Source organism: Methylobacterium gnaphalii (assembly GCF_007992215.1).
GTDB lineage: Bacteria > Pseudomonadota > Alphaproteobacteria > Rhizobiales > Beijerinckiaceae > Methylobacterium > Methylobacterium gnaphalii.
Genome location: NZ_BJZV01000001.1, coordinates 225,505 through 280,679, shown reverse-complemented (window position 1 = coordinate 280,679; position 55,175 = coordinate 225,505). Strand labels below are relative to the sequence as shown.

Annotated in this window: 56 protein-coding genes and 1 other RNA gene (2 of these 57 only partly in view); 28 read left to right on the top strand and 29 right to left on the bottom strand. The window is 67.3% G+C overall.

The window, feature by feature from the left end; genetic code table 11:
• From MGN01_RS01290 to MGN01_RS01260, 7 genes are all read left to right on the top strand, one after another.
• Nucleotides 1-966 carry the 3' portion of an FAD binding domain-containing protein gene (locus MGN01_RS01290; RefSeq protein WP_147044758.1) on the top strand. It extends 48 nt beyond the left edge of the window, so only the last 966 of its 1,014 coding nucleotides appear in the window; the start codon falls outside the window, past its left edge; the stop codon is at nt 964-966.
• 11 nt (nt 967-977) lie between these two features.
• Nucleotides 978-3,233, top strand: a complete 2,256-nt coding sequence (locus MGN01_RS01285) for a xanthine dehydrogenase family protein molybdopterin-binding subunit (RefSeq protein WP_147044757.1) — start codon at nt 978-980, stop codon at nt 3,231-3,233.
• A gap of 128 nt (nt 3,234-3,361) precedes the next feature.
• Nucleotides 3,362-3,733, top strand: coding sequence for a fluoride efflux transporter CrcB (gene crcB, locus MGN01_RS01280; protein ID WP_174804540.1), 372 nt, complete (start codon nt 3,362-3,364; stop codon nt 3,731-3,733).
• 9 nt (nt 3,734-3,742) lie between these two features.
• Nucleotides 3,743-4,177 (top strand): EamA family transporter, encoded by a 435-nt coding sequence (locus tag MGN01_RS01275; RefSeq protein ID WP_147044755.1) that lies wholly within the window; start codon nt 3,743-3,745, stop codon nt 4,175-4,177.
• Nucleotides 4,174-4,839, top strand: coding sequence for a M15 family metallopeptidase (locus MGN01_RS01270; protein ID WP_307725948.1), 666 nt, complete (start codon nt 4,174-4,176; stop codon nt 4,837-4,839). The genes MGN01_RS01275 and MGN01_RS01270 overlap by 4 nt, the downstream gene beginning before the upstream one ends.
• Nucleotides 4,840-5,008: 169 nt before the next feature.
• Nucleotides 5,009-5,260 carry a hypothetical protein gene (locus MGN01_RS01265; RefSeq protein ID WP_147044754.1) on the top strand — a complete coding sequence of 84 codons (252 nt, stop codon included), beginning with the start codon at nt 5,009-5,011 and terminating at the stop codon, nt 5,258-5,260.
• Nucleotides 5,257-5,583 carry a hypothetical protein gene (locus tag MGN01_RS01260; RefSeq protein ID WP_147044753.1) on the top strand — a complete coding sequence of 109 codons (327 nt, stop codon included), beginning with the start codon at nt 5,257-5,259 and terminating at the stop codon, nt 5,581-5,583. Before MGN01_RS01265 ends, MGN01_RS01260 begins: the two co-directional genes overlap by 4 nt.
• 7 nt (nt 5,584-5,590) lie before the next feature.
• Here the strand turns inward: MGN01_RS01260 and MGN01_RS01255 are convergent, their stop codons facing one another.
• Entirely contained in the window at nt 5,591-6,829 is a 1,239-nt protein-coding gene (locus tag MGN01_RS01255) for an amidase (RefSeq protein WP_147044752.1), read from the bottom strand.
• Between the two features lie 113 nt (nt 6,830-6,942).
• On the opposite strand from MGN01_RS01255, the gene MGN01_RS01250 reads away from it, so the two are divergent.
• From MGN01_RS01250 to MGN01_RS01230, 5 genes are all read left to right on the top strand, one after another.
• The gene (locus MGN01_RS01250; RefSeq protein ID WP_147044751.1) at nt 6,943-7,890 is read left to right on the top strand and encodes an extensin-like domain-containing protein; all 948 of its coding nucleotides are present in this window, start codon (nt 6,943-6,945) and stop codon (nt 7,888-7,890) included.
• A 201-nt stretch (nt 7,891-8,091) separates the two neighbouring features.
• Nucleotides 8,092-8,502, top strand: coding sequence for a hypothetical protein (locus MGN01_RS01245; protein ID WP_373319175.1), 411 nt, complete (start codon nt 8,092-8,094; stop codon nt 8,500-8,502).
• Entirely contained in the window at nt 8,502-9,176 is a 675-nt protein-coding gene (locus MGN01_RS01240; RefSeq protein ID WP_147044749.1) for a ribonuclease T2 family protein, read from the top strand. Before MGN01_RS01245 ends, MGN01_RS01240 begins: the two co-directional genes overlap by 1 nt.
• 82 nt (nt 9,177-9,258) lie before the next feature.
• The gene (locus MGN01_RS01235) at nt 9,259-9,702 is read left to right on the top strand and encodes a cupin domain-containing protein (RefSeq protein WP_147044748.1); all 444 of its coding nucleotides are present in this window, start codon (nt 9,259-9,261) and stop codon (nt 9,700-9,702) included.
• 65 nt (nt 9,703-9,767) lie between these two features.
• Nucleotides 9,768-10,574 (top strand): 23S rRNA (adenine(2030)-N(6))-methyltransferase RlmJ, encoded by an 807-nt coding sequence (locus MGN01_RS01230; protein WP_238257902.1) that lies wholly within the window; start codon nt 9,768-9,770, stop codon nt 10,572-10,574.
• A 3-nt stretch (nt 10,575-10,577) separates the two neighbouring features.
• On the opposite strand, the gene MGN01_RS01225 is transcribed toward MGN01_RS01230, so the two are convergent.
• A complete protein-coding gene (locus MGN01_RS01225) occupies nt 10,578-12,011 on the bottom strand; it encodes an FAD-linked oxidase C-terminal domain-containing protein (RefSeq protein WP_147044746.1) in 1,434 nt (477 codons plus the stop codon).
• Nucleotides 12,012-12,318: 307 nt separating this feature from the next.
• Here MGN01_RS01225 and MGN01_RS01220 point away from each other — a divergent pair, with 307 nt between their 5' ends.
• Entirely contained in the window at nt 12,319-12,678 is a 360-nt protein-coding gene (locus MGN01_RS01220) for a c-type cytochrome (RefSeq protein ID WP_147044745.1), read from the top strand.
• Nucleotides 12,679-12,772: 94 nt separating this feature from the next.
• Here the strand turns inward: MGN01_RS01220 and MGN01_RS01215 are convergent, their stop codons facing one another.
• From MGN01_RS01215 to MGN01_RS01200, 4 genes are all read right to left on the bottom strand, one after another.
• On the bottom strand, nt 12,773-13,255 hold the full coding sequence (locus MGN01_RS01215) for a MarR family winged helix-turn-helix transcriptional regulator (RefSeq protein ID WP_147044744.1): 483 nt from the start codon (nt 13,253-13,255) through the stop codon (nt 12,773-12,775).
• A gap of 507 nt (nt 13,256-13,762) precedes the next feature.
• Nucleotides 13,763-15,064, bottom strand: a complete 1,302-nt coding sequence (locus MGN01_RS01210; RefSeq protein ID WP_147044743.1) for an HlyC/CorC family transporter — start codon at nt 15,062-15,064, stop codon at nt 13,763-13,765.
• Between the two features lie 87 nt (nt 15,065-15,151).
• Nucleotides 15,152-16,603, bottom strand: a complete 1,452-nt coding sequence (locus tag MGN01_RS01205) for an ATP-binding protein (RefSeq protein WP_147044742.1) — start codon at nt 16,601-16,603, stop codon at nt 15,152-15,154.
• Nucleotides 16,600-17,331 (bottom strand): response regulator, encoded by a 732-nt coding sequence (locus MGN01_RS01200; protein WP_147044741.1) that lies wholly within the window; start codon nt 17,329-17,331, stop codon nt 16,600-16,602. Before MGN01_RS01200 ends, MGN01_RS01205 begins: the two co-directional genes overlap by 4 nt.
• A 234-nt stretch (nt 17,332-17,565) precedes the next feature.
• Here MGN01_RS01200 and MGN01_RS01195 point away from each other — a divergent pair, with 234 nt between their 5' ends.
• The 4 genes from MGN01_RS01195 to MGN01_RS01180 all read left to right on the top strand — a co-directional run bounded on the left by MGN01_RS01195 (nt 17,566) and on the right by MGN01_RS01180 (nt 20,270).
• Nucleotides 17,566-17,847: an accessory factor UbiK family protein gene (locus MGN01_RS01195; RefSeq protein ID WP_147044740.1), complete on the top strand. Its 282-nt coding sequence runs from the start codon at nt 17,566-17,568 to the stop codon at nt 17,845-17,847.
• 274 nt (nt 17,848-18,121) lie between these two features.
• Nucleotides 18,122-18,628: a type III secretion system chaperone family protein gene (locus MGN01_RS01190; RefSeq protein WP_147044739.1), complete on the top strand. Its 507-nt coding sequence runs from the start codon at nt 18,122-18,124 to the stop codon at nt 18,626-18,628.
• Nucleotides 18,625-19,464: a pyrroline-5-carboxylate reductase gene (proC, locus tag MGN01_RS01185; RefSeq protein ID WP_280178526.1), complete on the top strand. Its 840-nt coding sequence runs from the start codon at nt 18,625-18,627 to the stop codon at nt 19,462-19,464. The genes MGN01_RS01190 and proC overlap by 4 nt, the downstream gene beginning before the upstream one ends.
• A gap of 77 nt (nt 19,465-19,541) precedes the next feature.
• On the top strand, nt 19,542-20,270 hold the full coding sequence (locus MGN01_RS01180; RefSeq protein ID WP_147044738.1) for a TetR/AcrR family transcriptional regulator: 729 nt from the start codon (nt 19,542-19,544) through the stop codon (nt 20,268-20,270).
• Between the two features lie 409 nt (nt 20,271-20,679).
• Here the strand turns inward: MGN01_RS01180 and MGN01_RS01170 are convergent, their stop codons facing one another.
• Nucleotides 20,680-21,102 (bottom strand): gamma-butyrobetaine hydroxylase family protein, encoded by a 423-nt coding sequence (locus tag MGN01_RS01170; protein ID WP_147044736.1) that lies wholly within the window; start codon nt 21,100-21,102, stop codon nt 20,680-20,682.
• 134 nt (nt 21,103-21,236) lie between these two features.
• Between MGN01_RS01170 and moaA the strand changes: the two genes are divergently transcribed.
• Entirely contained in the window at nt 21,237-22,271 is a 1,035-nt protein-coding gene (gene moaA / locus MGN01_RS01165) for a GTP 3',8-cyclase MoaA (protein ID WP_147044735.1), read from the top strand.
• 10 nt (nt 22,272-22,281) lie between these two features.
• Here the strand turns inward: moaA and MGN01_RS01160 are convergent, their stop codons facing one another.
• The gene (locus MGN01_RS01160; protein WP_147044734.1) at nt 22,282-22,896 is read right to left on the bottom strand and encodes a DUF4126 domain-containing protein; all 615 of its coding nucleotides are present in this window, start codon (nt 22,894-22,896) and stop codon (nt 22,282-22,284) included.
• Between the two features lie 151 nt (nt 22,897-23,047).
• On the opposite strand from MGN01_RS01160, the gene MGN01_RS01155 reads away from it, so the two are divergent.
• A complete protein-coding gene (locus tag MGN01_RS01155) occupies nt 23,048-23,914 on the top strand; it encodes an NAD(P)-dependent oxidoreductase (RefSeq protein ID WP_147044733.1) in 867 nt (288 codons plus the stop codon).
• On the opposite strand, the gene miaA is transcribed toward MGN01_RS01155, so the two are convergent.
• On the bottom strand, nt 23,892-24,848 hold the full coding sequence (gene miaA / locus MGN01_RS01150; RefSeq protein WP_147044732.1) for a tRNA (adenosine(37)-N6)-dimethylallyltransferase MiaA: 957 nt from the start codon (nt 24,846-24,848) through the stop codon (nt 23,892-23,894). The two genes, MGN01_RS01155 and miaA, sit on opposite strands and share 23 nt — an antisense overlap.
• A gap of 24 nt (nt 24,849-24,872) precedes the next feature.
• On the opposite strand from miaA, the gene serB reads away from it, so the two are divergent.
• Complete coding sequence (gene serB, locus MGN01_RS01145) at nt 24,873-25,769, top strand: phosphoserine phosphatase SerB (protein ID WP_147044731.1); 897 nt, start codon at nt 24,873-24,875, stop codon at nt 25,767-25,769.
• Nucleotides 25,770-25,877: 108 nt separating this feature from the next.
• Here the strand turns inward: serB and MGN01_RS01140 are convergent, their stop codons facing one another.
• From MGN01_RS01140 to MGN01_RS01115, 6 genes are all read right to left on the bottom strand, one after another.
• Nucleotides 25,878-27,428, bottom strand: a complete 1,551-nt coding sequence (locus MGN01_RS01140; protein WP_147044730.1) for a DegQ family serine endoprotease — start codon at nt 27,426-27,428, stop codon at nt 25,878-25,880.
• A gap of 89 nt (nt 27,429-27,517) precedes the next feature.
• Complete coding sequence (gene hflC / locus MGN01_RS01135; protein ID WP_147044729.1) at nt 27,518-28,426, bottom strand: protease modulator HflC; 909 nt, start codon at nt 28,424-28,426, stop codon at nt 27,518-27,520.
• Nucleotides 28,423-29,586 carry an FtsH protease activity modulator HflK gene (hflK, locus tag MGN01_RS01130; RefSeq protein ID WP_147044728.1) on the bottom strand — a complete coding sequence of 388 codons (1,164 nt, stop codon included), beginning with the start codon at nt 29,584-29,586 and terminating at the stop codon, nt 28,423-28,425. The genes hflC and hflK overlap by 4 nt, the downstream gene beginning before the upstream one ends.
• Nucleotides 29,587-29,854: 268 nt before the next feature.
• Entirely contained in the window at nt 29,855-30,349 is a 495-nt protein-coding gene (locus MGN01_RS01125; RefSeq protein WP_147044727.1) for a dihydrofolate reductase, read from the bottom strand.
• Nucleotides 30,349-31,143, bottom strand: a complete 795-nt coding sequence (locus tag MGN01_RS01120) for a thymidylate synthase (RefSeq protein ID WP_147044726.1) — start codon at nt 31,141-31,143, stop codon at nt 30,349-30,351. Before MGN01_RS01120 ends, MGN01_RS01125 begins: the two co-directional genes overlap by 1 nt.
• Before the next feature lie 76 nt (nt 31,144-31,219).
• On the bottom strand, nt 31,220-32,089 hold the full coding sequence (locus MGN01_RS01115; protein WP_170245819.1) for a CPBP family intramembrane glutamic endopeptidase: 870 nt from the start codon (nt 32,087-32,089) through the stop codon (nt 31,220-31,222).
• Between MGN01_RS01115 and ssrA the strand changes: the two genes are divergently transcribed.
• Together ssrA and MGN01_RS01105 are read left to right on the top strand one after the other, a co-directional pair.
• Nucleotides 32,081-32,467: a transfer-messenger RNA gene (ssrA, locus tag MGN01_RS01110) on the top strand. The two genes, MGN01_RS01115 and ssrA, sit on opposite strands and share 9 nt — an antisense overlap.
• Nucleotides 32,468-32,528: 61 nt before the next feature.
• Nucleotides 32,529-33,167 (top strand): SspB family protein, encoded by a 639-nt coding sequence (locus MGN01_RS01105; RefSeq protein ID WP_147044725.1) that lies wholly within the window; start codon nt 32,529-32,531, stop codon nt 33,165-33,167.
• A 38-nt stretch (nt 33,168-33,205) separates the two neighbouring features.
• Here the strand turns inward: MGN01_RS01105 and MGN01_RS01100 are convergent, their stop codons facing one another.
• A complete protein-coding gene (locus tag MGN01_RS01100) occupies nt 33,206-33,466 on the bottom strand; it encodes a hypothetical protein (RefSeq protein WP_238257904.1) in 261 nt (86 codons plus the stop codon).
• A gap of 150 nt (nt 33,467-33,616) precedes the next feature.
• Nucleotides 33,617-35,059 carry a cytochrome P450 gene (locus MGN01_RS01095; RefSeq protein ID WP_147044724.1) on the bottom strand — a complete coding sequence of 481 codons (1,443 nt, stop codon included), beginning with the start codon at nt 35,057-35,059 and terminating at the stop codon, nt 33,617-33,619.
• Between the two features lie 92 nt (nt 35,060-35,151).
• Between MGN01_RS01095 and fumC the strand changes: the two genes are divergently transcribed.
• From fumC to MGN01_RS01075, 4 genes are all read left to right on the top strand, one after another.
• Nucleotides 35,152-36,576: a class II fumarate hydratase gene (gene fumC, locus MGN01_RS01090; RefSeq protein WP_147044723.1), complete on the top strand. Its 1,425-nt coding sequence runs from the start codon at nt 35,152-35,154 to the stop codon at nt 36,574-36,576.
• A 60-nt stretch (nt 36,577-36,636) separates the two neighbouring features.
• A complete protein-coding gene (locus MGN01_RS01085) occupies nt 36,637-36,825 on the top strand; it encodes a DUF4169 family protein (RefSeq protein ID WP_147044722.1) in 189 nt (62 codons plus the stop codon).
• On the top strand, nt 36,822-37,085 hold the full coding sequence (locus tag MGN01_RS01080) for a ribbon-helix-helix domain-containing protein (protein ID WP_147044721.1): 264 nt from the start codon (nt 36,822-36,824) through the stop codon (nt 37,083-37,085). Before MGN01_RS01085 ends, MGN01_RS01080 begins: the two co-directional genes overlap by 4 nt.
• Before the next feature lie 126 nt (nt 37,086-37,211).
• Nucleotides 37,212-38,909, top strand: a complete 1,698-nt coding sequence (locus MGN01_RS01075; RefSeq protein ID WP_147044720.1) for a methyl-accepting chemotaxis protein — start codon at nt 37,212-37,214, stop codon at nt 38,907-38,909.
• Between the two features lie 263 nt (nt 38,910-39,172).
• Here the strand turns inward: MGN01_RS01075 and MGN01_RS01070 are convergent, their stop codons facing one another.
• The 4 genes from MGN01_RS01070 to MGN01_RS01055 form a co-directional block, all read right to left on the bottom strand.
• Entirely contained in the window at nt 39,173-40,573 is a 1,401-nt protein-coding gene (locus MGN01_RS01070) for a heterodisulfide reductase-related iron-sulfur binding cluster (RefSeq protein ID WP_147044719.1), read from the bottom strand.
• An 18-nt stretch (nt 40,574-40,591) separates the two neighbouring features.
• Nucleotides 40,592-41,779, bottom strand: coding sequence for an FAD-binding protein (locus MGN01_RS01065; RefSeq protein ID WP_147044718.1), 1,188 nt, complete (start codon nt 41,777-41,779; stop codon nt 40,592-40,594).
• A 126-nt stretch (nt 41,780-41,905) separates the two neighbouring features.
• Nucleotides 41,906-43,354 carry a lipopolysaccharide biosynthesis protein gene (locus tag MGN01_RS01060; protein ID WP_147044717.1) on the bottom strand — a complete coding sequence of 483 codons (1,449 nt, stop codon included), beginning with the start codon at nt 43,352-43,354 and terminating at the stop codon, nt 41,906-41,908.
• Nucleotides 43,355-44,221: 867 nt separating this feature from the next.
• Nucleotides 44,222-45,229, bottom strand: coding sequence for a magnesium transporter CorA family protein (locus MGN01_RS01055; protein WP_147044716.1), 1,008 nt, complete (start codon nt 45,227-45,229; stop codon nt 44,222-44,224).
• 184 nt (nt 45,230-45,413) lie between these two features.
• Here MGN01_RS01055 and groES point away from each other — a divergent pair, with 184 nt between their 5' ends.
• Both groES and groL read left to right on the top strand, forming a co-directional pair.
• Nucleotides 45,414-45,701: a co-chaperone GroES gene (gene groES / locus MGN01_RS01050; protein WP_147044715.1), complete on the top strand. Its 288-nt coding sequence runs from the start codon at nt 45,414-45,416 to the stop codon at nt 45,699-45,701.
• Nucleotides 45,702-45,797: 96 nt separating this feature from the next.
• Entirely contained in the window at nt 45,798-47,441 is a 1,644-nt protein-coding gene (groL, locus tag MGN01_RS01045) for a chaperonin GroEL (protein ID WP_147044714.1), read from the top strand.
• Nucleotides 47,442-47,625: 184 nt separating this feature from the next.
• Here the strand turns inward: groL and MGN01_RS01040 are convergent, their stop codons facing one another.
• The 8 genes from MGN01_RS01040 to MGN01_RS01005 form a co-directional block, all read right to left on the bottom strand.
• Entirely contained in the window at nt 47,626-47,808 is a 183-nt protein-coding gene (locus tag MGN01_RS01040; protein WP_147044713.1) for a hypothetical protein, read from the bottom strand.
• 17 nt (nt 47,809-47,825) lie between these two features.
• Nucleotides 47,826-48,926 (bottom strand): adenylate/guanylate cyclase domain-containing protein, encoded by a 1,101-nt coding sequence (locus MGN01_RS01035; protein WP_147044712.1) that lies wholly within the window; start codon nt 48,924-48,926, stop codon nt 47,826-47,828.
• Nucleotides 48,927-49,229: 303 nt separating this feature from the next.
• Complete coding sequence (locus tag MGN01_RS01030) at nt 49,230-49,868, bottom strand: L,D-transpeptidase (protein WP_147044711.1); 639 nt, start codon at nt 49,866-49,868, stop codon at nt 49,230-49,232.
• 378 nt (nt 49,869-50,246) lie between these two features.
• Nucleotides 50,247-51,107: a carboxylating nicotinate-nucleotide diphosphorylase gene (gene nadC, locus MGN01_RS01025; protein ID WP_147044710.1), complete on the bottom strand. Its 861-nt coding sequence runs from the start codon at nt 51,105-51,107 to the stop codon at nt 50,247-50,249.
• Nucleotides 51,100-52,653, bottom strand: a complete 1,554-nt coding sequence (locus tag MGN01_RS01020) for an L-aspartate oxidase (protein ID WP_147044709.1) — start codon at nt 52,651-52,653, stop codon at nt 51,100-51,102. The genes nadC and MGN01_RS01020 overlap by 8 nt, the downstream gene beginning before the upstream one ends.
• 4 nt (nt 52,654-52,657) lie before the next feature.
• Nucleotides 52,658-53,701, bottom strand: coding sequence for a quinolinate synthase NadA (nadA, locus tag MGN01_RS01015; protein ID WP_238257670.1), 1,044 nt, complete (start codon nt 53,699-53,701; stop codon nt 52,658-52,660).
• Nucleotides 53,702-53,920: 219 nt separating this feature from the next.
• Nucleotides 53,921-54,772, bottom strand: a complete 852-nt coding sequence (locus MGN01_RS01010; protein WP_147044707.1) for a MotE family protein — start codon at nt 54,770-54,772, stop codon at nt 53,921-53,923.
• Nucleotides 54,769-55,175, bottom strand: partial view of a DUF6468 domain-containing protein gene (locus MGN01_RS01005; protein ID WP_147044706.1) — the 3' portion only. It continues 76 nt past the right edge of the window; 407 of the gene's 483 nt are visible here — the last part of the coding sequence; its start codon lies beyond the right edge, outside the window; the stop codon is at nt 54,769-54,771. Before MGN01_RS01005 ends, MGN01_RS01010 begins: the two co-directional genes overlap by 4 nt.

The following is a 55,175-nucleotide window of genomic DNA, read 5'->3' as shown; positions in this document are numbered from 1 at the left end:
AAGGCGCTGAGCACCGACCCGAGCGCCCGCTTCATCGCCGGCGGCACTAACCTCGTCGACCTCATGAAGTACAACGTCGAGAAGCCGGGCCGGCTCATCGACATCACCCGACTGCCGCTGAAGAGTATTGAGGAGCACGAGGGCGGCCTGCGCATCGGCGCCCTCGTGAGCAATGCCGATCTCGCCTACGACGCGCGGGTCCAGCGTCGCTATCCGCTCCTGGCGAGCGCGATCCTGGCCGGCGCCTCGGCCCAGTTGCGCAACGCCGCCTCCACGGGCGGCAACCTCAATCAGCGCACGCGCTGCTACTACTTCTACGATGAGGGTACGCCCTGCAATAAGCGTGAGCCGGGCTCGGGATGCCCAGCGATCGGCGGCGTGAACCGCATCCATGCTATCTTCGGGGCGAGCGAGGCCTGCATCGCCACCAACCCGTCCGACATGTGCGTTGCGCTCGCAGCCCTGGAAGCGACGGTTCGAGTGTCGGGCCCTGAAGGCGACCGCGCCATCGCCTTCGCCGATTATCATCGCCTGCCGGGTGATGACCCGTCGAAGGACAACACACTCAAGCCCGGCGAGATCGTCGTCTCCGTCGACCTTCCGGCAACGGATTACGGGGCTCACCACACCTATCTGAAGCTGCGGGACCGGCTCTCCTACGCCTTCGCCCTGGTCTCGGTGGCTGCCGCGCTCGAACTCGACGGGCAGATCATCCGGACGGCACGCGTGGCTCTCGGCGGCGTCGCGCATAAGCCCTGGCGCAACGTCGAGGCGGAGACCCTGCTCCAGGGCAAGCCGGCGACTCGCGAGAGCTTCCGGGCGGCCGCCGATCTAATCGTGGCGGAGGCCAAGCCTCAATCCGAGAACGGCTTCAAGATCGAGCTGGCCCGGCGCGCCATCGTGCGCAGCCTCGAACAGGCCGCTGCCGGCACGCCGCAATCCCAGTCCGACAAGCGCATCCAGTAAGGAGCCACGTCATGGCAACGCAGTTCAGCACCGGTGCCGGCGAAGACCGTTTCGTCGGTCGTGCGGTCAGCCGGGTCGATGGCCCCGCCAAAGTCACCGGGCTCGCCAAATATGCCGGTGAGTTCTCGGCTGAGAACCTCGCACACGGTTACGTGGTCTCGAGTTCGATCGCTCGGGGCCGGATCACGTCGATCGATACCGCCGCCGCAGAGGCGGTGCCTGGCGTACTCAAGGTGATCACGCACAAGAACCGGCCGAGCGTCGCGGGCCAGTCGAAGGCCTATCAGGACATGGTGGCGCCGCCGGGCTCTCCGTTCCGCGCCCTCTACGACGAGACCATCGTCTTCTCCGGCCAGCCGGTCGCGCTCGTCGTGGCCGAGGATTTCGATACGGCGCGCCATGCGGCCTCACTTGTGACGGTCGCGTACGAGGCCGAACCACCGCGAACCGATATCGATGCCCTGAGCGGCGACGCCTACAAGCCACCGATGGAACGCGAGGGCATCAAGCCGCCGCCGGAGCCGCGAGGCGATGCCGAGGCAGCCTTCGGCAAGGCGCCGATCCGGGTCGAGGGGCAGTACCGGCTTGCCGACGAGCATCACAACCCGATGGAGCCGCACGCCTCGACAGTGGTCGTCGAGGACGACGGCACTTACACCGTCTACGACAAGATCCAGGGCGTCGCGAATACGCAGCTCTACTTGACGAACGTCTTCGGCCTGAAGCCCGAGCAGGTTCGCTGCCTCAATCCCTATCTCGGCGGCGGTTTCGGTTCGGGCCTGCGCCCGCAATATCAGCTTTTCCTGGCGATGCTCGCTGCGCAGGATCTGAAGCGCTCGGTGCGGGTCACGCTCACCCGCGACCAGATGTGGAGCTTCACCTTCCGCTCGCAGGCGGTGCAGACCATCTCGCTCGGAGCCGATGAGAATGGCGGATTGCAGGCCATCCGGCACGACGCCGTGCAGGGCACCTCGACCTACGAGGATTACCAGGAGGTCGTCGTCAACTGGTCGGGCGTCCTCTACAAGTGCGACAACGTCAAGCTCAGCTACAAGCTGGTCAAGCTCGACACACCCACGCCCGGCGACATGCGCGCGCCCGGCGCTGTCTCCGGCGTCTTCGCCATCGAGACGGCGATGGACGAGATGGCCTGCGCGACGGGCCTCGACCCGATCGAACTGCGTCTCAAGAACTACACTGAGGCTGACCAGACTGAGGGCAAGCCCTTCGGGTCGAAGGCACTGAAATCCTGCTTCAGCGAGGGAGCAGAGCGCTTCGGGTGGTCGAAGCGGAGCCCCGAGCCGCGCTCGATGCGCGACGGCAAGGAGCTCGTCGGCTGGGGCATGGCGAGCGGCATCTGGGAATCGATGATGATGAAGTCGAGCGCCCAGGCGACACTCACGGCGGACGGCCGGCTAGAGATCGGCAACTCGACCGGCGACATCGGCACCGGTACCTACACGATCCTGACACAGATCGCCGCCGACACGCTCGGGCTGCCGATCGAGCACATCACGACCAAGCTCGGCGACACCGAACTGGCGCAGGCCCCGGTGGCTGGCGGATCCTGGACGGCGGCCTCATCCGGTACCGCCGTCATGAAGGCGTGCCGGACCATCGCCGAGCAAGTGTTCAAGCTGGCGCGCGGCCTGCCCGATTCCCCACTCGCCAACGTCGACTTCGAACGTGCGGTCTTCACCAACGGGCGCATCGAGGTCGCCGGCGATCCGTCGCGGAGCGTGGGCATCGTCGATGTCCTGAAGACGACCGGCACCGACAAGCTCGAAGCTACCGAGACCGCCAGTCCCGACAAGGATTTCAAGAAGCAGTTCGAGGCCTATACCCATTCGGCGATCTTCGCCGAGGTGAAGGTCGACGAGGAACTCGGGCGCATTCGCGTCACCCGCATCGTCTCCGCGATCGCGGCCGGCAAGATTCTCAACACCAAGACTGCGCGGAGCCAGATCCTCGGCGGCGTCGTGATGGGCATCGGTTCAGCCCTGCACGAGGAATCCATGCTCGACCACCGGCTCGGCCGTTTCATGAACCACAATCTCGGCGAGTATCACGTGCCGGCGCATGCCGACATCTACGATATCGACGTGATCTTCGTGGATGAGGAGGACATGGCCAATCCGCTCGGTGTGAAGGGGCTGGGCGAGATCGGCATCGTCGGGACGGCAGCGGCCATCGGCAACGCCGTCTACCACGCCACCGGCAAGCGCATTCGGAATCTGCCGATCACCGTGGACAAGATCCTCGGCTAGGATGCAGCGATCGAGCCGGCAGCCGATGCGGCTGCCGGTTCTCCTTTCGAAGCGATCAACGCGCCCGCATTGCGGCCGACGGACGCTGCACGCTATCGCCTGCCGGTCCGCAACGATCGTCGATTGCCCTGATGAACCCCCTGCTCGTCTTTCTCGGTGCCGGTATCGGCGGCGTGCTGCGCCATGGCGTGAACATGATGGCATTTCGTCTGGGATCGAGCTTCCCTTGGGGGACTCTGACGATCAACGTCGTGGGCTCCATCGTCATGGGGCTCGTGACCGGCTGGTTCGCCCTGCGGGGCGGCAGCATGCAGGCCCGGCTCTTCATCGCAACCGGCATTCTCGGCGGTTTCACCACATTCTCGACCTTCTCGCTCGAGACCTTCGCGCTGTTCGAGCGCGGGGAGACGATTGCGGCGCTCGGCTACGTTCTCGCCTCGCTCATTGTTGGGATCGGCGGTCTCGCGCTCGGTCTGCTGCTGATGCGCCAAATCCTGTAAGCGAAGGCGATGGTCGACCTGCTGCAATCCTGGCGGTTCTGGGCGCTACTCTCGGCAGGATTTGCAGCCCTGACAGCGATCCTGGCCAAAGTCGGTGTCACGGGTGTCGATTCCGATGTGGCGACCTTCGTACGCACCGTCGTCATTCTTTTCCTCACCGGCGCGATCGTTGTCGCAGCCGGGCAGACCCAGGCCCTCGGCCAGCTCCCCGGGCGCAGCGCGCTGTTCCTGGTGCTGTCGGGCCTTGCCACGGGCGCCTCGTGGCTCTGCTACTTCCGTGCGCTGTCGCTCGGCGATGCCGGCCGCGTCGCGCCGATCGACAAGCTCAGCGTCGTTTTGGTGGCGATCTTCGGCGTGGTCATCCTCGGTGAGCGCCTCTCGGGCATGAACTGGCTCGGCGTCATGCTGATCGGGGTTGGTGCCGTGCTGGTGGCATACCGATGATGAATAGGTGGCTGACTCTGTTCGCAGCGCTTTGTGCGGGGTGGTCGTCGGCCCGGGCAGGCAGTCCGTTCGTAGACGCCGCCAGCATCGTACCGGGCCTCAGCGTTGAGATGCGCTATGCCGGCTCGCACAACTTCGTCGGCCGACCGATCGCCGGCTATGAGGCGCCGCGCTGCCTGCTGACGCGACAGGCCGCACGGGCACTGGCCAGAGCGCAGGCCGATCTCGCCCGCCGCGGCTATGGCCTCAAGGTTTTCGACTGCTACCGGCCGACCCGCGCCGTCGCCGACTTCATGGCTTGGGCCGCCGATCCTGCCGAGACCCGGATGAAGGCCGAGTTCTATCCGCGCATCGACAAGCGCGACCTGTTTCGGCTCGGCTACATCGCGACGCACTCCGCACATTCACGTGGCTCCACGGTCGACCTCACCCTGATGCGCCTCAACCGCGGGGAGGTCGATATGGGCACACCCTTCGACTGGTTCGGCCCGGAATCGGCGCCGGGCTGGCGGCGTCTCGACCCGGCGCAGCTGGTGGCGCGCGGCACCCTGCGCGCGGCGATGATTCGTGCCGGCTTCCGGCCCTACGCACAGGAATGGTGGCATTTCACGCTGGCCGGCGAGCCTCATCCCACCACTGCCTTCGACCAACTCGTGCGCTGAGGCCCACCCGGTCGCGGCGCCAAGCCAATGCAGCGTTTCGCATTTCCGCGATATATTTAATTCTTCTAATTCTGCAGATCAGATCTAATCAAAACTGGCTGATTTTTAGTATTTCCAATATTTTTGCAAAGACTTGATCAGACTGACAGCTTCGTTCACTAAAACGCTCATGTCGAAAGCGTTCAGCCCGATCGATATTCAGCCATCCCGTGCTTCTGTGGCCCTGACGGCGCCGCTGCCATGGCGCCTCGACCTCGGCAGCCTCGACGATGAAGTGGCACGGATCTTCGACGCGATCAGAGAATGCGCGCGGATCGCGTGGTGGGACGGATCCGCCATCGGCCTTCAACTGAATGGCGTCCTGGGCTTGTTCGATATGCTCGACGCAGATCCCGCCTCGGACAGAGGAGACAAACTTTGAGTGCCGGATCGTCGATCGCGGTTCGCCCCGCCGAGGAGCGTTGCCGCCAATCGTCGCTGGAGCGCGCGCTCACCTGTGCGTTCTGGCGGACCGTGCAGAATGAGCCGATGCCGGTGATGGCAGCGCTCGAAGCGGCGGCTCGCGCGCTCGGCCGTCTCTACCGCCAGACCGCGGCCGCGCACGGCCCCGGCGGGAGCTGCGGCTGCGGCTGGCAGCCCGATCCGGAGGCTGACCTGATTGTGCTGGAGGCCATGCTCGCCGCCGCTATGATGCAGCAGCCCGTCGAGGATCTCGCCGAGATGGAAGTCGCGGGCCGGGCCTAACCGGCCCTCAACCCCGAGCCAGCGCTGTCTCGATCGACCGCGCCACGGCGAGCGCCTGCCCGTCCCGACCGAACCGCGCGATGATCTGCACTCCGAGCGGCAATCCATCGCCCGGTACCGGCAGGTTCACGCAGGGCACACCCATCAGGGTCCAGAGCCGGTTGAAGCGCGCGTCTCCCGTCGAGGTAAGCCCGCGCGGCGCGCGACCCGGGGCGGAGTAGGTCAGGATCGCGTCGAACTCTCCGAAAACGTCTTTGAGCTGGCGGCGGGCATGGTGCGCTTCACGCCGCGCCGCGTCGTATTGCGCGGCCGTGAGCGCCTGCGCGCGATCGAGTTGCGGCCCGAGCAGGATGGGCAGGGCCTCGCGGTGGTTTGCGTATTCCCAGGCCAGCGCCTGGCGCGCTTCGAAATCCTGAATGATGGGGTGCAGTTCCCAGGCTCGCGCAAAGGCATCCGGCAGCGTCAGATCCGTGACGATGGCGCCCGCCGCTTCAGCGGCGCGCGCGGCGCGCGACAGTGCCTCCGCAGCATCTGGGTCCGCCTCTCCGGCAAACCCCTGCAGGCACAGGCCAATGCGGGACGCGCGCGGCGCATCGTCGGCGAGGTCGATCTCCGGGCGGTCAGCGATCAGCGCGAGCGCGCGGGCGATGTCTGGGATCGATGCGCCGAACAGGCCAAGCGTGTCGAGCGCCCATGAAAAGGTCTTGACCCCAACCGTCGGCAGCAGGCGGAACGAAGCCTTGATCGCGGCGACGCCGCAGAAAGCGGCCGGCCGGATCACCGAGCCGCCGGTCTGCGTCCCGAGAGCCAGCGGCAGCATGCCGGCCGCAACCGCGGCGGCAGTCCCTGAAGACGAGCCGCCCGGCGTATGGCCATGGTCGTGCGGGTTGACGGTTGCCGCCGGATCGAGACCGGCGAAGGCGGTCGTTGCGGTCTTCACCAGGGGCACCGCACCGAGGCTCCGCAGCCTCGAGACGATGGCCGCATCGGCCCTCGGCTGCCAGCCCCGATAGATCGGCGAGCCCATCTGCGTCGGCAGGTGCGCTGTATCGATGATGTCCTTGATGCCGACGGCGATGCCGGCGAGCGGCCCCTCCTCCGGCACGATCGGCTCCGGATCGCTGCTGACGATCGCGCCGATGATGGGATCGCGCTCGGCGATAGCCGCCTGCACCTCGGCCACAGCTTGTCGGGGCGCGAGCCGGCCTTCGTTGATGCGCGTGCGGAGTTCGGTCAGGGAAAGCATGGCAATCGTTCTGGAGGCCCGACGGTCGCTGTCAACACTTGTCCACCACCGCCACAGCTGACTGGCGGCAATGTTAGCGGCTCGTTTACGCGAGCCTTCGCATTGTCGCGACCATGTGGCGTATCGTACTCGCATTCTCGATTCCGGCGGTGTTCCTCGCCGGGCTGGCCGGTTGCGCCGTCAACCGGTTCGAGGCCCGTGCGCCCTGGCGCGACAAGGCCGAGAGCATGTGCATTGCCCGCGGGCTGGTTCAACCAACGGCCTATGTCTCGCTCGGCAAGGAGATCGACGGTCCCGGCCCCTGCGGCATCCAGCAACCGTTCAAGATCACGCGGCTCGGAAACGGCAGCGTCGCCCTCAAGCAGCGCATGACCCTCGGCTGCTCCGCCCTGGCCGAAACCGAGGCTTGGCTCGCCGACACGATCCAGCCAGCGGCGAACCTGTATTTCGGCGTGCCGGTGACAGAGATCAACGCTGGAACCTATTCCTGCCGCGGCCAGAACAATCAGGTCGGCGCCAAGCTGTCGGAGCATTCCTACGGCAATGCCATCGACATCATGTCTTTCAAGCTCGCCGACGACCACGTCATCACGGTGAAGGGTGGCTGGCGCGGCACCGAGGCCGAGCAAGCCTTCCTGCGCGAGGTCTTCACCGGGGCCTGCGCCCGCTTCACCACCGTTCTCGCGCCGGGCTCGAACGTCTTCCACTACGACCACATCCACGTCGATCTCGCCCGGCACGACCCGCGTGGCCTGCGCCGGATCTGCAAGCCCCTACTGAAGTTCGAGCCGCAGATCGGCGCCAACGGCCAGCCACGCCAATTCGCTAGCCCGCGGCCACCCGTCCGCCAGCCGGCACCGCCCCAGGCACCGATCGACCAGGAAACGGACGAGCCCTACGGCGCGGCCTCATCGCGTGGCAGTGCCTCCCAGTACGCCCGTGCGCCCTCACCGCGCTCGGCCTACGCCGCCGCACCGCCCTCCCGTTTGGGAGCGGCCGCGATGGAGGCTGACGAGCCTTCCTCCTTCGACGTCGAGTCGTCCGCGCACTCGATCTACTGACTGGCCGGCCTCTGGCGGGTGTGCCTCTGACTCCCCAGCTGGCGCAAAAACGTGTGGCGCGGGGCGCGCAAGCTTGACTTGCCCCCGCGGGAGGCCATCGTTCGGGACAACGATCTGATCCCGCAGAAGCGATTGTACGACGCGATGCGCAAGCCACTAGCCTACACCGCTCTCACCCTGGGCTTGCTCGCGCTTCAGGCGATGCAGCCTGCCTCGGCCCGCTCCGCCCGCGAGGAGATCTCGCCGGCTGAAGAGCAGGTCTTCCCCTACGACGCCAACATTCCCGGCTGCCAGGACACGGCCGTGCTCGAGGAGATTTCCAGCAAGTTCGCCGAGAAGGAGGCGAAGTACTGGAACACCACCCTGACCATCTCGTCCTACGACTCCATCAGCCGAACCGCCTGGCGCCCCTATGGCGTCGACTTCATCCCGCGCCGCTTCTGCTCGGCGGTGGCGACGACCTCAGACGGCGTGCGCCGGCGGATCGACTACTCAGTGCGCGAGAGCCTCGGCTTCATCAGCGCCACCTGGGGCGTCGATTATTGCGTGCACGGCCTCGACCGGAACCTGGCCTACGCCTATTCCACCGCCTGCCGGATGGCCCGCCCCTGATGCGTCTTCTCGGCCTCGCGCTCCTCGCATTCTTCGCCGCGACGGGCGCGCAGGCTCAAGATTACGGAGGATTCCGGGGCCGCGGCGCAGGTGGAACGCCCGGCTCTTTCGATTTCTACGTGCTCGCGCTGTCCTGGTCCCCGAGCTACTGCGCCGGCCCGGGCGCCTCGCGCGATGCGGACGGACAATGCTCGCCCGGACGCGGCCTCGGCTTCGTCGTGCACGGCCTCTGGCCGCAATACACCCGCGGCTTCCCCTCGAATTGCGGCGCCTTCCCGCGTCCGCTGACCCGCGACGCCCTGTCGGTGGCCGGCGAGATCATGCCGAGCGCCGGGCTCGCCCGACACGAATGGAAGACCCACGGCACCTGCTCGGGCCTCGACCCGGTCGCCTATTTCAAGGCCGTGAAACAGGCGCGACAGGCCGTGACCATTCCGGAAGCCTTCCGCAAGCCGAATTCCAGCCAGCGCGTCGCGCCGCTCGAGATCGCGCGGCAATTCGTGGAGGCGAACCAGGGCCTACGCACCGACATGATGGCGGTGACCTGCAAGCGCAGTCAGCTCGAAGAAGTTCGGATCTGCTTCGACAAGGATCTCAAGGGCTTCGTGAGCTGTCCGACCGTGGCGCGCCAGGGCTGCCGTGGTGGTGAGGTCGAGATCGACGCGGCGCGCTGATCCGGGCCAGTTGCCGTTCTGGCGCGAAGCCGGTTAGGGCTCGATCCGACGGCCCCGGCCGTGCGCGATCGAGGATCACACCATGACCAGCTCGCCCAATCATTCGAGCTGCCGCCTCGTCCAGGCCGGCGCAGCCTTCACCGGCAAGCAAGGACTCGACTACGCCGTCGGCATCTCGGCAGAGAGCGTCGGTGCCAAAGGCATCCACCTCCAACTCGTCACCATCCCGCCGCTGGCTAAGGCAAAGGCACACAAGCACGAGGCGCACGAGACCGCGATCTACGCGCTGAGCGGCGTATCGGGCTGCTGGTATGGGGATGCGCTCGAGGAGCACGCCATGGTCCAGCCGGGCAACTTCTTCTACATCCCGGCCGGCGTGCCGCACCTGCCCTACAATCCCAGCGCCGACGCGCCCTGCATCGCCGTGATTGCCCGGACCGATCCGAACGAGCAGGAGAGCGTCGTGCTCATGCCCGAGCTCGATGCCATTCGGCCCGATCCGTTCTCGGGCGCGGCCGAGGACTGAGGCCACGTCTGGAGATCGAAGCCCTGAACTACCGCCATGCCTTCCACGCCGGCAACTTCGCGGACGTGCTGAAGCACCTCGTGCTCACGCGCGTGCTCGTGCACCTTGCCGCGAAGGACAAGCCATTCCGCGCCATCGACACCCATGCAGGGCTCGGGCTCTACGATCTGACCGCTGACGAGGCCGGCCGGACGGGCGAGTGGCTTGAGGGTTGGGGCCGGCTCGACGCGCGGTTCTCTGACGCGGTGGAGGCGCTGCTCGCGCCTTATCGCGCGGCCGTCTCGGCGGTTCGCGAGCGCCATGGGCCGACGATCTATCCCGGCTCACCGGCATTGATCCGCGAGTTCCTGCGCAGCGGCGACAAGGGCGTCTTCGTCGAGCTGCACCCGGCAGACGCAGCCACGCTGGCCGATCGCTGCCGAAGCGACAGTCGCACCAAGGTGCTGCATCTCGACGGCTGGACGGCGCTCGGCGCGATGATCCCGCCGCCGGAGCGGCGCGGCCTCGTCCTCACCGATCCGCCTTACGAAGAGCGCGGCGAGATCGACCGTCTCGGCCAGAGCCTGCTCAAAGCAGCCCGGAAATGGCCGACGGGGATCTTCCTCGGCTGGTATCCGATCAAGGACGTTGCCGCGATCGACCAAATGATCGCGGCGCTTGATCGCGCGCTGGATCGGCCGGCGCTGCGCATCGACCTGATGATCGACCGGCCTGATGACGAGACCCGCCTGCACGGCACCGGCCTCGTCGTGATCAACCCACCTTGGATGCTCGCGGCTGAGGCCGATCTGTTCCTGCCGGCGCTCGCCGAGCGCCTGGCACGCGGGGGATACGGGGCGTTTCGCTGCGACCGGCTCGGCCGCGAGGCCTGAGCCTCAGGCTGCCACCCGCCCTTCCAGCGGAAACACCTTGGCCGGATTCATCAGCCAGGCCGGATCGAACACGTTGCGCACCCGCATCTGCTGCTCAAGATCCTCGCGGGTATACTGAAACGGCATCAGCTCGCGCTTCTCGATGCCGACGCCGTGCTCGCCGGTGAGGCAGCCGCCGACCTCGACACAGAGCTTCAGGATCTCGTCGCCGGCGGCTTCCGCCTTCTGCAGCTCGCCGGGCGTGTTGATGTCGAACAGGATCAGTGGGTGCAGGTTGCCGTCGCCGGCATGGAAGACGTTGGCGACGCGAAGGTTGTGTCCGGCGCAGATCGCGCCAATCCGCTCCAGCACTGTGCCGAGTTGGCCGGTGGGAATGGTACCATCCATGCAGATGTAGTCGGAGATACGGCCCGTCGCGCCGAAGGCGGACTTGCGGCCTTTCCAGATGGCGGCGGACTCGGCTTCGGACTTGGAGACCCGGATGCTGGTCGGCCGGTAGTCCTTCGCAATAGCCTCGATCCTCGCGAGGATATCCTCGCATTCCTCGTCGCAGCCCTCGACCTCGATGATCAGCATCGCCTCGGCATCGCGCGGATAGCCGGCCTGCGCGAAATCCTCCGTGATCAGGATCGCTTCCTTGTCCATGTACTCGATCGCCACCGGGATGATGCCGGCGGCGATGATCGCGGCCACGCACCGGCCGGCGTCGTCTACCGACGAGAAACCGACGAGAACCGGACGGGCCCCCTCCGCCGCACGGATGATGCGCACGGTCGCCTCCGTGACGATGCCAAGCTGGCCCTCCGAGCCGCAGATCAACCCGAGCAGGTCGTAGCCGCCGCTGTCGAGGTGATCGCCGCCAATCTGGACGACGGTGCCGTCGTTGGTGACCAGGGTGACGCCGAGCAGGTTGTTGGTGGTGACGCCGTATTTCAGGCAATGCGCACCGCCCGAGTTCATGGCGATGTTGCCGGCGATGGTGCAGGCGAGTTGGCTCGACGGATCGGGCGCGTAGAAGAAGCCTTCGTGGCTGACTGCGCCGGAGATCGCCAGATTGGTAATGCCGGCCTCGACCCGTGCCGTGCGGTTGGCGAAGTCCATGTCGAGCACACGAGTCATCTTGCCCACGCCGATGATGACCGCATCCTCCTGCGCGATGGCTCCTCCGGCGAGCGAGGTACCGGCACCCCGCGCGACCACTGGCACGCCTTGGCGGTGGCAATAGGCCATCACCGCCGAGACCTCTTCGGTCGTCGACGGCAGCACCACTGCGAGCGGGATCTTGCGGTAGGCGGTGAGGCCGTCGGACTCGAAAACCCGGCGCTCGTCCTCGGTCGTCACCAGAGCCTCGGGGGAGACGAGCGGGCGCAGCCCCTCGATGATGGCCTCGCGGCGGGCGAGGATGTCGGCGTTCGGGGTGGGGAAAGCGATCGACATCCAGCATGTCCTCCCTGGCTCGGCGGCGCGGTTCAGGCCGCGCGGGCGGCCATCGCGCTCATCGTCTCGGCTTCACCGGCGCCGCCGCCGCGTGAGCAAAGCCGGAAGCGGCACCCTATCGGAAATCGGCCGGGCACGCACGCGCGCCAGATCGTCACCGAGCCCACGTGAAGTCCATGCCAAAGCGACGCTTTCGCTGCGAACTGACGGGAACCTGGGTAGCGCTTCCAGTCTTTATCTGTTCTAAAGCTGGGCGGCTTTATCCCAGCCCAAGAGCGGCCGTTGCTGCTCACACGGAGGAATTTTGATGCGTCATCTCATCCTCGGCGTTGCGTTCGCTGCGCTTCTTCCCCTTGCTGCCCATGCCGAAGGCGATGCCGCTGCCGGCGAGAAGGCCTTCGCACCCTGCAAGGCCTGCCATGCGTTCGGCAAGAACGGCGCAGGCCCGGATCTCAAGGGTGTCGTCGGCCGCAAGGCAGCCGCGCATGAGGGCTTCAGCTACTCGGATGCGCTCAAGAACTCGGGTCTGACCTGGGACGAGGCGACCTTGAAGGAGTGGATCGCGGATCCGAAGAAGAAGGTGCCGGGCAACAAGATGATGTATGCCGGCGTCAAGGACGAGAAGAAGCTCAACGATATCATCGCCTATCTCGCCTCGCAGAAATAAACATCGCGATTGCGAAACCGCTGAAGCGATTCAGCGGGCTGCAGTTATCGGGAAGCCGCTCTACGGAGCGGCTTCTTTTTTGTCTCGACCTAGATCAGCCGGCAGCGCGCACCGTCGCATCTGAGTTCGCGCGCTCGTGCAGCTCACCGCGCATCCCGGCCAGGGTTTCGAGCAGGGTTCGGCGGGCCTCCATGTCGAGACCGGTCATACCGCCGACGTCGAGCGGCAGGCACTCCATCTTGCCTTTCAGACTACGCCCCTTCTCCGTCAGGAAGATGCTGACTTGTCGCTCATCCGCCCTGTCGCGCACCCGGCGGACCTGGCCGGCGGCCTCCAGGCGCTTGAGCAATGGTGTCAGTGTGCCGGAATCGAGAAAAAGCTTCGTCCCGATATCCTTCACCGTCAGCCCTTCCTCCTCCCAGAGAACGAGCAGAACGAGGTATTGCGGATAGGTCAGGTCGTGGTGGCTGAGCATAGCGCGGTAGGCACGGCCGAAGGCATGCGCTGCGGAATACACCGCGAAGCAGAGCTGATTGTCCAATCGTTGCGGGTCGTCGGCCCGGCCCGGCTTTCTCATTCTCGTCGCCCTCATCCCATACCGGCCGAGCGAACGCGCCGCCCGCCCGAGCTTGCCGCAGCAATGCCAACGGCTCGCCATCTCGAACTCCAGAGCGGAGGACGGGATGCTTCGGCACATGATCGGCGGCTAAGCGCCCATTGTTAAAGGATGATTGGGCCGCACACAATCAGTGGACCCATGCGCGTTTGGTGAGTGTGACCATCGTGCACGCAACCCCAAGCCCAGCGGTGTGTGGGACTTACCGACCCTTGATCAGGAGTGCGCGAACCTTGCCGGGGACTCGCTGAGTGCGACAGAGCGGAGAGGATGCGCGCTTCGCCACCACCGTCGCCGGCTTTGGCGAGACCCTGCGCGGCGACACATGGATGGCGAGCCCAAGCTCGATAACGTCTTGACGATTGTGCCCGCTGCGCGCGGTTCGGACCCGATCGGCTATCGCTCGGAGTTCGTCCAACTCATGCGCGGCGAAGACCGCGCAGGCGCTGCACCCGTCACGGCGGTGGATTATTCTTCGCCAGCAGGCTTCGGCAGTACCGGAAGCAAGGGTGAGATCCGCAAGCTCGTGATCCGGTTCTTGGCCTTGCGCACCACCTGGAAGCGGAAGCCGTGGAAATTGTAGGTGGTCCCCGTATCGGGGATCGCCCGCGCCTCGTGGATGACGAGGCCGGCGATGGTGGTGGCCTCCTCGTCCGGCAGGTTCCAGTCCATGGCCCGGTTGAGGTCGCGGATCGGTACGCCGCCATCGACCGTAACCGAACCGTCCGGCTGGGGGCGGACACCCGAAATCGTGACGTCATGCTCATCGGCGATATCGCCGACGATTTCTTCGAGGATGTCCTCGAGCGTGACGAGGCCCATCACCTCGCCATACTCATCGACCGCGAGCGCGAAGTGCGTTTTGCGTGCCAGGAAGGCCTTGAGCTGATCGCGCAACGAGGTCGTATCCGGCACGAACCAAGTCTCCAGCGCAAGTTCCTCAACCTTGAGGCTCGCCGGATCGCCGCCGGCCGCATCCAGCGCCCTCAGCAGGTCCTTGGCGTGAAGCACGCCGACGATGTTTTCGTGCTTCTCGCGCCAGAGCGGCATGCGCGTATACGGCGAGGCCAGCACCTCGCGCACAATTTCTTCCGAGGGCAGATCCGCACTGATGGTCCGCATCTTGGTGCGGTGGACCATGACCTCGGAGACGGTGAGCTCGTTGAGGTCGAGCAGGCCGCCGAGCATGTCCCGCTCGGCCTTCTCGACGCCGCCCTCGCGGTGGAGCAAGGCCACCTGCCCGCGGATTTCCTCTGTCGCCGACAAGATCGAGCCGTGCGCGCCGATGGAGATGCCGAAGGGCTTGAGAATCAGGCGCACGATCGCCTCGGTCGCTACCGCCAGAGGGCCAAGCAGGCCGACAGCGAAGGCGACGGGTTGCGCCATCAACAGGGCAAGCCGGTCGGGATTGCTGATGGCGAGCGTCTTCGGCAGCACCTCGGCGAAAACGATGACGAGCACCGACATTGCGACGGTGGCGTAGATCACGCCGCTCGAGCCGAAGAGGCTGGTGAGCACGTTCGTGGTGAAGGCAGAGGCGCCGATTGCGACGACGTTATAGCCGATGAGCATCGCGCCGATGAAGCGCTCGCGCATTGCAAGGATGCGGTTGACGAGTCCAGCCTGGCGATTACCGCCCGTCTCGAGGGACAGCATCCGTGCCCGTGACGCAGCGGTGAAGGCGGTCTCTGCCCCGGCAAAGAACGCCGAGAGCAGCAGCGAGATCACCACGATGCTCGCTGCCAGCCAGACCTCGGAAGTGTCGTTCATGGATTTCGGTCGTTCCCGCGGCCCACATGGGGGCGCCGTCGGCTTTTCCTCTAGCAGCGGCGCGGCCGGCTCGAAACAGAAGCTCTGCTAGGCGACTTCGGGCTGCCGCGCAGCGCGCTCGCCGGGTACCGCCAGCGAGCTGGGCAGCTCGATGCGCGCGCTCAAGCCTCCTGCCGGCCTGTTCTCCAGTGTCAGGCGTCCGTCATGCGCCTCGACAATGGCAAGCACGATTGACAGGCCGAGGCCAAAGCCGCTGGCGTCGTTAAGGTTCCGGGCGCGGTCGCCGCGCACGAAGGGCTGCAGCATGGCGTGCCGCTCGGCTTCCGGGATGCCAGGGCCGTCATCGGCCACTTCGATCGCCACGCCGTTCGCGCTTTTCGAGACCGAGAGCCGGGCGCACCCGGCATATTTCACCGCATTGTCGACGAGATTGTTGACGGCCCGCTCCAGATCCTCGGGATGCGCCCGGATCAGCACGTGCCGCGCCTGCTCCATAGTCACGTCGGCGCCGGTATCCGAGTAGTCGTCGCACACTGTCTGGACCAAGGAAGCTATGTCGATCAACGGCTTCTCCGCCGCCGAGCGGTTCTCGGCAACGCGCTCGTCGCGGGCATAGGCAAGGGCCGCCTCGACCAGAGCGTTCATCTGATCAAGGTCGCGCAGTGTGCGCTCGCGGGCCTGCTCGTCGTCGATGAACTCGGCGCGCAGCCGCAGACGGGTGATCGGCGTGCGCAGGTCATGGCTGATCGCTGCGAGCATCTGCGTGCGATCGTCGATCAGGCGGTTCACGCGAGCCCGCATCCGGTCGAGGGCTCCGGCGAGCGCCAGCACCTCGTCCGGTCCCCGGCGCGGGAGGGGCAATGGTACCCGGCTGGTGCCGAAGGCCTCGGCTGCGCCGGCAAGCTGGGCGAGCGGCGCCGTCAGGGCGCGGGTAGCCCAGACGGTGAGCAGCGTCAGCGTGGTCGCAAGGAACAGGAAGGTGAAGATGATGGCACCGCGCTTGGGCGGCTCGAGCGCATCGTCCGGCAGCGTCGCCTGAAGCTGCGCCCCGGCAGGCGTGCGCAGCCCGACATGCAGGACCGGGGGCTCCTCAGGGCTGGCGTCGGGCGCGAGATTGGCAATGGCAAGTTCCCGCCCGAAGGCGTCGCGCAGGCGTCCAATGATCGGGCGCTCGCGCAGCCACTCGCTCTCGACGGCGGGCGGCGTGCCCTGCCAAGCCTCGAGGCGCAGGCTCGGCACACTTCGTCTGGCCGCTGTGAGGATTGCGTCACGCTCATTCGGTGCGGTCTCGTCGAGCAGGCGGGCAATCACGGCGAGCCGGTTGGCGGCAACGCCCGGGCGTGTCTCGGCGCGCCAGGGCTCGCGCAACGCGAAGAGGGCCACAGCTGCGGCCACGTGTGCGGCGACGATTGCCGCGACGACGAGCAACGCAAGCTGTCCGGCGATGCTTTTTGGCCGCGGCCAGTAGCGGCGAGAGCCTTTCACCACGGGCGCGGCTCGCGCGGCGACCGGAGCGGCGGCTGTGGTACCCGTGCTCATGAGCGTGTCACCTCCGGCGCGAAGAGGTAGCCGCCGGAACGGATCGTGCGGATGATCTCGGGATTGCGCGGATCCTGTTCGAGCTTCTGGCGGATGCGGCTGACGAGTACGTCGATGCTGCGCTCGAACGGGCCGGCGCTGCGCCCCTGCGTCAGGTCGAGCAGTTGATCACGGGAGAGCACGCGCCCCGGCCGCAGACAGAGGGCGTGCAGCAGGTCGAACTCGGCTCCCGTGATGGCGATGCGCGCGCCTTCCGGGCTGAGCACCTGTCGTAGCCCGGTGTCGAGCGTCCAGCCGTGAAAATGCAGGCGCCGGGCCTCCTCCACCTCCGCGCGCTCGGCGCCGTTACCCCGCCGCAGGATCGCGCGGATGCGAGCCAGCAACTCGCGCGGGTTGAAGGGCTTGGCGAGATAGTCGTCGGCGCCCGTCTCTAACCCGATGATCCGGTCGATCTCCTCGGATTTGGCGGTGAGCATCAGGATCGGCAGGTCGGAGGAGCTGCGCAGGCGCCGGCACAGGCTGAGGCCGTCTTCCCCCGGCAGCATCAGGTCGAGCACGACGAGATCGATGCGTGATTCTGCCAGCACGCGGTCCATCTCGCGCCCGTCCACCGCGAGGCTGACGCGGCATTCGTTCCCGCGGAGGTAGCGCGCGATCAGCGCACTGATCTCGCGGTCGTCTTCGACGACCAGGATGTGGGGAGTGGTCGTGCTGGCAGGCGTCGTCATGGCGGCAGTCAATCGTGATGCATGACAGTATGCGCATTGATGCCGCCGGTTCGTAGAGCGCGGCTACACAATCTTTGTAACGCGATGTTTCGCGGTGCAGCTCGACTTCATCCCCTGAAACCCGCATCGGTCCGGCGACGGGCGATTGCCGGGACTCCCGGGGATTCCTATGTCGAGGAGAGAGCGATTCGCGGGGAACCCGCGCGTCGCAACCGACAGATCCAAGGAACGACGATGCAGGGTTCGAACCGTCTCTTCGACGACGTCGCACGGATCTTCACGGATGCAGCCGGCGCCGCGCAGGGCGTGCGCCGTGAGGCCGAGACCGTGTTCAAGGCTCAGGTCGAGCGCCTGATCCGCGACATGGACATCGCGTCGCGCGAGGAAGTCGACGTCCTGCGCGACCTCGTCGCTGCTCTGCGCAGCCGCAACGAGGCGCTCGAAGCCCGCGTGGCCACGCTGGAATCCCGGCTCGGCGCCAATGCGAGTCCTGCCGGCAACACCGAATCCGCCTGAATAATTTTGCACAGGAACGAGTGGTGGAAAGAGAAGTTGCCCACCATTCATCCCGTCACGACGCTTTGAACGATGCAGCGAACGCAGGCTATAAACGTTTAGGCACTGATTCGCGCCTGACAGAACAACTCCTCGAACGCTCGGACCGCTGATCTCCGAACGAATCTGCGTCGCTGCGCAGGTTTCGTCTTGGCACGCTCTCGGATTCGCTGCGGCCTTTGCTTTACCGCCGAACCGTTCATCGGTCATGAACGGATCGACAATTTGGATCGCCATGACCCAGCTGCACATCATTGAGGAACTTGACCGGCCGGAGCATCCGCTCGACGTGGTCGAGAGGCTGGCCTCCCTGCGCGACTGGATCTTCGATCGGGCAGAGACGGACGAGATGTCCGTCACGGTCGAGGGAAAGTGGACCGAGTACCATGTCGCCTTCACCTGGATCGAGGATGTCGAGGCCCTGCACGTAGCCTGCGCCTTCGATCTCAAGGTGCCGGATCGCCGGCGGGCTGAGATGACGAAGCTGATCGCGATGCTCAACGAGCAGCTCTGGATCGGCCATTTCGATCTCTGGTCGAACGACAACGTGGTGATGTTCCGTCACTCACTGCTGCTGACCGGCGGCATTGCGCCGACGCAGGCCCAGTGCGCGATGCTGATGAAATCGGCCGCTGAAGCCTGTGAGCGCTACTATCAGGCCTTCCAGTTCGTGCTCTGGGCCGGCAAGGACGCACGCGAGGCGCTGGACGCCGTGCTTTTCGAGACCGAAGGCGAGGCGTGAGCCCGCCTGTGACGAGTGTATCGAGAAACGCCCTGCCGGCTTCGCTGACCCTGGTTGGCGCCGGCAAGATGGGCGGCGCGCTCCTGCGCGGATGGCTCGACGGCGGCCTCAACCCGGCCGCCACGACGGTCATTGATCCGCAAGTCGGGCCGGATCTCGCCGCACTTTGTGCCGAACGGGGCGTCGCTCTCAATCCGACGAAGAGTTCGGTCGCCAAGACCCTGGTCGTGGCGATCAAACCGCAAGGTCTCGAAGCGGCAGCGCCCTCCCTCGCACCGCTCGTCGGGCCCGACACGCTCGTCCTGTCCATCCTCGCGGGCAAGACGCTCGCGAACCTCGCGGAGCGCTTCCCCGGCACGCATGCATTCGTGCGCACCATGCCGAACCTGCCGGCGAGCATTGGCCGGGGTGCGACGGGCGCCGTGGCAAGCGCGGCGGTAACGCCGGCCCAACACGCGACCGCCGATGCGCTCCTTGCCTGTTCGGGCCTCGTCGAATGGGTCGAGGACGAAAAGCTGATCGACGCGGTGACTGCCGTGTCCGGCTCCGGCCCGGCCTATGCCTTCCTGCTGGCCGAAGCCCTCGCCGAAGCCGGCACACGGGCCGGCCTGCCGACCGAGATGGCAGCACGGCTCGCTCGCGCCACCGTCGCCGGCGCCGGAGCCCTGTTGGAGGCGAGCCCTGTCGAGGCCGGCCAACTGCGCCGCGACGTTACCTCGCCCGGGGGCACCACGGCAGCAGCCCTCGCAGTTCTGATGCGCGAGGGCGGCCTACCCGACCTGCTCACGGAAGCGGTCGAGGCGGCCCGTCGCCGGGCCGGAGAGCTCGCAGGCTGAGCGCGACACTGCAGCTCGACTGCACGTTGGCCGATCGCTCCCTACATGTGACGTGACCTGTCGAACGGAGCGCGATCATGGACTCTTCCCCCGATCCGAAGCCGAAGGCCAAGAAGAAGCCCAATCCCCGCGAGGCCGTGGTCGAGGCGCTGATGCGGCTCGCGGCCGAGCAGCCCTGGAACGACATCGAGATTGGTGACATCGCCCGCGAGGCCGGAATCAGTCTCGCCGAGTTCCGCGACCTGTTCCCCTCGAAAGGCGCAGTGCTTGGCGGCCTTTCACGGCTGATCGACACGAAGGTGCTCGACGGAGATTTCTCCGACCTCGCGGACGAGCCGACGCGTGAACGCCTTTTCGACGTGCTGATGCGCCGCCTCGACGCGATGGCGCCCTACAAGACGGCGCTGCGTCGGATCTCGTACGCCCTGCGTGGCGACCTGCTCTCGCTCGCGGCGCTGAACGGCGTGGCCCTGAACTCACATCGTTTCATGCTCGCCGCGGCCGGGATCGACACTGAGGGGCCACTCGGGCGCCTGAAGCTGCAGGGCACGGTGATCGCCTTCACGCGGGTGGTTCAGGTCTGGCTCGACGACGACGATCCGGCCCTCGCCCGCACCATGGCGCGGCTCGACAAGGAGATTCGCCAGGGCGAGCGCTTCATGGAACGGGCCGACGATGCCCGCCGACTGACCGCGCCGCTACGCGCCATCGGCCGGGCGTTGATCGAGCGGCGGCCGAGCCGCGACCGCCGTCGCACCGCGGACGACGAGACGACGATCGACGGGGATCCCGCAGCGGCCGTCTAGGTCGAGTTCAGCGTGCCTCGGCTGAGCGTCGGCGGTTGGGGTTCGCGTGGCCGCCATCCATGACCGTGCGGCAGGCGGGGCTCAAATTGGTCCTCTGGCTGCGCAGGCACGCGGTGATCGCGCTCGCACTCGGAATGTGGGAGGCGCAGAGACGCCACACGTCCGGTTCGCAGGCGGCGCGAGCGTCGGCGCTCTGAGCTAGGGCGGGCGAGGCCCCACAGATCAGGAGCGCAGCGAAGAGCGAAGTACGTGTCATGAGCGTCGAGCCTTCCCTTCTCCGTATTTTATACGGTCAAGCTCAGGCCGAAATCGTTAACGAAACGGAAAAAAGGCCGGATCGGCGCTATCGATCGTTAAGACTTCGCGCGCTGTTGCACCGGAGCCGCGTGGCCGATGCGACACATGCGTTTCAGTGGCAGCCGCAGCCGTCGCCGCAACCTCCGCCGGACGCTTGCCCCACGGGCACGGAAGCGGCTCGGTCCCGGCTGAGGCCACGCTCTTCCAGTTCGGCGAGATAATTTTTCCAGCGGGTGCGGTACTCGCGGCCGAGATCGTAGAGGTAATCCCAACCGAAGATGCCGGTGTCGTGCCGATCGTCGAAGGCGAGCTTCACGGCGTAGTTGCCGATGGGCTCGACAGCGAGGATCGCTACGCCGCGTTTGCCGCCGATGATCTTGCGCTCGGCCGGAGAGTGTCCCTGAACCTCGGCCGATGGGCTCGACACCCGCAGATACTCGGCCGGGAGATCGAAGCGTCCGCCATCCTCGAAGGCGACGCGCAAGATGCGCTTGTCGCCGAGCAGGCGGATCTCGGTAGGCCAGCGCTCGCTCATGTTGTCCTCACGCCGTGGCGATGCGCCCCGTGTGCTTGCTCGATAGGGGCTAAGCCCTCATATGAATACAGATGCTGGATCTGTCAGCCGATAAAGCACCCCGCCCTGTTTCAGAGCCGAGTTCCGAGACGAACATGTGGGCCGTTCGCGACGACGCTCCCTTGCCGATGCGCCCATCGACTTTGGTCGATCCGTTCGGCCGTGCGATCACCTACCTGCGCATCTCGGTCACTGATCGCTGCGATTTTCGCTGCAGCTACTGCATGGCGGAGAACATGCAGTTCCTGCCCAAGCGCGACCTGCTGAGCCTCGAAGAGCTCGACCGTGTCTGCAACGTTTTCGTCGAGCGCGGCGTGCGCAAGCTGCGCATCACCGGCGGCGAGCCGCTGGTCCGCCGCGACATCATGCAGCTCTTCCGCCGGCTCTCGCGCCACCTCGACAGCGGCGCCCTCGACGAGTTGACGCTGACCACCAACGGCTCGCAGCTCGGCCGCTTCGCGCCGGAGCTGGCCGATCTCGGCATTCGACGCGTGAACGTCTCGCTCGACACGCTCGACGCGGACAAGTTCAAGGAGATCACCCGGCGCGGCGATCTGCCGACGGTGCTCGCCGGTGTCGAGGCTGCGCGCAAGGCCGGCATCAAGGTGAAGATCAACGCCGTCGCGCTGAAGGGCGTGAACGAGCACGAGATTCCGGACATGATCCGCTGGGCCCACGGGCTCGGCATGGACATGACCCTGATCGAGGTGATGCCGCTCGGCGAGATCGACGGCGACCGCACCGATCAGTTCCTGCCACTCTCCGTTGCTCGCGAGCAGTTGGAAGAGCAGTTCACGCTGACCCCGCTCGCCCATCGCACCGGCGGCCCAGCCCGCTACGTGAAGGTCGAGGAGACCGGCGGCCGGCTCGGCTTCATCACGCCGCTCACCCACAATTTCTGCGAGGGCTGCAACCGGGTGCGGCTCACCTGCACCGGCCAGCTCTACCTCTGCCTCGGCCAGGAGGATTCGGCGGATCTGCGGGCGCCCCTGCGTGCATCGCCGGATGACGATCTGCTACGGCAGGCGGTGATCGATGCCATCGCCCGCAAGCCCAAGGGCCACGACTTCGTCATCGAGCGGGCACGCCCCGCTGCCGTGCCGCGTCACATGAGCGTGACGGGCGGCTGAACCCCTGCTTTCACCGCATCGCTGGCTGAGTCGGCTTCCGATCGCGCTTCACAGAGACTCGGCGCAAAAGGCGCCAGAGCACGACAATCGCTGCCACCGCGGCCAGGGCGATGAGCCCGGCGATGGTTGCCGCGGCGGCCGGATGGACGAGAACGGCGAGCAGCAATCCCGTCGTCGTGACGTCCTCGCCGAGGGAGAGGCCGATATTCGAAAAGGGTTCGGGGCTGGTATTGGCGACGGCGCGCGCGCCCGCCTTCACACCATGCGTGAGCAGGGCGGCGCTGCCGCCGAGCAGTAGGCTGGCGATCTGCCAGGTCGGGTCCTGGGGGTCGATCACCGCCGTTGCGAGCAGTGCGCCGCCGATCGGCCGGATGAAGGTGTGGATGCCGTCCCAGAGCGAATCCAGCCAGGGGATCTTGTCCGCAAAGAACTCGGCGACCAAGCCGACGGCCGAGATACCGATGATGGTCGGGCTCGCCAGCACATTGAGGGCGTGCAGGTGCTGGGGCAGTTGGACCCAGCCGTAATGCATCGCAAGGCCGAGCGCGAAGGTGCAGAGGTAGATCCGCCAGCCGGACAGCAGGCCGATGCTGGCGCCCAATCCGATCAGTTCCGGGGCACCCATTGGTCGTCCCTCGCGAGCCCACACACCCAGGCAAGAAAATATGGGTGCTCAGCGGCCGTTCCATAGGTCGTGCAGCTGTGTCCTTACGATTGACGCTCCCGAACGGCCCTCCTAGACGAGGCCGCATTCTGCATTCGTTTGGAGACGGTCGATGGCGAAGGTCGCATTCCTGGGCCTCGGCGTGATGGGCTCGCCGATGGCGCGGCATCTCGCGAAGAAGGGCCACGACGTCACGGTCTACAACCGCACGCGTGCCAAGGCCGATGCCTGGGTTCAGGCGAATGGCGGCGTGGCCGCCAGCACCCCGCGCGAGGCCGCCGCTGGCCAGGAGATCGTCTTTGCCTGCGTCGGGAACGACGACGACCTGCGGAGCGTGGTGCTCGGCGAGGACGGCGCCTTTGCCGGCATGAGCAAGGGCGCGGTTTTCGTGGATCACACCACGGCGTCGGCCGAAGTCGCCCGCGAGTTGTCGGCGGCAGCGGACGCGGCGGGCCTTCACTTCATCGATGCCCCCGTCTCCGGCGGACAAGCTGGTGCCGAGAACGGCGCGCTGACCGTGATGTGCGGCGGTGACGCGACAACTTACGCCAAGGTCGAACCGGCCATCCTATCCTTCGCCAAGGCTTCGCGGCTGATGGGTCCGTCGGGCTCGGGCCAGCTCACCAAGATGGTCAACCAAATCGCGATCGCCGGCCTCGTTCAGGGCCTGGCGGAGGCGATCCATTTCGGCAAGCGCTCGGGCCTCGACATCGAGGCGGTGCTCGACGTGATCTCCAAGGGAGCCGCCGGCTCCTGGCAGATGGAGAACCGCGGCAAGACCATGAATGCCGGCAAGTTCGATTTCGGCTTCGCCGTCGAGTGGATGCGCAAGGATCTCGGCATCCTGCTGGCCGAGGGCCGCCGCAGCGGCGCCCACCTGCCGGTGACCGCCCTCATCGACCAGTTCTACTCGGACGTCGAGGCGATGGGCGGCAGCCGGTGGGATACGTCGAGCCTCATCGCCCGCCTGGAGCGCTGAGGCGCTCCACCGCAATCCGGAGAGCCTTCTCCGGGTCGGCCCAGACCCAGTCATCACCCATCTGGTGGCGGAACCAGGTATGCTGGCGCTTGGCGTAGCGGCGGGTGTCGCCCTGCCCGCGCGCAATCGCCTCGTCGCGGCTGATCGCTCCGTCGAGATAGGCGATCAGTCCCGGCACACCATGCGCCCGCATCACCGGCAGCAGCGGATCGAGCCGGCGAGCGCGCAGGGCCTCGACCTCGTCGAGGGCGCCCTCCTCCATCATTCCGAGGAAGCGCGCATCGATGCGCCGGCGCAGCTCGTCCCGATCGACCGAGAGGAAAATCTTGAGCAGCGGGCGGCCTGCCAGCGGACCCGGAAGACGCTGGCCCTGAAATTCGGCGATCGGCCGGCCGGTCGCCTCGAACACCTCGATTGCACGCATCACCCGCATCCGGTCGGAGGGTCGCAACGCCCTTGCGCCGGCCGGATCGAGAAGGGCGAGGTCCGCATGCAGGGCTTCGGTCGGGCGCCCTTCGGCGCGCACGCGAACCGCCTCGCGGACATCCTCCGGCACCGCCGGCAGCGCCGATAGACCCTCGTCGAGCGCCTTGAAGTAAAGCCCCGTCCCGCCCACGAAGATCGGCAGCCGTCCCTCGGCCCAGATCTCGGCGAAAATGCGCGAGGCCTCCCGCGAGAATGCGCCCACGGAAAAATTTACGGCGCCGTCGACGGTGCCATAGAGCCGGTGAGGGACCTGAGCCTCCTCCTCCGGCATCGGCCGCGCAGAGAGCCGGCGCAGGTCGGCATAGACCTGCATCGAATCGGTATTGATGACCGTGCCTGCAAAACGCCGCGCCAGGCTGAGCGCCAGCGCCGACTTGCCCGAGGCGGTCGGCCCTGCGATGAGAATCGCTGTTGGCTGCCCGGCCCATGTCTGCGTGACCGGCGACACCGCCTACTCCTTCGTGATCCTGGCATGACCCTCGTCGCGACGCTGATAGCAAACCCGGCCCGCCACGCCATCACTGGCGCGGTGCTGAGCGATGCCCGCGAGGCGCTGGCGACAGAGCATCCGCCGCGCCTGTTGCATCACGGCGTGGCGGCCGAGTTCCTGATCGACGCGTCGGTCGAGCAGGCGGGAACGCTGACCGCTCGCCTCGAACAGCGCTTTGCCGGCGAGCCGTTCGACGTGGCCGTGCTGCCGGCCGGTCCACACCGGCGCAAGCGGCTGTTCCTGGCCGACATGGATTCCACCATGATCGAGCAGGAATGCATCGACGAACTCGCAGATGTCCTCGGTATCAAGGCCGAGGTCGCGGCGATCACCGAGCGCGCCATGCGGGGCGAGATCGCCTTCGAACCAGCCCTGCGTGAGCGCGTCGCCCTGCTGAAGGGGCTGCAGGCGACGGTGGCGGATGACCTCGTCGCAACGCGCATCACCCTGACGCCGGGCGGCCGGACCCTCGTGGCGACGATGAAGGCGCACGGTGCCCATACCTGCCTGGTCTCGGGGGGCTTCACGCTGTTCACCGGCCCGATCGCCGGCATGATCGGCTTCGACGAGACGCGGGCCAACCGCCTCGACCTCGTCGATGGCCGGCTTGCGGGGACCATCGCCGAGCCGATCATCGGGTCGGACGCGAAGCGCGCGACACTGCTGGACCTTCGCGAGCGGCTCGGCCTCGCGCCCGAGGACACCATGGCGGTGGGGGACGGAGCCAACGATCTCGCCATGCTCGGCGAGGCGGGTGTCGGCGTGGCCTTCCGCGCCAAGCCGGCCGTGACGGCGGCGGCACGGGTCAGGATCGAGCACGGCGATCTGACGGCGCTGCTCTATCTGCAGGGGTACTGCGCGGCGGAGTTCGTAGGATAGCGCGGGGGCGATCCACGACTTGCCGCGGCGCGTGTCCACGACCCTACATCACGGTTGGATTCCGGGTTCTCGCTGAGGCGAGCCCCGGAATCATGGTGGTGTAGATGCTCAGTCCAACCCGATCGCCACGAACCGCACGTCCCCGCTGGCGCTAGCAATCAGCAGCAGCACCGACTTGCGCAATTCCTTCTTCAGCGCATCGACCTTCTTCGTCACGTCGGCCGGGCTGCTCACTGGCTCCTGGCCGACCTCGACAATGACGTCGCCGGGGGAGATGCGCTTGTCGGCCGCCGTCGAGTTCGGATCGACGCGGGTGACGACGACACCCTTCACGGTGTCCTTGATGCTGAACTTCTTACGGAGTTCGTCGGTCAGGCCCGAGAGATTCAGCCCGAGCGCCTGCCGGACGGCGCTCTCGGGCTCGGGCTGCTTGACATTGGCGAGCTGAGCCTTCTCGCCGTCTTCGAGACGGCCGAGCAGTACGGACTTCGTCACTTCCTGGCCCTTGCGGACCACCACGACCTCGACGGTCTTGCCCACCGGTGTCTGGGCGACGATGCGGGGCAGCTCGCTCGACGACTTCACGACGGTGCCGTTGAACTTCGTGATCACGTCGCCAACCTCGAGGCCGGCGGGCTTGGCCGGGCCCTTCTCGTCGACACCCGCGATCAGCGCGCCTTTCGGGCCGCCCTTGAGGCCGAGCGCCTCGGCAGTGGCCTCATCGACGTTCTGGATGCGCACACCGAGCCAGCCACGGCGGACCTCGCCGAACTCACGCAGCTGGTCGAGCACCGGGCTGGCCGTGTTCGAGGGTACGGCGAAGCCGATGCCGACTGAGCCGCCTGATGGCGACAGGATCGCCGTGTTGATGCCGATGACCTCGCCGTTCATGTTGAACAGCGGGCCGCCCGAATTGCCCTTGTTGATAGCCGCGTCGGTCTGAATGTAGTTGTCGTAGGGTCCCGATTCGATGTTCCGGCCGCGGGCCGAGACGATACCGGCGGAGACCGAGCCACCCAGGCCGAACGGGTTGCCGATCGCCATCACCCAATCGCCCGGGCGCATCTTATCGGAGTCGCCGAAGGGCACGGCCTTGAGCGGCTTGCCGGCCTCGGGCTTCACGCGGAGGACGGCGAGGTCGATCTTCGAATCCTTGCCGACGATCTCCGCCTTCAACTTCGAGCCGTCGTGCAGGATGACCTGGATGTCGTTGGCGTCGCCGATCACGTGGTTATTGGTGATGACGAGACCCGCAGCGTCGATGATGAAGCCGGAGCCGAGCGAGTTCGACTTGCGCGACTGGCGCTGGCCCTCGTCGTCGCCTCTGTTGTTGTCACCGCGCTGACCGCGCCTCTTGAAGAACTCCTCGAACAGGTCCTCGAACGGCGTGCCCTGCGGCAGCTGGGGCATCGCCCGGCCCCCACGCGCGGACTTCTCGACCGTGGTCGAGGCGGAAATGTTCACCACCGCGTCGGTGACCTGCTCGGCGAGGTCGGCGAGCGATTCCGGCCCCTTGGCGAGAGCCGCCTGAGGCATCAGGGCGGGTGCCGTCGAGATCGGCAGCATCGCCCCGATCATCACGGCGGCGAGTGCCGATCTCGCGCGTTGGCGGAGGGCCGGGCAGTTGCGACCCGGTACGGCGCTCGTGGCGAGACGCATGGTGCGGTTCCTTGTTGAAGCGTGCCTATAGATCGGCGCCAAGCCCGTGCGATCAAGAGCGGCGGAGTGGCCGCTCTCGATCGCAGTCGTCAGGGCTTGGCAGCGCCGGCCGCGCGACCCGTCGGATCGCTGAAGTAGCGGAAGAACGACGAGTTCGGGCTGATGACCAGGCGCGTGTCCTGGCCCTTCATGCTCTGCTCGTAGGCCTGCATCGAGCGGTAGAAAGCGAAGAAGTCGGCATCCTTACCGAAGGCCTCGGCGAGGATACGGTTTCTGTCCGCTTCGCCCTGGCCGCGCAGCTTCTCCGAGGTGCTGGTGGCCTCGGCGAGCAGGACGGTGACCTCCTTGTCGGCCTTGGCCTTGATGGTGGCCGCCGCCTGGTCGCCATTGGCGCGGATGTCGGCTGCCTCGCGCTTCCGCTCGGAGGTCATCCGGTCGTAGACGGCCTGCGAGTTCTTGGCCGGCAGATCGACGCGGGTCATGCGCAGGTCGACGATCTCGACGCCGAGCTGCTTGGCCTGCTTGTTCACGTCCTCCTGGATCTCGTTCATCAGAGCGACGCGGTCGGTCCGCACGATGGCGTCGCGGCTGGAGCGAGCCAGCACGTTACGCAGGCTGGAGTTCGTGAAGCTCGACAGTCTCTGGTTCGCCAGCGGGATGTTGCCGACCGACTGGTAGAACTTCAGCGGGTCGACGATCCGGTAGCGCACGAAGGCGTCGACTTCGAGGTTCTGGCGGTCGGCGGTGAGCAGGGTCTGGACCGGCAGGTCGAGATCCAGCACGCGCTTGTCGAAGATCACCACAGTGTCGGTGAACGGCACTTTGAAGTAGAGGCCGGGCTTCGTCTCGCCGTGCGGGTTCAGCACGGCACGCACGCGGCCGAGCTGGAGCACGAGCGCCTGCTGCATCTGCCCGACGGTGAAGACCGAGGCGTAGAGGCCAACGATGACGAGACCGGCAAGGACGATCAGGCCGGAGCGGAGCGTGGAGCCGTTCATCGGGCGGCTCCCGGGCGGCCGGCGAGGTCACCGAGGGGCAGGATGGGCAGCACGCCCGCGGCGTTGGCACCGGCGGCGCCAGTCCCGTTCTGGTCGATGATCACCTTGTTCACGGAGCCCAGAACCTTCTCCATCGTCTCCAGGAAGAGGCGCTCGCGGCTGACATCCGGAGCGGCCTTGTACGCCTCGTAGACCTGCGTAAAGCGCGCGGCCTGACCATTCGCCTCGGCGGTGGCCTGATCGCGATAGGCCTCGGCCGATTGCACGATCTGCGACGCGCGGCCGCGGGCCTGCGGCACTTCGCGGCTGGCATAGGTTTCAGCCTCGTTGCGGACGCGCTGGGCGTCCTGCTGCGCAGCGTTCACGTCGATGAAGGCCGGCCGAACCTCGGGCGGCGGGTTGACGCTGGTAAGCTGCACCACCTCGATCCGGACACCGGCGCCGTACCCGTCGAGGGCGCTCTGGATGATCTCCTTGACCTCCGCCGCGATGCTCGACTGCTCGTTGGTCAAGATTGCCTGGATGTTGCGGCGACCGATCACCTCGCGCATGGCGCTCTCGGCGATCGCCTTGATGGTGCCCTCGGGATTCTCGAGGTTGAACACGTAATCCTCCGCCTTGAGCGGGTTCACGCGCCACTGCACCTCGAAATCGAGGTCGACGATGTTCTCGTCGCCGGTGAGCATCAGGCTCTCCTCGGGCACGTCGCGTTGGCGTGCCGCTCCCGCGCCGGACCGGAAACCGACCTGCACCGAATTGAACTGGCCGACATTCGGCTTGACCACACCACCCACCGGATAGGGGAAGTTGTAGCGCAGGCCCTCGCCGGACTGGCCGGTATAGCGGCCGAACACCGTGTTGATGCCGACCTCGTTCGGATTGACCTTGTAGAAGCCGGTGAGCAGCCAGACGCCGACGAGGAGGACGAGCAGGACCAGAATGCCCTTGCCGCCACCGAACCCGCTGCCGGTGCCGCCCGGGATGATCCCTCGCAGACGGTCCTGGCCGCGGCGGATCAGGTCTTCGAGATCGGGTGGGGTCTTACCGCCGCCTCCGCCACCCCAGGGTCCGCCACCGCCGCCATTGCCACCGCCGGGACGGCTGCCCCAGGGGCCACCTCCCCCACCGCTGCCACCGCCGCTCTGATTGCTCCAAGGCATTCTCGACGTAGACTCCTGCTCCAGCCCCGATCCGTGCGCCGCCCCTTCGAAAGGCGCCATCGCCCCGATCGATCGCCGGATTTCCCCTGCCGGAAACGTGCTTGCCGAACCGTATGGTCGAGCGCACCTGATTGGCCGCGCCCGTTCCTGTCAAGGCCGGGAAGTGGGCATCCGCAACCTCTACCGCAACGGGCCCGACCCCGCGTGCAACCGCGCACGGGACAAGAAAAAGTCTTGTCAGAGCCGGGATGAAAACCAGGGCGGGCGTTCAGCCGACCCGCTCCAGGTCGATGAAGGTGAAGGCGTGCTCGTCCTTGCCACCGGCCGGATGCGCCTCGCGCAGGGTCTCGCGAAAGGCCGAGCGATCGAAAGGCGGGAAATGGGCATCGCCCTCGGGCGCAGTGTCGACCTCGGTCAGGTGGATGCGATCGGCATGCGGCAGGGACAGCGCGTAGATCTCGCCACCGCCGACAACCATGAGCTCCTCGGCGCGGGCGACGGTCAGGGACTCATCCCAGTCATGCACGACCTCGGCGCCCTCTGCCCGGAAGCTGCGGTCGCGCGTGAGCACGAGGCTGCGGCGGCCCGGCAGGGGGCGGCCGATCGCCTCGAACGTCTTGCGCCCCATCAGCATGGGTTTGCCCATGGTGAGCGCCTTGAAGCGTTTCAAATCGCTGGAGAGATGCCAGATCAGGCCGTTGTCGCGGCCGATGACGCCGTTGCGGGCGACCGCCACGACGAGGGAGATCGTCGGGGCCACCATCAGACTGCCACCGGAGCCTTGATGGCGGGATGGGGCAGGTAGCCCTCGATGGCGATGTCCTCGAAGGCGAAATCGAACAACGAGCGGACCTCCGGGTTCAGGCGCAACGTCGGCAACGCGCGGGGCTCGCGCGCGAGCTGCGTCTGCGCCTGCTCCAGGTGATTCAGATAAAGGTGCGCATCCCCGAACGTGTGCACGAACTCGCCCGCCCGCAGGCCGGTGACCTGGGCGATCATCGCGGTGAGCAGGGCATAGCTCGCGATATTGAAGGGCACACCGAGGAAGACGTCCGCCGAGCGCTGGTAGAGCTGGCAGGAGAGCCGGCCCTCCGCCACATAGAACTGGAAGAGGCAGTGGCAGGGGGCGAGCGCCATCCTGTCGAGGTCGGCCGGGTTCCAGGCCGACACGATCAGGCGGCGCGAATCCGGGTTGGCGCGGATCTGGTCGACGACCCCCGCGATCTGGTCGACGGTCGAGCCGTCGCGTCGCTCCCAGCTCCGCCATTGCTTGCCGTAGACCGGACCGAGATCGCCATTCTCGTCGGCCCATTCGTCCCAGATGCTCACGCCCTTGGCCTGGAGCGACCGCACGTTTGTGTCGCCGGCAAGGAACCAGAGCAGCTCGTGGATGATGGAGCGCAGATGCAGCTGCTTCGTCGTGACGAGCGGAAAGCCCTCCTCCAGATCGAAGCGCATCTGGTGGCCGAACACCGAGAGCGTGCCGGTGCCGGTGCGGTCGTCCTTGCGGACGCCTTCGTCGAGGATGCGCTGCAGGAGCTGTTTGTAGACGTGCATGGCATGCACATTACGGCGTGCCACCATCCGCCGGAACCCGCCGCGAGCACCCGCGCACAAGCCTGAGCACTCGGCGTCAATAACGGGCGGGCCACAGCAGGTACGTCACCAGGGCGAGGTTGCTCCATCCGTGCAGCAGCATGCAGGGCCAGAGCCGGCCGGTGCGCCAGCGCAGCCATCCGAGCGTGATTGCCAGCGGCAGCAGCGAGATCGGACGCGCGATTCCGCTGGATTCCGACAGGTGCGCGAGCGAGAATAGCAGCGCCGTGGCGGCAATGACACCGGCCGGACGCATGATCCGACTGGCGCGGGCGAAGGCCTCGCCGCGCATGACCAGTTCCTCGGCGACCGGCGCAAGCACGACGACGTAAGCGAACCACCCCACGATCGCGAGCGGCGACAGGAAGGGCGAGAGGTGGATGCCCTGGGCGACACCCCCGTTCAGCGCGCGGGCCGTCTCGGTGACCCACAGGATGTGAATGATGGGCCAGACCGCCATGAGCAGCCAGAGCCGCAGCGGGCTGCTCATGCGCGGCTCGGCGGGGGCTTTCAGCGCCAGCCTGCGACGCCACGCCGCCCCATCCTGCCAGACGGCCAATGCGATGGCGAAGGCCGCCATCAGCACCTGCCGGAGGACATCGGCGGCGACGCCCCGGCCCGCGACCTCATAGAGCGGCAGGCGGGGCCGCAGGGCGGTCGGCGTGAACACATCGATGCCAACCCGAAGATCGGCCACCACGCGCACGAGCACGATCGCCAGGGCGCCGGCTAGAGCCAGGAGCCCGACGGGAATGACGACGAAGAGCAGCGCCTGGACGAGCCACGCCCCGAGCTGGACCGGCGCAGGCGGGATCGGACGATCCAGGGCTGCCTCCGCTCCATCGATGGATGGCACGGGAGCAACAGCCGCATCATCGAGCAGGGGGGCGTGAGGATCGCTCTTCAAAACCGCCCCCGGTCCCTCTATATTCGCTCTTGCCGGTCGCAAGGCCGGCTATGGCGATAAACGTTCTTCGAAATAAACCTATCGGACCCGGGGGCGGTACCCGGCGCCTCCACCAAGACCCAGGACCGATGGCCGCAAGGCCTGTGCGGACCGGAAGACTGGGTTTCGGCGGGGGCGAAATAGGATCGACGAGGGCGTAAAGGTTGAGCTTTCGCTCGGCATGGTTCCGCCGTTATCGGGCCTCTGCAATAGTTGCCAACGACAACTTTGCTCCGGTGGCTGTCGCCGCGTAAGCGGTGCCAAAAACCGACCTAAAGTCCTAGCGGGTAGCACTGCATAGGCGGGGTTCGGAGGTACCTGGCAACAGAAACCTCCACTTATCTTTTCGATCCCGGCGGCCTTCTGACGTCCGGCCGGCATCCGGGCAGAGCGAGCGCCGATGGCAGAAGACCTGATCCGCTACGATCTCCTGGTACAGGACGCGCTGCGCGGCGTCGTGAAGCGAGTGCTCACCGACGCGGCCCGCGACGGCCTCTCGGGCGAGCATCACTTCTACGTCTCGTTCCGCACCGAGGCGCCGGGCGTGCGCATGTCGCAGCGTCTGCGCGAAAAGTATCCGCAGGACATGACCATCGTCCTGCAGCATCAATTCTGGGATTTGAACGTCGGCGAAACCTCCTTCGAGGTCGGCCTGTCGTTCTCGGGCGTGCCCGAGCGGCTGCTCGTGCCGTTCGATGCGCTGTCCGGCTTCTTCGATCCCTCTGTGCAGTTCGGCCTCAAATTCGACCTGCAGGAAGAGGGTGCGGCACCCGAAGAGACCGAGAGTGCGCCGCCCGCGGTCAAGGCTGGCCCGCGCGGCGCGGCCTCCGAGCCGGCCGAGATCAAGCCGAAGAGCGCCGGCCTCGCCGCGATTTCCGGTCCGAAGGTCGTGCCGGCACTGTCCACCGGCAACAAGTCCGGCGAGGACTCGAACGATGCCGCCGAGGCGGACAAGGATGCGGCCACTGCCGAGAAGGGCGCCGGCAAGGAGAACGGCGCAGAGGTCGTCAGCCTCGACGCCTTCCGCAAAAAGAGCTGATACGGCACCGCGAGCAGGCGGGAGCGAAGGTCGCTGCCTCAGCCTGCCTCGATCCAGCGCGCTGCCGCTTCGGCGCTGTTCTCGGGGCGAGAGTTGAATGCGATCGCTGCGTGAGGCGCACTCTCGCGCACCGCGTTGATCACCGCCTCGAAGACGATCAAACCGTTCGTCGCGAGACGGACGCCGCCTCCGATTACGACGCAGTCGTAAGCCCGCGCCTTGAGTTGCTGCGTCACCGTGGCGACCGCATTATCGGGCCGGATGGCGCAGAATTCGGCGTCCCATCCCCGATCGCGCATCTGCTGGAGCCCACCTCGATGCCGGCCGCGATCTTGTTAGCATTCATGCCCGGCGGCAGCGCAGGATCCGAGAAGTCGACGGCGTCGGGGGCGTAGCCGATCAGCAATACCCGCGTCATGAAACGCCTCCTCGGTTCTTCAGGCTTCCCGCTAAAATAGACCAGGGCTTGGGGATGACGAGCGCTCAGAACCCGCCTTTCGGCGAGCGCGCGCCACCATCCGCAAGCCGCCCTGCGGCCGCAACGTGACCCGGTGCAGCGGTACGACGGGGGGATGGTCCGCGGCGAGGTCGAGCCGCACGGCGTGGGCGACATGCGCCAGCACGATCGTCGCTTCCTGCAACGAGAAGCTTTGGCCGATGCAGACGCGAGGCCCTGCCCCGAAGGGCAGATAGGCGAAGCGCGGGATTGCGTCCCGGTTCTCCGGCAGGAAACGGTCGGGCACGAAGGCGTCGGGGTCGTCCCAGAGCGTGCGGTGGCGGTGCAGCACCCAGGGCGCCACCATCACCGTGGAGTTCTTCGGGATCTTGATTCGGCCGATGCGATCCTCGCGGATGGCCTGACGGCTCATGAAGGGCACCGGCGGAAAAAGCCGCATGGTCTCCTCCATCACCGCCTTCGCGAAGGGAAGATCGGCGAGCGCGAAATGGCCGTCGGCGCCGATCGCCGCGTCGGCCTCCGTCTCCAGCCGCTCGCGCGAGGCCTCGTCCTGCGAGAGGCAGTAGAGCGCCCAGCTCAGCGCGTTGGCCGTGGTCTCGTGGCCGGCGGCGATGAAGGTCACGATGTTGGCCTTCACCTCGAGATCGGTGAGCCCGTTCCCGGTTTCCGGGTCGCTTGCGGTGAGGAGGAGCGTGAGCAGGTCGTGCGGAGCCTCACCGCCGCCTGCGGTCAGGGTGCGGCGGCGCTCGATCAACTCGTCCACCACCTCCTCGAAGAAGCGTCCAGCGGGCCGTGCGCGAAGTCGGCCGATGCGGGGCACGAAGCCTGGCACGCCGAACACATCGAGCGGGTCTATCGGCCCGATTGCCTCCAGGAAGCGGGTGATGGCCCGCCCGACCGCGTCGGGATCACGCTGGAGACCCTGAGTGAAGATCGTGCGCTCGAGGACGTCCAGGGAGACGCGTGTCATCTCGTTCGCCGCCTCGACATAGGCCCCGTCGCGCCGCGCCAGCCGGCGCGCGACGCGAGCGCCGGCAAGGTTCATCGAGTCCGAAAAGCTCGTGACGTGCCGGGCGGAGAAGATCGGCGCGATGGTGCGGCGCTGATTCTTCCATTCCTCGCCCTCCGCCGAGAGCAGCCCGTTGCCGAGCCCCGGCGCCAGGATGCGGCGCTGCAGGTCGTCCTTGCGGTAGTTCCTCGCGTTCTCGACGAAGAGATAGCGGATGAAGGCCGGATCGCTCACAACGGTCACGCGGCCGAGCACGCCGTCTGCTGCGACGACGGGCTGCTCGAAATGCGAGCGCATCCAGGTGGTGATCGGGTTCTCGCGCGCTGCCCGCAGGAAGCCGAACAAGCTCAAGTCCTCGGTGCGCGGTTTCGGGACCTCGGGCCGGAAGCGGACGGTCTCGCGTGGGAGCGTTGCGTCCGTCTGCATCAAATCTCCTTTAGCTCCGCGCGAAGCGGAATTTCACTCGGTGGCTCCCTTCGGTAAGTAGGGGCCGCCACGACGCAGACGAAGAGGCCACGATGTCGCCGGATCATTCGACCGAAACCCGTCAGGAGACCCGGACGGAATCCGACACGTTCGGGCCGATCGCGGTCCCGGCGCACCGTTACTGGGGCGCGCAGACGCAGCGCTCGATCCAGAACTTCCGCATCGGCACGGAGCACCAGCCGGCTCCGGTCGTCCACGCGCTCGGCATCGTGAAGCAGGCGGCCGCATTGGTGAACAAGGATCTGGGCGGCCTCGACGCGAGGATCGCCGACGCCATCGCCGCTTCCGCCGCAGAGGTGGTCGCCGGCAAGCACGACGACGAGTTCCCGCTGGTGGTCTGGCAGACCGGCTCGGGCACCCAGTCCAACATGAACGCCAATGAGGTCATCGCATCCCTCGCCAACGAGCGGCTCGGGGGCAAGCGCGGCGGCAAGTCGCCGGTCCACCCCAACGACCACTGCAACCGCAGCCAGTCCTCGAACGACACCTTCCCCACTGCCATGCACATTGCCGTAGCGCGCGAGATCAAGGAGCGCCTGCTCCCGGCGCTGACGCATCTGCACGATGCATTGGAGGCCAAATCGAAGGCCTTCTCCTCCATCGTGAAGATCGGCCGCACGCACCTGCAGGACGCGACCCCCGTCTCGCTCGGCCAGGAATTTTCGGGCTACGTCGCTCAGGTGGCGCTGGGCAAGGCCCGCATCGAGCAGACGCTGCCCGGGGTTTACGCGCTGGCCCAGGGCGGTACCGCGGTGGGCACCGGCCTCAACGCGCATCCGGAATTCGCGGAGCGTTTCGCGGCCAAGGTCGCCGAGCTGACCGGCCTGCCCTTCACCTCCGCCGAGAACAAGTTCGAGGCGCTCGCCACGCACGATGCTCTCGTCTTCACACAGGGCGCTCTGGTCGCGTTGGCCTCGGGCCTGTTCAAGATCGCGCAGGATATCCGCCTGCTCGGCTCTGGCCCGCGCTCCGGTCTCGGCGAGCTCTCGCTGCCGGAGAACGAGCCCGGCTCCTCGATCATGCCGGGCAAGGTCAACCCGACCCAGTGCGAGGCCCTGACGATGGTCTGCTGCCAGGTGATCGGCAACGGCACCACGGTGAGCTTTGCCGGCTCGCAGGGCCATTTCGAGCTGAACGTGTTCAAGCCGGTGATCGCCAACGCCGTGCTGCAATCGGTGCGGTTGCTGGCGGATGCGGCGGTAAGCTTCACCGATAATTGCGTCGTCGGCATCAAAGCCAACGAGGACAAGATCGCCGACCTGATGAGCCGTTCGCTCATGCTGGTCACCGCGCTCGCCCCCTCGATCGGCTACGACAAGGCCGCGACCATCGCCAAGACCGCGCACAAGAACGGCACGACCCTCAAGGAGGAAGCGCTGAACCTCGGCTATGTCACAGCCGAGGAATTCGACCGCGTGGTGCGCCCCGACACGATGCTAGCGCCAAGCATCGATTAGACGCATGATCATCGATCCGGCGGGATTGTCCCGCCGGGTCCGGTCGGAGACCGTCGTGCCGTGGCCGAGATCATCAACCTGAACCAGTTCCGCAAGGCGCGCGACAAGGCCGAGAAGCAGGCCCGCGCCGCGGAGAACCGCATCGTCTTTGGCCGTTCCAAGAAGGCCAAGACCCTCGCCGAGAAGGAGGCGGCCATCGAATCCGAGCGGCTCGAAGGCCACCGGCTCAAGAAGCCGGACGAGGAATGAGCGAGGAGGCGCCGGGCCTGCTCAAGAAGCGCTCGGTGATGATTGCCGGCCACCGCACCAGCGTCTCGCTGGAGGCGGCCTTCTGGGATGCCTTGCGCGAGATCGCATCCGCACGTGAGCAGTCGGTTCAGGCGCTCATCGGGACGATCGACGCCGCGCGCGGGGACCAGAACCTGTCCTCGGCGATCCGGGTTTTTGTGCTGCAACGCATCTTGGAACGGTCCGGCCCACCGCCGAGATCAACCGTGAGCGCGGCCTAGCACCAGTCTAACGAATGCTATGCACTATAAGTCGTTGAAACAGTAAACCTAGCATTAATCGGTGCACTGCAATTTGCGGCTCGTCTCTACTTGATCGAGCCAGCTGTTCCGGCTTGGGAGCCGGTAATGCGCGCGTTCAACAATTCCAAACTTCTCGTAAAGCTTGCGATACCCCCGCTATTTTTGGTTGCGGTGTCGGTTGGCCTTGTCTGGTTCTCCCAATCCAGTCTCACCATGCTGGCGCGCGTGGCGCAGAACCTCGTCGACGAGAGCGCAACCCGAGCTGTTCTTTCTGCCGAGCTCGCACTTCAGGTGAACGAGGCGACGATCCGCGAGAAGAATATAATTCTCGAGACCGAGGAGGCGCAGCTCGTTGCACAGCTCAAGGGTCAGGCCAATGCCAAGACGGCTGCCTACCGCGCGGTCGACCGCCTGATCGAATTGTCGGATAGTCCGGAACGGCGGGCCAGGAACGAGGACATCAAGGCTCAGATGAACCACTTCTTCGCTGCTTCCGAGCGGGTGACCGCGGTTGCCGCGAAGGGTGACAAGCGCGCAGCGACCGATATTTCCAGTGGCGAAGGCCGAGTGACGCGCGCAAAGCTCGTCGACGCCCTGCAGCAACGGGTCGAGGCCAATCAGCGCGATCTGATCAAGGCTCGGGATGAGGCCGCCGCCGTGGCGAAGGACACCACCTGGACGCTGGTCGTCGTCGCAATCGTTGGCCTGATCGTCGCGAGTGTCCTGCTGGCCGTGATTGCGATCTACGGCATCACCAAGCCGATGAGCCGGCTCGTCGGCGTGCTTCAGCGCATGGCCAAGGGCGAGATCGACGCCGACATTGCTGAAGCGGCGCGCGGCGACGAGATCGGCGCCGTCGGGCGCGCGGTCGAGGGTATCAAGACCATGGTGTCCAAGAAGGCTGCCGAGGACGCCGAGCGCAAGCGCATCGCCGATGAAGCCGCCGCCGTCGAGCGCCGCCGCACCATGATCGAACTCGCCGACAGTTTCGAGCAGGCCGTCGGCGGAATCGTCGGCGCCGTCGGCTCCGCCGCTACGGAGCTGCAGGCCACCGCTCAGACGATGACGGCGACCGCCGCGGAGACCGCGAACCAGTCGACCTCCGTCGCGGCCGCGGCCGAAGAGGCCGCCTCGAACGTGAGCACCGTGGCCGCCGCCGCGGAAGAACTCGGCTCGTCGGTCCAGGAGATTGGCCGGCAGGTCGACGGCTCGGCGTCGCTCGCCGGCAAGGCCGTGGAGGATGCTGCCGGCACCGCGACGCTGGTGCACGAGCTGAGCGCCGCGGCCGCGAAGATCGGCGACGTCGTGCGCATGATCTCGGACATTGCCGGGCAGACCAACCTGCTGGCCCTCAACGCCACCATCGAGGCGGCCCGCGCCGGCGAGGCCGGCCGCGGCTTCGCCGTGGTGGCCGCCGAGGTGAAGGAACTCGCCTCGCAGACCGCCAAGGCCACCGACGAGATCGGCAGCCAGATCGCCCGCATCCAAGGTTCGACCGATCAGGCGGTCGGCGCGATCAGCGGTATCACCGCGCGCATCCAGGAGATCAGCGGCGTCGCCACCTCGATCGCGGCCGCCGTCGAGGAGCAGGGCGCGGCTACCCAGGAGATCGTGCGTAACGTCTCCCAGGCCGCCACCGGCACCAGCGAGGTCACCGCGAACATCTCGGGCGTGGCGCGGGCCGCCGATGAGACCGGCGCCGCAGCCAGCCAAGTCCTGGCCTCCGCCTCGGAGCTGTCGCGCCAGTCGGAGCACCTCACCGGCGAAGTGGCACGTTTCCTCGCTACCGTGCGGGCGGCCTGACGCGTCCATTCGGCGTCGGGTGATGAAGTTGACCCGCGTGGGGTACCGGTCGTCGGTACCCCGCGCGGGCGAAGATCGAGCCAAGCTGCCGGTCCGTTCGTCATAGCGCATGCGGGGCTCAGACCTCACCGCCGCTGCCGACCAGCGCTCCAGGTTCTCGCCAGAAGCTGAGTCGCCCCGTCGGCCCCAGCCCCGCTACGGGTTCGACCCGGACATCCTACCCCGTCATTGCGAGGCCGGGCCGACGCAATGACGGAAGGGGCTTACTCCGCCGCCACCTGCAGCAGGGGTGTGGGCTTTGCGATGCCTTCCAACGCCTCCGGGCGCGGCCCGCCGGTTGCCCAGTCCAGCAGCTCAACCGTGTGCAGGATCGGGATGCCGGTGACCTTCCCGATCTGCGTGATGCAGCCGATGTTGCCGGCGGCGATGATGTCGGGCTGCATCCGCTCGATATTGGCGGCCTTGCGGGCGCGCAGCCGGTTGGCAATCTCCGGCTGGAGGATGTTGTAGGTGCCGGCCGAGCCGCAGCAGAGATGGGCCTCGGGCACGTCCTTCACGGTGAAGCCGGCCTTCTTCAGGAGCGTCTTAGGCTCGGTGCGGACGGCCTGGCCATGCTGCAGCGAGCAGGCCGAGTGGTAGGCGACGGTGAGATCGGTATCCACCACCGGCGGCATCAGGCCGATCGCGGTGACGTATTCGGTGATGTCCCTGGCGATGCTCGAGACCCGTGCCGCCTTCTCGGCATAGGCCGGGTCGTCGCGGAACATGAAGCCGTAATCCTTGATCGTCGTGCCGCAGCCGGAGGCGGTGACGATGATCGCGTCGAGGCCCTTGCCGTCCATCTCGGCGATCCAGGCGTCGATGGCCTGCTTGGCGAAGGCGTGGGCGGAATGCTCCTTGCCCATGTGATGGGTGAGCGCCCCGCAGCAGCCTTCGCCTGCGGCCTGCACCACCTCGACGCCGTGGCGGTTGAGCAGGCGGATGGCGGCCTCGTTGAAATCCGGACGCAGCACGCTCTGGGCGCAGCCGCGCAGCAAGGCGACCCGGCCGCGGCGCGTCACCGGAGCGGCCTGCTCGCCCTCCTGGATCAGGGCGCTGATCTCGAGGGCACTGGTATCGGCCGGGAACGTGCCGGGGCGATCCGTCGGGTTACGGTTGGGCAGTTGCGCCGGCGCGAGATCGAGCATCGCCGCGAGCCGGTTGCCGACCCGCGGCAGCCTGGCGACGAGCGGCCTGAAGGGCTGACCGATCTTGGCTCCGAGGAGCGCGAGGCGGAAGCGGTTCGGGTAGGGCAGCACGAAGGCCAGCACCGAGCGCATCAAGCGGTCGCTCAACGGGCGCGTATAGGTCTTCTCGATATGCGCACGGGCATGGTCGACGAGGTGCATGTAGTGTACGCCCGAGGGGCAGGTCGTCATGCAGGACAGGCACGACAGGCAGCGGTCGACATGCTTGACGACCTCGGCGGTTGCCGCCTTCCCGCCCTCGAACATGTCCTTCATCAGATAGATGCGACCGCGCGGGCTATCGAGCTCGTCGCCGAGCAGCACGTAGGTCGGGCAGGTCGCGGTGCAGAAGCCGCAATGCACGCAGGTCCGCAGGATCTTCTCTGAAGCCCTGGTCGCCGGGTCGGCGAGCTGCGCGAGGCTGAAATTGGTTTGCACTGTACTGTTCCTGAAGCCTCAAACGCCGGCGTACATCCGCCCCGGATTGAACAGGCCCGCCGGATCCTGCGCAGCCTTGATCCCGGCCGTGATCCGGTTGAGCGGCTCGGCCAGCGGCTCGAAGACCGGCACTGCCGCGCGCACGGCATCCGGTGCGCGCACCAGCGTGGCGTGGCCGCCCTGGGCGCGGGTCGCGGCGCGGATCGCCTCGGCCCCCGCATCGCCGCCTGCATCCGTGGCGAGCCAGATCAGGCCGCCGCCCCAATCATAGAACCAGCGGGCCTCGCGCGATGCCGCAACCGACGCCACGAGCGCCGCGCCGCGCACCGGCGCCGTCGAGATCCGCCAGATCGCCGCCTCGCGCGGCTCGGTGAGCGGGGCGACGTCGCGCACGCCCCGCCACAGCGCGGCGCAGGCCTCGCCGTCGACGATCTCGGGCTGGCCGTAGCGCTTGAGCAGGCGCGACAGCTCGCCGAGGCGATAGTCGATGGACTTCGAGAAACCCTCGACGCGCATCAGCGTTCGCGCCGTCCCCTCCCCCAACCCGGCCGGCAGGTGCGCGGCGCCGGTGAGCTCGAAGGGCGAGCCGAGGGCGGCGCTCAGCGCCTCGATGGCGCGGGCATCGTCGAGCCCGCGGAAGACCAGGGTCGAGACCCGCTCCTGCACGGGAAGCACCTTGAAGGTCACCTCGGTGAGCAGGCCCAGCGTGCCCCAGGAGCCGGCCATCAGCTTCACGAGGTCGAGCCCGGTGACGTTCTTCATCACCCGGCCGCCCGATTTGATGGCCTGGCCGCGCCCGTTGATGAAGCGTACGCCGATCAGGCTGTCGCGGGCAGCACCCGCATTGATGCGGCGGGGGCCGGAATTGTTGCAGGCGGCGACGGCGCCGAAGGTCCGCTCGCCGGTCGAGCCCATCAGGCCGCGATGGTCGATCGGCTCGAAGGGCAGCATCTGGCCTCGCTCGGCGAGCAACGCCTCCACCTCGGCGAGCGGCGTGCCGGCGCGGGCCGAGACCACCATCTCCGCCGGCTCGTAGAGCGTCACGCCGCTGATCCGGTGCGCCGAGAGCGTCGACTCGTCCTGGGCTGGGCGGCCGATCCCGGCCTTGGTGCCGCCGCCGACCAGCCGCAGCCGTTCCGATCGGCCAAACGCCTCCGCTACGATCGCGGCGGCCTCCTGCTCGCTCGCGGGAGCGTATGAACCCATCGTTTCCTGCCCATGAGCGTCCGTCATCGATGCTCTTTGGAAGCAGTCAAAACGGAATGTCCATGGGATTCAAGCGCGACCGCAAGGCGCAGCCGCGAATTTCTTGCGCCACGGCGGCCTGCAAGTTCATTCGGCCGGCACCGGATGCCGGGGCCGGAAACGGTCCATCACGAGAGCCTTGAGGCCAGCGATGTCGCAGATCCAGACGAGCCCGCCATAGAGCGCGATGCCGATGCCGAGGCATAGCGGCAGGGCGATACCCGGTGTGAGGTGGCGCAGCGGCGCCAGCACGAGCAGCATGGCCAGGCTCGCGGCGGCCGAGAGACCGATGTCGCGCCAGGGCATGGCGAGCCGGTCCACGCCGAACAGCGCACGAGCCGCCAGCAAGGCCACGGCGGCGGCGAGGCCCAGCGACTGCGCCACGGCAATCCCGGGCGGCCCCATCATCCCCGGCAGCAGCGCCAGGCCGATGCCGTTGACGGCGCAGCCGAGCAGGGCGGCGGCGACGACCGGGCTGGTCTTGCGGCGGATCTGGAAGATCGGGTTCAGCGCGAAGTTCATGATCGAGAGACAGAACAGGCCCGGGATCAGCAGGGCCGTATAGAGCGCGAACGGCCCGCGGAACGCCTCCGGCACGACGAGCTGCTGGAGGGCCGGCGTCACGGCCCAGTAGCCCGCGGCGCAGGGCAGCAGCAGGGCGACGACCACGCCGATGTTGCGGCTGATCTGGGCCTCCGCCGCCTCGCGGCCGTGATGCTCCTCGGCGCGCACCGCAAGCTGGAACAGGAGCAGGTCGAGAGCCGTGCCGAGGGTCGAGAAGCCGCGCGAACCAAGATCGGCGGCCAGCGCGAAATAGCCGGCCTCGGAAAAATTCGCCGCCGCCGCGATGGCGCCGCGGTTGATGAAGGGCATGAGCTGGTAGATCGCGTTGGCCGCGATCAGCGGCAGCCCGTAGGCCGCGAAGACCTTGAGGATGTGACGGCTGCGGTCGGGCGCGAATGTGCCGGGGCGGTCGTGCAGGGCCTTGCGCATCACCACCACGGCAAGCGCCTGGCTGGCGGCGCCGGCGAGCAGGACCCAGACCGGCTGCGGGAAGAGCCAGGCCGTGCCGGCCATCAGCACGACGCCGAAAATGTTCTTCCAGACGACCAGCTTGAGATAGGTGCCGCCGACGAAGCGGGCGCGGGCCAAGGCCGCGTGGTAGTCGAACAGGCCGATTCCGACCGCCGTCACGGCTGTCGCCGCGGTGACCGCGAGCCGGCTCTCCGGCGTCGGGTCGATCGCGAGGCCGAGCCCGGCGCAGAGCGCGGCAATCGCGGTGAGCGCGATGGCGAGGACGCCGTAGGCCCGGTCGAGCCCGGCCCGGATCCAGGGTTCGCCCTCCCTGACGCGGGCCGAATAGAAGCGGGTCGTCGAGAGCCTGAGCCACTCGAAGAGCAACGTGTTCAGCACCACGGCCCCCGCGGTCGCCAGGGCGAAGCGGCCGAAATCCGCCGGCCCGAGCATCTTGGCGATGAGCAGGCCGAGCAGCAGGTTCAGGGCCGAGTTGATGACGAAGGCGGCGATGACGGCCATCGGTCGAGGAAATCCGGCTCGGGTCCGGCCGGTTTCATTACCGGCTTGCGCGGCATTCTCGCGGCGAGGCGCCAAGAAAGGCTGAACACCCGGTTTGGGACCTAGTCATCCGTCCGATCCTGCCCATCCTCGACCTCCCTCATCCCCCTCACATCCGCATGGGTGGGAGGATGCCGCGGCCGGTGGCGGATGGCGCACGCGTCTTTGTCCCCGCGCGGAGGAGCTCCGCCGTGGGTCTGGATTGGGGAGACGCGGGACGCCGCGGACCCATGTCGACACGCGTGGTCACGAGAGGCGGGGGTCCCCGGCGTCCCGCGGTCCTGGCGCCCGTCGTGAGGGGCGGCCGGACCGGTTTTGCGTCGCGATGTCTTCGGTGATGTCGACCTGTCGCTCAACACGCCCCGGTGCCGGGCTCCTGTCTGGCAGGACGCCCCCATCCCGAGGAAGTTGCGTGGCTACCTCCTTCCGTGCGCACCGCCCCGTAGTGGACGATGCCGACAGCATCTCGGTGTCGCCCAGGCAGGGTCGGCCAAAGCCCGGCGCATTTCCTCGCCGAACCCCGCCACAGCCCGGGCAGACCTTGCGTCGACCCTTCCCGCCCGGGGCGGCGATGGGTGAGACCACCGACGCGGGCATCGCCCCGCCTCCCAAAGCACCGCCCTCGACCCCGCGGCGCTCCCCCGACGGGCGGGAAGCTGGTGACGGACTTCAATCATGTAATAGGAAATTTGTCAAGGGAGGCGGCGCTGTTGTCCTCCTCTCCCTAGGTGAGGGAGGTCGCACACGGCACGATCGAGCAGGCCTCCAGCGTGACGCTGCACTCCTCCTCTGGGCGGCCTCACCGAGGGGAGAGGAGATGCGGAGTGCCTAAACCCAGCCCTTGATCCGGGAGACCACGATCGGGATCAGCGCCGAGAGCGCGATCAGGCTGAGGCCGTAGGGATAGCCATAGATCCATTCGAGCTCCGGCATGTGCTTGAAATTCATGCCGTACATCGAGGCGACCAGGGTCGGCGGGATGCCGACCACCGAAACCACGGTGAGGATGCGGAAGGCGTTGTTCTGCTCGATGTTGATCAGGCCGAGCGCCGCATCGAGCAGGAACTGCAGCGTCTCGGTCTGGCGCGTTTCGAACTCGTCGAGCGAGACGATGTCGCGCGAGAGCGTATCGAAGCGCGGGCTCTCCTCGGCATCGAGCTGCTCGGCGCCGGAATCCTTCACGAAGGGCACGATGCGGCCCAGCCCGAGCAGGCTCGCCCGCACCTTGCCAAGAGCCTTGCCCTGCCAGCCGATCGAGCGAAGCAGCCGCCTCAAGGCCAGGTCGCGCCGTTTCGGGGAGAGCCGGCCGACCTTGCTGGATTTCGAACGATCGACCGGGTCGAAGTCGAAGATCCGGGTCGAGAGCGACGAGAGATCCGCCGACATCTCCTCCAGGGTGTCGGCGAGACCGTCCACCAGTTCCTCGACGATCAGCAGGAAGATTTCCACGGCGTTGGCGCAGTCGCCATCGCGCTCGGCAATGCGCGTCTTGACGGTTTCGTAGGCGCGCAGCTCGTGGAAACGGATCGTGACGAGATGGTCCTTGGTGAGCACGAAGCCGATCGGCTTCAAGACGAAATTCGAACGGTCAAAGGTGATCATCGGCGAGGACAGCGAGAGGCCGCCAGTCTTCAGCCGGCGCAGGCGGCTCGACGATTCGACCTCGCTGAGGGCCTCACGCGTCGGCACCCGCAGGCCGGTGGCCTCTTCGACCCGACGCGCCTCCTCCTCGGTCGGGTCGAGCAGGTCAATCCAGACCGCCTCACGCGGCAGCGCGGCTCCCTCTCCCGCGCCGGCATGCTCGATAGGCCCCTGGGGCCCGTGCAGACTGATCATCGAGGAGGAACTTTCCGGAAAGGATGAGCGCGAGCGAACGCTCACGCTGCTTGACTCGAAGATAGGGCATGCCTATCTCGCCGTCGTCGTTGGCACTCACCGGCTTAGAGTGCTAACGATCGGGTCGGGACGCGGTCCCCGCCGCATCAAGACCATCCGAGAATTCGAAGCAAGAGGGCAGCTCATGAAGTTCCGTCCGCTGCACGACCGTGTCGTCGTCCGCCGTATCGAAGGTGAAGAGAAGACCAAGGGCGGGATCATCATTCCCGACACCGCCAAGGAGAAGCCCCAAGAGGGTGAAGTGGTCGCCGTCGGCCCCGGCGCCCGCGACGAGTCCGGCAAGGTCAACGCGCTGGACGTGAAGGCCGGCGACCGCGTGCTGTTCGGCAAGTGGTCGGGCACCGAGGTCAAGATCGACGGTCAGGACCTCCTGATCATGAAGGAATCCGACATCATGGGCATCGTCGCTTAAGGCGATCCTCCCTCGTTCGGACCCTAACGACAGCCCTTGGAGGCAGCCGCTCAGGCGCGCCTTGGGGCTCATCCACACTCTGAAAGGACAACACAGATGGCAGCGAAAGACGTACGCTTCTCATCCGACGCCCGTGACAAGATGCTCCGCGGTGTCGACATCCTCGCCGACGCGGTGAAGGTGACCCTCGGCCCGAAGGGCCGCAACGTCGTGATCGAGAAGAGCTTCGGCGCTCCGCGCATCACCAAGGACGGCGTCACCGTCGCCAAGGAGATCGAGCTCGCCGACAAGTTCGAGAACATGGGCGCCCAGATGGTGCGCGAAGTGGCCTCGAAGACCAACGACCTCGCCGGTGACGGCACCACCACCGCGACCGTGCTCGCCCAGGCGATCGTCCGCGAAGGCACCAAGTACGTTGCCGCCGGCATCAACCCGATGGACCTGAAGCGCGGCATCGACCTCGCCACGGCCGCTGCGGTGAAGGATATCACCGCCCGCGCCAAGAAGGTCGCCGAGTCGTCCGAGGTTGCCCAGGTCGGCACCATCTCGGCCAATGGCGACAAAGAAATCGGCGACATGATCGCCCACGCCATGCAGAAGGTCGGCAACGAGGGTGTCATCACCGTCGAGGAAGCCAAGACCGCCGAGACCGAACTCGACGTCGTCGAGGGCATGCAGTTCGACCGCGGCTACCTCTCCCCGTACTTCATCACGAACGCGGAGAAGATGGTCGCCGAGCTCGAGGACCCCTACATCCTCATCCACGAGAAGAAGCTCTCGTCGCTCCAGGCCATGCTGCCGGTGCTCGAGGCCGTGGTGCAGACCGGCAAGCCGCTGCTCATCATCGCCGAGGACATCGAGGGTGAGGCGCTCGCCACGCTCGTCGTGAACAAGCTGCGTGGTGGCCTCAAGGTCGCTGCCGTGAAGGCTCCGGGCTTCGGCGATCGCCGCAAGGCGATGCTCGAGGACATCGCGATCCTCACCAAGGGCCAGATGATCGCCGAAGACCTCGGCATCAAGCTCGAGAACGTGCAGCTCCCGATGCTCGGCCGCGCCAAGCGCGTCCGCATCGAGAAGGAGAACACCACGATCATCGACGGCGCCGGCGAGAAGGCCGACATCGAGGCCCGCGTCGGCCAGATCAAGGCTCAGATCGAGGAGACCACCTCGGACTACGACCGTGAGAAGCTCCAGGAGCGTCTCGCCAAGCTCGCTGGCGGCGTCGCGGTGATCCGCGTCGGCGGCGCGACCGAGGTCGAGGTCAAGGAGAAGAAGGACCGCGTGGACGACGCGCTCAACGCCACCCGCGCTGCGGTGGAAGAGGGCATTGTCCCCGGCGGCGGCGTCGCGCTGCTGCTCGCCAAGAAGGCCGTTGCTCAGCTCACCAGCGACAACGCCGACATCAAGGCCGGCATCAAGATCGTGCTGAAGGCCCTCGAGGCTCCCATCCGGCAGATCGCCAGCAACGCTGGTGTCGAGGGCTCGATCGTCGTCGGTAAGATCATCGACAACGGCGGCGAGACCTACGGCTTCAACGCCCAGACGGAAGAGTATGTCGACATGATCCAGGCCGGCATCGTCGACCCGGCCAAGGTCGTGCGTACCGCTCTGCAGGACGCGGCCTCGGTTGCCGGCCTGCTGGTGACCACCGAAGCCATGGTCGCCGATGCTCCGAAGAAGGAGTCCGCTCCCCCCATGGGCGGCGGCGGCATGGGCGGCATGGGCGGCATGGACTTCTAAGTCCACGCCCACCGTCACGAGACGAAAGGGGTCGCCGAGAGGCGGCCCCTTTTTTATTCATGAGCCTGATCGGCAGGCTGGACAGGAACGCTTCAGACGAACCGAGCGTGGCAATGCCCCTCCTCGCAGGCCGCGTGCTCGAGCGGAAGGGCACGGCTTTAGGGCCGCCGGGGGCCGATAAGGGTCAGCGGCCTGGGGGCACCAGCCGGGCCGAGAAGCTCGCCACGATCAGCCCCACGCCGAGCGCGAAACCGGCACGGCTGATATTGCCGCCGACCGAGGCAACCACCCAGTATCCGACGGTGACGAGCCCGGCGAAAAGCAGGCCGTAGCGAAGGGCGAGGCGCAGGGGCGTGCGCCACGTCATGCTCTCACGGGCAGCGCTCACGACGCGGCAGCAGCCCGCGGTCGCGCCGCCGAAGCCGGATCGGCGGCGACGGCCTCCTCGGTCATGGCCGCGACTGCATCCCTGTTGCGCTCCAACGTCGCCACGGCGAGAGGCTGGTCGCGTCCCCGCAGGGTATGGGCGCCGAGTCCGCGCGGGGTGACGCCCTCGGGCAGGCGCGGCAGACGGCCGAGCAGGTCCTCGGAGATCAGGATGTCCACGCCCAATGGCCGGCACAGGGCTTCGATCCGCGCCGTGACGTTTACTGCGTCGCCGAAATAGGCGATCTTGTGCCGGTCGACCCCAACTTCGGCCGTGACCACCGAGCCGCCATGCAAGGCGGCGCGCAGGCGCGGCACCGTGCCGAAGCGCGCGGTCCAGGCCTCCGCCTCCGCCTCGATCCGGTCGCGCACCGCGAACAGGCAGGAGACGCAGCGCGCATCCTTGAGGCCGCGCTCCATCGGCCAGGTAATCATCGCCATGTCGCCGATATAGTCGTCGGTCGAGCCCTGATAGCGGCGCACCGGCTCGGCCAGGGTCGCAAAGACCGCGCTGAGATATTCCTGGGCGCGCAGGTCGCCGTGGGTCTCGGCGAAGGCGGTCGAGCCGACCACGTCGAGGAACAGGAAGATGCGCTCCTCCTCGACCGGGCGGTGGTAGCGTCCGATCAGGAAGTTCACGAAGACCTCGCCGCCGATGAGGTCGCGCATGCGGATCACGAAAACCAGGAAGGCCGAGACGGCGAGCGCGTAGGCCAGCACCCGCGGCGTCGTGCGAACGGCCACCCCGAGCGGGTCCTCGGTCAGACCGCACGCCCAGACGAGGACGCCGCCGAGCGCGTTGCCGGCCACGATCATCAGCACGTAGGAGAGTTCCGCTGCCGGCACGTAGAGCGAGGCCGGCAGGCGGCGGATGCGCGATTGCAGCCCTGCCAGGATCAGCCCGCGATCGAAGGCGAGCGCTGCCGTTCCGATGCAGAAGCCGTAGATGAATCCGGCGGCCGGCGAGACGCCCTGAGCGAAGACCAGGTTGTAGATCAGGCCCGCGCCGCCGGCGGCGGCGAGGATCACGACCCAGAACCAGCGGTGCTGTGGCAGCATCAGCCGGCCCTCCGCTCGCGGAAGTCAGGCACCGGCTTGCCCGCGCCGGTCTGCAGCCCAACGGCGCAGCGGTGAGGCGGGGCGGTTCGCACGGGCGCTCCTTGTCGCGGCTCGGGTGAGGAGGCGTTGCAGGACAAACGATAAACGCGTCCGAACGACGCAAGGCTCATGCTGGCATGATGGCTTCTGTGAGGCGCATACGCCAGATGGCCGAAACAGATCGCCGCCCGTGTCCGAATGGACGCAAAACGAAAGGGCCAGCGTTTCCGCCGGCCCTTCGGTTGATCAGAATTGCTGGAGCGCTCAGCGCTGGACGATGACTCGCGTGCCGACCTTGACCCGGGTGTAGAGGTCCGAGACGTCCTCGTTGGTCATGCGGATGCAGCCCGAGGACACGGCGGTGCCGATCGTCTCCGGCTCGTTCGAGCCGTGGATGCGGTAGATCGAGTTGCCGAGATACATGGCGCGGGCGCCGAGCGGGTTCTCGATGCCGCCCTTCATGTAGCGCGGCAGGTCGGGACGGCGCTTCAGCATCTCGGCCGGCGGACGCCAATCCGGCCATTCCCTCTTCATGGTGATGCTCTGGGTGCCGCCCCAGGTGAAGCCCGGACGGCCGACACCGATGCCGTAGCGCATCGCCTCGCCGCCACCCATGATCAGGTACAGGCGGCGCTCGGCGGTCGAGACCACGATCGTGCCGGGGCTGTAGGGCCCGTTATAGGCGACGATCTCCTTCTGGATCGCGGCGGCCTGCGGGGTGGTGGCAGCCTGCTCGAGCGGATCGACGGCCGGCAGCGACGCATTCTGCGGGCGCACACGCACCGTCAGCACATCGCTCAATGGCTGGCGGGTCAGCGGGTCGATCTCATAGGCGGAGGCGGGCGCCGCCAGTGCGATGGATGCGCAGGCAAGGCCCGCGAGGGCGGTGACGAAACGGCGCATAAGAGCCTCTCGTGGCAGGCAGACGTTTGGAAACTTGGTGGATAACCGCCGCACGCAACCGTACGGATCGGTGCCCAGACCTAAACCGCCATGCGTTAAAGCCAAGCTCAATTCAGGCGCGTTTCGCGCTTCCTCGGCCGTCGTGACCGTGTGGCAACACGGTGGCAGCTTGGCCATACCGGGCCACGCTGCGGCCTGTGTTTACAAGGGCTTGGCGCGATTCAGGAAATTGGTGTGCACTGCCGCATTGTGGCAAAATTGCACGCTCGAACCACGACAGGTTGTCCGCGGGATATCGTCTGCCTCTTTCAGAGCAACGGCTGGGCTGCGGTCCATGGGAAGAGGCGCATGAACCCAGCCGAGCGATTCTGAACGGACTCAGGCCGCGTCGAGCCCCAGGTCGATGATCGCGGCGCTGTGCGTGATCCAGCCCACGGAGATCAGGTCGACACCGGAGGCTGCCACCGCACCGACGGTGTCGCGGTTGATCCGGCCCGATGCCTCGGTGATGGCGCGGCCGTCGACGAGGCGCACCGCCTCGGCCAGCGTCTCGGGCGTCATGTTGTCGAGAAGCACGGCATCGGCCCCAACCGAGAGCGCCTGTTCGAGCTGGGCCAGGGTATCGACCTCGATCTCGATCTTCACGAGGTGACCGGTATGGGCGCGGGCGCGCTCGATCGCGGGGACGATGCCGCCGGCCACTGCGACGTGGTTGTCCTTGATCAGCACTGCGTCATCGAGACCGAAGCGGTGGTTGGAGCCGCCGCCAGCCCTGACCGCATGCTTCTCCAGAGCGCGCAGACCCGGCGTGGTCTTGCGGGTGCAGACGATCTTGGCGTGACCGTGCGGACGGGCCGCCTCGACGAGCGCTGCGGTCGCGGTGGCGACACCCGAGAGCCGGCAGAGCAGGTTCAGGGCGACGCGCTCGGCCGTGAGAATGGCCCGCGCCGGCCCGTCGAGGCGGATCACGGTGTCGCCCGGCGCGACATGGGCGCCGTCGCCGCGCTCGACGGTGACCGAGACTGCCGGATCGATCAGGCCAAAGGCGATCGCCGCCGTGTCGACCCCGGCGATCACGCCATCCTGGCGGGAGGCGATGACGCCCGAGAGCCGATCCGTCGCAGGTACGATCGCGTCCGTGGTGATGTCGCCGGCCCGGCCGAGATCCTCCAGCAGGGCCGCCCGCACGATCGGCTCCACCAGGAGCCGGGGCAGCGGAAGCAGCGTGGCGTCAGGCATCGGTCAGGCTTTCCGCCAGGGTCTGGTCAGCCGCGATCCGCTCGGCGGCGCGGAGGCAGTCCGCAAGGGTCGTCAGCGTGTGGGTACGGGCTGCCTGCCCCGAGAAGTCGTTGCGCCAGTGCCCCCCACGGCTCTCCTGCCGCGACAGGGCACAGACGGCGATCATCAGGCCGGTGAGCGCGGCATCCGAACCGGTCTCCGCGAGCGCGCGCAGACGGAGGATGGCCGCGCGCAGGCCCGCCGCGTCGCGCACGACGCCGACACGGCGTTCCATGAGGGCGCGTACCTCCGGCAGCGCCCGGCCGCCATCGCTGCGGTGCCGCGCGGGCATGGTCGCCTCACCGATCAGCGAGGCGGGTGGCGCGGCCTCGATCGAGGCTGCGATCGGCCCGGAAAAGGCGAGGGCTTCGAGCAGCGAGTTGCTGGCGAGGCGGTTCGCGCCGTGCAGGCCGGTCGAGGCGACCTCGCCGCAGGCCCAGAGGCCCGGGACGTCGGTGCGGCCCTCGGCATCCACGAGCACGCCGCCCATGTGGTAGTGCGCGGCGGGCCGAACCGGGATCGGCTGGGCCGCCGGATCGATGCCGAGCCCGGCGCAGAGACCGGCCACGGTGGGGAAGCGCCGCGCCATCGACCGGCCAAGATCGCCGCGCGTGTCGAGAAACACCTCGCGGCCGCTCGCCCGTGCCTGGAAGATCGCACGGGCGACGACATCGCGCGGGGCGAGATCGCCGCCGCGGATCCCGGCCATCACGCGCTCACCGGCCCCGTCGATCAGAGCCGCCCCCTCGCCGCGCAGGGCTTCGGTCGCGAGCGGCATCGGGTCGGCGCCGGCATCGATGGCGGTGGGGTGGAACTGCACGAATTCGAGGTCGCGCAGGGTCGCACCGGCCCGCGCCGCGAGCAGCAGCCCGCTGCCAGTCGCGCCGCGCGGGTTGGTGGTCGCCGCGTAGAGGCTGCCGACACCGCCGGTGGCAAGCACCACGGCGCGGGCCGGCAGACGAAAGGACGCGCCGTCGCTCTCGCAAACGAGGCCGCAGACCGCGCCGTTCGCGTCCTGCATCAAGGCCTTCGCCTCGGCGACGAGGACTTCGATCGATGGCGTCGCGCGCGCTGCCTTCACCAGCCCTTCGAGGACAGTGGCACCGGTGGAATCGCCGCGCCCGCGCACGATCCGGCGGCGGCTATGCGCGGCCTCCAGCCCGAGGGCGAGGCAGCCATCGGCGTCACGGTCGAAGCCCACGCCGATCTCGACGAGCCAATCGATCAGGCCGGGCGCCGCACCGGCGACGGCGAGCGCGACGTCCGGCTCGGTCAGCCCGGCGCCGGCTGCCTCGGTGTCGGCGGCGTGCAGGACCGGAGCGTCGTCGGGCCCGATCGCGGCGGCGATCCCGCCCTGGGCCCAGCCCGTGGCCGTGCCGTCGCCGAGGGGCGAAGCGGTGACGAGCGTCACCGGCCGGGGTACCAGGCGCAGGGCCGTGGCCAGCCCGGCGACGCCCGCACCGACGACGATCACGCGGTCGGCGGGGCTGCGCGAGACGATGCTCATGGCGTCAGGACTTCGGGACGGGCGAGACGACGGGGGTCGGCTTGACTGCGAGCATGCGCTCGACGGCCATCCGCGCACGATCGGCGAGCGCCGGCTCGACCGTGACCTCGTGGGTCATCGTCTCCAGCGCGCGCCGGATGTTGGCGAGCGACATCCGCTTCATGTGCGGACACATGTTGCAGGGCTTGATGAACTCGATGTCCGGGTTCGCCACGGCGATGTTGTCGGCCATCGAGCACTCGGTCACGAGCACGACCTGGCTCGGGCGCTTAGAGGTGACGTAGTTCATCATCATCGCGGTGGACCCCGAGAAGTCGGAGGCCTCCACCACCTCCGGCGGGCATTCCGGATGGGCGATGACGGTGATGCCGGGATAGCTGTCGCGCACGGCCGCGATGTCGTCGGGCGTGAAGCGCTCGTGGACCTCGCAGTGACCGGCCCAGGTCAGCATCTCGACCTCGGGCACCTGCTGCTGAACGTTGCGGGCCAGGAACTCGTCCGGGATCATCAGCACACGCGGCACGCCGAGTGCCCGCACGACGTCGGCGGCGTTGCCGGAGGTGCAGCAGACGTCCGACTCCGCCTTCACCGCGGCGGAGGTGTTGACGTAGGTCACCACCGGAACGCCGGGATATTTGCGCTTGAGTGCGCGCACGTCCTCGGCCGTAATCGAGTCGGCGAGCGAGCAACCGGCGCCCATATCCGGGATCAGAACGGTCTTTTCCGGGTTCAGGATCTTGGCCGTCTCGGCCATGAAGTGCACACCGGCCAGCACGATGACGTCGGCATCAACCGTCACGGCCTCGCGGGCGAGCGCCAGGCTGTCGCCGACGATGTCGGACACCGTGTGGAAGATCTCGGGCGCCTGGTAGTTATGAGCCAGGATCACGGCGTTGCGTTCGCGCTTCAGCCGCAGAATCGCCTCGACGTCGGGAGCGAGCGCTGGCCACTCGATGGCCGGGATATGCCGGCTGACGCGAGCGTAGACATCGGGAAGCGGCAGACCGTCGAAGCGGGCATCCCTCCGCAGGGCTGAGGTCGCTGCCATGGCACGTTCCTTTATGCTCAAAATGAGCATTGTGCCGCCTAAGTTAGGCGCGGCTCCAGGGCTTGTCCAGATATGCTGGAACTGAGCATATCGTTTTTGCGACGCAAACCTCCGATGCGGCGCAGCAATGCTGGCCAGCGTCGCAAACGGCACTGATCCGATCGATGGGGATGCGGGCTGCCTCTCCCCGCAAGGGGAGAGAAGCAAAGTCTTCCGGCCTCAGCGCGCAGGCGGCCCCGGATCGAGGGCGGGCAGCTCATTCGCCGGAAGGCCGCTGGCGCTCGCCTGCTGCGTCGGCATCATGTCGATACCGCGGGCGCGATTGGCCAGGGCCACGGTCAGCTTCTCCGCCGGCTCGGCGCCCATCACCGCGAGGACCTCGGCCATCTTGCGGGGGTTCATCGCCAGCACGATCGGTACCAGCACGTCGAGGCCGAGCCGGTCGAACACGCGGGCGGCATCCTTCGGCTTCATCGTCTCGTACATGGTGACGATGCTCTTGAGGCCGGCGCGCTCGGCCTCGGCTTTCTTCGTGCCGTTCAGATCGGCCTTGTCCTCGGCCTGTTGCAGGCCATTGACGCCGGTCTCAAGCTTCTTCTCCGCCTCGCCAAGCATCTTTTCGCGAAGGTCGAGCTCGTCGGCGCGCTGCTTGAGGGTGTCGCGGCGGGTCGCGAGCTTCTCGAGGATGGCGCGCTCGGTCGGCGAGACCGGCTCCTTCATCACCGGCTGATAGACGGCCGGCTCGGCCGGCTTTGCGGATTCCGCCGGCGTCTCCTTCGGCGTCACCGAGCCCGTGGTGGTCGGGTCCGGCAGCTCGTAGCCAGTGCGGGCCTTGGCGATGGCGCGGGCGAATTCGGGCAGAGGCGTGCCGGGCGGCGGTGGGGCGGTCGAGGCGCCGTCGCCGACGAGCGCGGTCAGCTTCAACACGAGAAGCCCGACCGCTGCCAGGGTGACGGCATCGATCAGGCGCAGGCGAAACGGTCTCGCCGGCAGCTGCGCCAGGACCGCGAGCCGGCGGCGAGGCTTGGCCTTTGCGGGCTGCGCTTTGGCTGGCGCCGTCTTCGTGCTCATGCGGCCTTGGCCCGGAGCCGGTCGAGGGCCCGTTCGGACATGGCCTGAGCGGCCGCGAGCGCCACGTCGAGCCGTTCGCTGGCGGAGACCTGCCGCATCGGAACCGGCTGACCAACCGTGGCCGGCTCGGCGTCGCGGCGGGCGGTCGGGCGGCCGGCCTGGGACACGATGGCACCGATACGGGCGATCACACCCTCACCGGCCTGGACATGGGCCGCGAGCTGCGCCGAGGAGCGCTCCGCAGCGTCGAGCCGCTCGCTCAGGCCGCGGTCGCACTCGTCGAGGGTGGCGCGCAGGCCGGCGAAGGCGCGCTCGGCCGCTGCGCTGGCGGTGACGAGATCGCCGATGGTCCGGCGCATGGCCGATTCATCGGTCTTCATCGCGGTGATGCGGCGCGACAGCT

Bases quoted from the DNA above. Each gene is read 5' to 3' on its own strand.
- MGN01_RS01255 (WP_147044752.1), bottom strand. From the start codon at position 6,829: ATGCTTTCCCTGACCGAACTCCGCACGCGCATCAACGAAGGCCGGCTC.
- MGN01_RS01270 (WP_307725948.1), top strand. From the start codon at position 4,174: ATGATGAATAGGTGGCTGACTCTGTTCGCAGCGCTTTGTGCGGGGTGG.
- MGN01_RS01105 (WP_147044725.1), top strand. From the start codon at position 32,529: ATGGCAGAAGACCTGATCCGCTACGATCTCCTGGTACAGGACGCGCTG.
- MGN01_RS01190 (WP_147044739.1), top strand. From the start codon at position 18,122: ATGACCCAGCTGCACATCATTGAGGAACTTGACCGGCCGGAGCATCCG.
- MGN01_RS01265 (WP_147044754.1), top strand. From the start codon at position 5,009: ATGTCGAAAGCGTTCAGCCCGATCGATATTCAGCCATCCCGTGCTTCT.
- groL (WP_147044714.1), top strand. From the start codon at position 45,798: ATGGCAGCGAAAGACGTACGCTTCTCATCCGACGCCCGTGACAAGATG.
- nadC (WP_147044710.1), bottom strand. From the start codon at position 51,107: ATGCCTGACGCCACGCTGCTTCCGCTGCCCCGGCTCCTGGTGGAGCCG.
- MGN01_RS01100 (WP_238257904.1), bottom strand. From the start codon at position 33,466: ATGCGCGATCGGGGATGGGACGCCGAATTCTGCGCCATCCGGCCCGAT.
- MGN01_RS01235 (WP_147044748.1), top strand. From the start codon at position 9,259: ATGACCAGCTCGCCCAATCATTCGAGCTGCCGCCTCGTCCAGGCCGGC.
- serB (WP_147044731.1), top strand. From the start codon at position 24,873: ATGACCCTCGTCGCGACGCTGATAGCAAACCCGGCCCGCCACGCCATC.
- hflC (WP_147044729.1), bottom strand. From the start codon at position 28,426: ATGAACGGCTCCACGCTCCGCTCCGGCCTGATCGTCCTTGCCGGTCTC.
- MGN01_RS01210 (WP_147044743.1), bottom strand. From the start codon at position 15,064: ATGAACGACACTTCCGAGGTCTGGCTGGCAGCGAGCATCGTGGTGATC.
- MGN01_RS01075 (WP_147044720.1), top strand. From the start codon at position 37,212: ATGCGCGCGTTCAACAATTCCAAACTTCTCGTAAAGCTTGCGATACCC.
- MGN01_RS01010 (WP_147044707.1), bottom strand. From the start codon at position 54,772: ATGAGCACGAAGACGGCGCCAGCCAAAGCGCAGCCCGCAAAGGCCAAG.
- nadA (WP_238257670.1), bottom strand. From the start codon at position 53,701: ATGGCAGCGACCTCAGCCCTGCGGAGGGATGCCCGCTTCGACGGTCTG.
- MGN01_RS01120 (WP_147044726.1), bottom strand. From the start codon at position 31,143: ATGCACGTCTACAAACAGCTCCTGCAGCGCATCCTCGACGAAGGCGTC.
- MGN01_RS01200 (WP_147044741.1), bottom strand. From the start codon at position 17,331: ATGACGACGCCTGCCAGCACGACCACTCCCCACATCCTGGTCGTCGAA.
- hflK (WP_147044728.1), bottom strand. From the start codon at position 29,586: ATGCCTTGGAGCAATCAGAGCGGCGGTGGCAGCGGTGGGGGAGGTGGC.
- MGN01_RS01125 (WP_147044727.1), bottom strand. From the start codon at position 30,349: ATGGTGGCCCCGACGATCTCCCTCGTCGTGGCGGTCGCCCGCAACGGC.
- MGN01_RS01160 (WP_147044734.1), bottom strand. From the start codon at position 22,896: ATGGGTGCCCCGGAACTGATCGGATTGGGCGCCAGCATCGGCCTGCTG.
- MGN01_RS01275 (WP_147044755.1), top strand. From the start codon at position 3,743: ATGGTCGACCTGCTGCAATCCTGGCGGTTCTGGGCGCTACTCTCGGCA.
- moaA (WP_147044735.1), top strand. From the start codon at position 21,237: ATGTGGGCCGTTCGCGACGACGCTCCCTTGCCGATGCGCCCATCGACT.
- groES (WP_147044715.1), top strand. From the start codon at position 45,414: ATGAAGTTCCGTCCGCTGCACGACCGTGTCGTCGTCCGCCGTATCGAA.
- MGN01_RS01170 (WP_147044736.1), bottom strand. From the start codon at position 21,102: ATGAGCGAGCGCTGGCCTACCGAGATCCGCCTGCTCGGCGACAAGCGC.
- MGN01_RS01205 (WP_147044742.1), bottom strand. From the start codon at position 16,603: ATGAGCACGGGTACCACAGCCGCCGCTCCGGTCGCCGCGCGAGCCGCG.
- MGN01_RS01240 (WP_147044749.1), top strand. From the start codon at position 8,502: ATGCGTCTTCTCGGCCTCGCGCTCCTCGCATTCTTCGCCGCGACGGGC.
- MGN01_RS01215 (WP_147044744.1), bottom strand. From the start codon at position 13,255: ATGAGAAAGCCGGGCCGGGCCGACGACCCGCAACGATTGGACAATCAG.
- MGN01_RS01245 (WP_373319175.1), top strand. From the start codon at position 8,092: ATGCAGCCTGCCTCGGCCCGCTCCGCCCGCGAGGAGATCTCGCCGGCT.
- MGN01_RS01095 (WP_147044724.1), bottom strand. From the start codon at position 35,059: ATGCAGACGGACGCAACGCTCCCACGCGAGACCGTCCGCTTCCGGCCC.
- MGN01_RS01040 (WP_147044713.1), bottom strand. From the start codon at position 47,808: ATGACGTGGCGCACGCCCCTGCGCCTCGCCCTTCGCTACGGCCTGCTT.
- MGN01_RS01180 (WP_147044738.1), top strand. From the start codon at position 19,542: ATGGACTCTTCCCCCGATCCGAAGCCGAAGGCCAAGAAGAAGCCCAAT.
- MGN01_RS01285 (WP_147044757.1), top strand. From the start codon at position 978: ATGGCAACGCAGTTCAGCACCGGTGCCGGCGAAGACCGTTTCGTCGGT.
- MGN01_RS01030 (WP_147044711.1), bottom strand. From the start codon at position 49,868: ATGCGCCGTTTCGTCACCGCCCTCGCGGGCCTTGCCTGCGCATCCATC.
- MGN01_RS01225 (WP_147044746.1), bottom strand. From the start codon at position 12,011: ATGTCGATCGCTTTCCCCACCCCGAACGCCGACATCCTCGCCCGCCGC.
- MGN01_RS01035 (WP_147044712.1), bottom strand. From the start codon at position 48,926: ATGCTGCCACAGCACCGCTGGTTCTGGGTCGTGATCCTCGCCGCCGCC.
- MGN01_RS01065 (WP_147044718.1), bottom strand. From the start codon at position 41,779: ATGGGTTCATACGCTCCCGCGAGCGAGCAGGAGGCCGCCGCGATCGTA.
- MGN01_RS01195 (WP_147044740.1), top strand. From the start codon at position 17,566: ATGCAGGGTTCGAACCGTCTCTTCGACGACGTCGCACGGATCTTCACG.
- MGN01_RS01220 (WP_147044745.1), top strand. From the start codon at position 12,319: ATGCGTCATCTCATCCTCGGCGTTGCGTTCGCTGCGCTTCTTCCCCTT.
- MGN01_RS01250 (WP_147044751.1), top strand. From the start codon at position 6,943: ATGTGGCGTATCGTACTCGCATTCTCGATTCCGGCGGTGTTCCTCGCC.
- MGN01_RS01080 (WP_147044721.1), top strand. From the start codon at position 36,822: ATGAGCGAGGAGGCGCCGGGCCTGCTCAAGAAGCGCTCGGTGATGATT.
- MGN01_RS01155 (WP_147044733.1), top strand. From the start codon at position 23,048: ATGGCGAAGGTCGCATTCCTGGGCCTCGGCGTGATGGGCTCGCCGATG.
- MGN01_RS01020 (WP_147044709.1), bottom strand. From the start codon at position 52,653: ATGAGCATCGTCTCGCGCAGCCCCGCCGACCGCGTGATCGTCGTCGGT.
- MGN01_RS01055 (WP_147044716.1), bottom strand. From the start codon at position 45,229: ATGATCAGTCTGCACGGGCCCCAGGGGCCTATCGAGCATGCCGGCGCG.
- MGN01_RS01060 (WP_147044717.1), bottom strand. From the start codon at position 43,354: ATGGCCGTCATCGCCGCCTTCGTCATCAACTCGGCCCTGAACCTGCTG.
- fumC (WP_147044723.1), top strand. From the start codon at position 35,152: ATGTCGCCGGATCATTCGACCGAAACCCGTCAGGAGACCCGGACGGAA.
- MGN01_RS01140 (WP_147044730.1), bottom strand. From the start codon at position 27,428: ATGCGTCTCGCCACGAGCGCCGTACCGGGTCGCAACTGCCCGGCCCTC.